Raw genomic sequence first — 57,671 nt, forward strand, 5'->3', positions numbered from 1 at the left:
CAAGCAAATCTCACCCTAAAGGGCCGCACTAAAGTGCGTTTGAATTTGCGAGCAAATTGATAAAGAATTTGCTTGGCGACCATAGCGATTTGGACCCACCTGATTTCCATTCCGAACTCAGAAGTGAAACGAATTAGCGCCGATGGTAGTGTGGGGCTTCCCCATGTGAGAGTAGGACATCGCCAGGCTGTAAATTTAGTTTTTACCTTTTTAAAGGTGAAGACAATAGTTAAAAAAGCCCGTTTGTAAAAACGGGCTTTTTTAGTCCTAAAGGGACATCTTGATGCTGATATAGCTCAGGTGGTAGAGCGCATCCTTGGTAAGGATGAGGTCCCCAGTTCGAGTCTGGGTATCAGCACCATTTATAATCAGAATTTTACTTGGCGACCATAGCGCTTTGGACCCACCTGAATTCCATTCCGAACTCAGAAGTGAAACGAAGTAGCGTCGATGGTAGTGTGGGGCTTCCCCATGTGAGAGTAGAACATCGCCAGGTTCTTATTTAGACTTCAAAGTCTGACCAATGCGGAGCGGTAGTTCAGTTGGTTAGAATACCGGCCTGTCACGCCGGGGGTCGCGGGTTCGAGTCCCGTCCGCTCCGCCACTTATTCAGACAAAGCCCTAGCAGAAATGCTAGGGCTTTTTCGTATTTGCTATATTATTTCGGTCTATGACTAATTAGTCCCGCTCGTGTGCGAGTCCAATTAAGCGCAGCCTGACCGCTAGCCGCTTATTCAGGCAAAGCCCTAAGCTGTACCTCGCAGCTATTCCTCCACACGTAAAGCTTCTCATCAATTGGGTAGACTTAGGTAGTAAATCTAGCCGCCTCCTTCACTTCATCAACTTAGCTATAAATCGCTACCTTTGACAGGTGATTTAAGATGTTTTTGATTACTTGTAATAACAGTAGATACTCTTGGACTAATCCTGCTGATTCTAATTAACCGCTGCTGCACGTTTTTGGCTCGACTTGATATTTTCTACTTGTTTAAAGCTCACATGTAATAAATCGAATTAGGCATAGATTTTCCTCATGTAGATACAAAAAAGGCAGCCTATTGGCTGCCATAAAATATGATGGGACAAGTGTCACTCTTGAGAGGTTACAGAATCTTTCGTTTTATTCGATTCTTCTTCAAGTAATCGCTCAGCCGCTTTTGCCTTTTCTATCATAGGTGTGATTGTCGAACCTTGGACGAGTATAGAGAATACAACAACCGAGTAGGTCATAACTAAGATGATCTCTTTTACATCAATTAGCTTGTCCGGAATCACCCAAAAACCAGATGGTATAGACAATGCCATTGCAAGTGCCAGCCCACCTCTTAAGCCTCCCCAAGTAAGAATCTTGATAGACCAAGGGTTATATTTTCGGTATCGCTTAAATCCGATATAGGAGATAAATACACTTAAGTATCGAGCTGTAAGTACTAACGGTACGGATATCGCCATCATGATCCAGTCTTCTTTATGGAACTCGAACAGCAGCATCGACATACCTATTAGTAGGAATAACACACCATTTAAGAATTCATCGACAAGCTCCCAGAAGTGGTCTAGATGATCTTCACTTTCTTTAGAGAAACCAATAAAGCGAGTCCAGTTACCAATCATGATGCCCGATACAACCATCGCAAGTGGACCTGATACATGTAGGTACTCTGCAAAAGCGTATCCAGCAGTTGGGATACCAATGGTCAACAGTAGCTCCATTGAATGATCATCAGTTGCACTGATCAAGTAGTGGAATAGTAGGCCTAGCGCAAAGCCGTAGACGATCCCTCCAATTGCTTCTTGGATAAATAGAAGAGTTACACTTCCTACTGTAGGAGCTTCCGTTCCAAAAGCAATAGTAAATAGAGTTACAAAGATGACGAGACCAAAGCCATCGTTGAATAGTGACTCCCCTTCTATCTGAGTCGAAATTCGTCTTGGAGCATCAAGTTTTTTAACAATCGCGAGCACGGCGATTGGGTCAGTAGGCGAGATAAGAGCGCCAAACAATAAACAATAAATCAGATCAAATTGGATACCGATCAGGCTGCAAAAGCCATAGAGAACAAAACCTATGAAAAAAGTCGAGAAGAGCGTTGCGCCCAAGGCAAGAACCGTAATCTCCCATTTTTGATCTTTGAGATTTGGGAGTTTAATCCCTAATCCTCCCGCAAAGAGGAGGAAACCCAATATCCCCTTGAGTAGAAAGTCTTCGAAGTTGATTTTCGTAACAGTCTCAGTAGCTATCTCTGTCAAATGAAACCAGTTATTTTGACCTGCTATCAGAATAAGGAGAGAAAGTACCATTGAACCGGCGGTAATTGCGATGGTAGTTTGCATCTTTCCTATCTTGCTGTTTACAAAGGCAATAATCATTGCTGCCGCAGATAAGAAGCATAAGGTATGGTAGACCGACATAGAGCTCTCTATTTGTAACAAATTATGAATGGAATTTTCGGACGATGTTGACCAAATAGCAAACATTTTTTCGTGATATTACGGTAAGAAAGAATGGAGACAAAATAATCAGCAATTCTCATTTTAGACGTCTAGACTCCTTTAATTTGTATGATAGGATGGAGAGATAACTAAAGGAATGAGGCTGTACTGTGGGAAGTAATGTAAGACAACAGATTGAAGCTCAATTAAAGCAACGTATCTTGCTTATTGATGGTGGCATGGGCACCATGATTCAGGGATACAAACTTGAAGAGCAAGACTATCGAGGAGAGCGCTTTGCTGATTGGCATAGCGATCTAAAAGGCAACAACGATTTGTTGGTGCTCACTCAGCCTCAATTGATTAAGGAAATTCACAGCGCTTACTTAGAAGCTGGCGCAGATATTCTTGAGACCAATACCTTTAACGCGACGACTATTGCGATGGCTGACTATGAAATGGAAAGCCTGAGTGAGGAAATCAACTATGCAGCTGCAAAGCTTGCTCGTGAAGCCGCTGATGAGTGGACGGCAAAAACGCCAGATCGTCCGCGTTACGTTGCGGGTGTGCTTGGTCCGACAAACCGTACTTGTTCTATCTCCCCTGATGTAAATGACCCTGGCTATCGTAATGTCAGTTTTGATGAACTTGTTGAGGCTTATTCTGAGTCCACTCGTGCACTGATCAAGGGTGGTTCTGATCTTATTCTGATCGAGACCATCTTCGATACGCTTAATGCCAAAGCTTGTGCCTTTGCGGTTGATAGCGTTTTCGAAGAATTAGGCATCGAATTACCAGTTATGATCTCTGGTACCATTACCGATGCTTCTGGTCGTACGCTTTCTGGTCAAACAACAGAAGCCTTTTATAACTCTCTTCGTCATGTAAATCCAATTTCATTTGGCTTGAACTGTGCGCTTGGCCCTGATGAGCTGCGTCCGTACGTAGAAGAGCTTTCTCGTATTTCTGAATCTTTTGTTTCTACTCACCCAAATGCTGGTCTGCCGAATGCCTTTGGCGAGTATGACCTTTCGCCGGAAGATATGGCAGAACATGTTAAAGAGTGGGCTGAGAGCGGTTTCCTAAACCTAATTGGTGGCTGTTGTGGTACGACGCCAGAGCACATCCGTCATATGGCAATGGCAGTTGAAGGTGTTAAACCTCGTGATTTGCCTGAGCTTACGGTAGCTTGTCGTTTGTCTGGTCTTGAACCTCTTACGATTGAAAAAGAGACACTGTTTATCAATGTGGGTGAACGTACTAACGTTACTGGTTCTGCTCGATTTAAACGTCTGATCAAAGAAGAACTCTATGATGAAGCGCTAGAGGTCGCCCGACAACAAGTTGAGAACGGCGCTCAGATCATCGACATCAACATGGATGAAGGCATGTTGGATGCAGAAGCCTGTATGGTTCGATTCCTAAACCTATGCGCATCTGAGCCTGAGATCTCCAAAGTTCCAATCATGGTCGACTCTTCTAAATGGGAGGTCATCGAGGCGGGTCTGAAGTGTATTCAGGGCAAGGGCATCGTGAACTCCATCTCTTTGAAAGAAGGCAAAGAGAAGTTTGTTGAGCAAGCAAAACTGATTCGTCGATATGGTGCTGCAGTTATCGTTATGGCGTTTGACGAAGTTGGTCAGGCAGAAACACGTGAGCGTAAGTTAGAAATCTGTACTAATGCTTATCGTATTTTGGTTGATGAAGTCGGTTTCCCTCCAGAAGATATCATCTTTGACCCGAACATCTTTGCTGTTGCGACGGGTATCGAAGAGCACAACAATTATGCCGTGGATTTTATCGAAGCGGTTGCCGACATTAAGCGCGACTTGCCTCACGCGATGATCTCTGGTGGTGTGTCTAACGTTTCCTTCTCATTCCGCGGTAATAACTACGTTCGTGAAGCGATTCACGCGGTGTTTCTATACCACTGTTTTAAAAATGGTATGGACATGGGCATCGTTAATGCGGGTCAGTTGGAAATTTACGATAACGTTCCTGATAAGCTGCGTGAGGCGGTAGAAGATGTGGTTCTTAACCGTCGTGATGATTCGACCGAGAGGCTACTTGATATTGCAGCAGAATACGCAGGTAAAGGCGTTGGTAAAGAAGATGCTTCTGCACTTGAGTGGCGTACCTGGGCGGTAGAAAAACGTCTAGAGCATGCGCTTGTTAAAGGCATTACTGAGTTCATTGTCGAAGATACTGAAGAAGCTCGCCTTAATGCCTCTAAGCCACTTGAAGTCATTGAAGGTCCATTGATGGACGGCATGAACGTGGTGGGTGACTTATTTGGTGAAGGTAAGATGTTCCTTCCTCAGGTAGTGAAATCAGCGCGTGTTATGAAGCAGGCAGTAGCTCACCTTGAACCGTTCATCAACAAAGAGAAGCAAGCGGGGTCTTCCAACGGTAAGATTTTGTTGGCTACGGTAAAAGGCGATGTTCACGATATCGGTAAGAACATTGTTGGTGTAGTACTGCAATGTAATAACTACGAGATCATCGATCTTGGCGTAATGGTGCCATGTGAGAAGATCTTGAAGGTAGCGAAAGAAGAAAACGTCGACATCATTGGCCTGTCTGGTTTGATCACCCCGTCTCTCGATGAAATGGTGCATGTGGCGAAAGAAATGGAGCGACTTGATTTCGACCTTCCACTTCTGATTGGTGGTGCGACAACATCAAAAGCGCATACGGCAGTTAAGATTGAGCAGAACTACAAGAACCCTGTAGTGTATGTGAACAATGCTTCGCGAGCGGTTGGTGTATGTACTTCATTGTTGTCTGATGAACTTCGTCCTGCATTTGTAGAAAAGTTGGATGAAGATTACGTTCGCGTTCGTGATCAGCACAATCGTAAAAAGCCACGTACTAAACCTGTCACTTTAGAAGCAGCACGAGCGAACAAAGTCGCGATTGATTGGGATAAGTACACACCTCCTGCTCCTGCGAAGCCGGGTATCCATATTTTTGATGACTTTGAAGTGTCTACTTTGCGTAAGTACATCGACTGGACGCCTTTCTTTATGACTTGGTCGTTAGTCGGCAAGTATCCAACAATCTTTGACCATGAAGAAGTGGGTGAAGAGGCTCAACGCCTGTACAAAGATGCTAACGAACTACTAGATCGTGTTGAGCATGAAGGGTTACTCAAAGCACGCGGTATGTGTGGTCTGTTCCCTGCCGCGAGTGTCGGTGATGATATTGAAGTTTACACTGACGAATCGCGTACAGAAGTGGCAAAAGTACTGCATAACTTGCGTCAGCAAACAGAGAAACCAAAAGGCTTCAACTACTGCTTGTCTGATTATGTTGCACCAAAAGAGTCTGGTAAGCACGATTGGGTTGGTGCTTTTGCAGTAACTGGCGGTATTGGTGAACGTGAACTTGCTGATGAGTACAAAGCGCAAGGTGATGATTACAATGCCATCATGATTCAAGCAGTAGCGGATCGTCTGGCGGAAGCATTCGCCGAGTATTTACATGAGCGTGTGCGTAAAGAGATTTGGGGTTACGCTGCTGATGAAGAGTTGTCGAATGAAGAATTGATTCGTGAGAAATACCAAGGCATTCGACCAGCTCCGGGTTACCCAGCATGTCCAGAGCATACTGAAAAAGGGCCGCTTTGGGAGCTAATGAATGTTGAAGAAAACATTGGCATGTCACTAACATCGAGCTATGCGATGTATCCAGGAGCGTCCGTATCGGGTTGGTACTTCTCACATCCAGATTCTCGTTACTTTGCGATCGCACAGATCCAAGAGGATCAGCTGCAAAGTTATGCTGATCGTAAAGGTTGGGATCGGATCGAAGCGGAGAAGTGGTTGGGTCCAAACATTAACGGCTAACTAGACCATTTAGAAACTAAAAGGGCTGCCATGTGCAGCCCTTGTTTATTGGTGAATTAAAGCATTTTTATTGCTCAAATAATTCAGTATGCAGTTTTTGGATCGCTTGGCGAGATACGGACTCGTGGACAAGGAAACACAGGTTATGAGGGCTTGCTCCGTAACAGATCATACGTAGGTTGAAGTCTTCTAGCGTGCCAAATACTTGCTTCGCATAGCCTTTGCTTTCACTCATGTTGTTACCAATCAGAGCGACGAGGCATAGGTCGTGTTCCACTTCTACTTTACACAGTTCTTCAAGCTCTTCACGTGCCGCTTGTGGCAATTGAGGAGCACCGCCAGACGTGTCTGTTTGATCGAGAGTGAGTGACACACTGATTTCAGATGTGGTGATTAGATCAACAGAGATTTTGTGCTTCGCTAGGATCTCAAATACTTTAGCTAAGAAGCCGTACGCGTGGAACATGTTAGCACTGCGTAGAGTTACCATAGTTTGGTTACAGCGCAGGGCAAGTGCTCGGAATAAAGGTGAACTTTCTACTTGGTGGCGGATCCATGTGCCGCCTTTTTCCGGCTCTTTAGACGACCCAACGAAAACAGGGATATCGTGACGAAGTGCCGGAACTAGTGTTGAAGGGTGCAGGATCTTTGCCCCGAAGTTTGCCATCTCTGATGCTTCGCTAAAGCTGATCTCTGGAATCGGTGCTGCTTTTGAGGCGATACGTGGGTCTGTGGTGTAAATGCCCGGAACGTCGGTCCAAATCTCTAGACCTGCTGCTTTCACACCTTCTGCAATCAATGCTGCACTGTAGTCACTGCCGCCACGACCAAGAGTAGTGGTGTTACCTTCTTCATCTGAGCCAATAAAGCCTTGAGTGATAACCACGTATTCTTGGCAAAGTGGAACCAACTTTTCTTGGGCGAGTTGCGAAATTGTCGCGATACTTGGTTCAGCTCGACCAAAGTTTCCATCGGTTTTTAATACGTCGCGAATATCAAAACGAGTCGCGTTTACGCCACGCTCACGCATTAATTGTGTAAGGATGTGAGTCGACATTAATTCGCCACAAGCGACCAAATGGTCGGTTAGTTTGGTGCTAGCTTGGATAGAGGCTGCTTCCGCTAAGCTAGTGACAGTATCTAGAATGGCATAAACTTCTGTCGCGGCTTCGGTTGCATTATCGAGTTGGGACAGAATGGATTCATGAATATCTGCTAATTTCTGCAGTACTTCCGCACGATGTTCTTGGTCTTGGACACCGTTTGCCAGTTCAACCAAAAGGTTGGTGACACCTGAGCAAGCGCTGCTGACGACAAGACGAGTATTTGGGTTGTTTTCTATGATGGTGGAGCAACGGCTCATTGCCTCAAAGTTGGCAACACTGGTTCCACCGAATTTCGCTACGTTAAATGCGCTCACTGCGTTCTCCCACGACTTCCTAAAAAAATAACAACAATTAATAATTGGTTGCCCAACACATCCAATGTTTGGTGAGGAAAGGAACAGAGCAAATAGAGAGGTAGTTAGAATGTAATTTAAAATTTACCCTCAGAAGCTCTTCATCAAACGGCGCTGATGACAGTTGATGGGACTCAACCCAAGTCAACCGACAAGTCAAATCCTGCAACTTTGACTTACCTCGGCACTACTCCCCCTGAGTGATTGGTATTGGAATTGCGGCTCCACAAATCACCTGCCTGGGCAGTGCTCCTCTTCTGCATAAAGCTTAAACATTGAACGGTTTTGCTGTCACATTGTCAACCAATATCTCAACCATTATGAAAGTTTTTATTAACGAATTTGTGACAGTGGTTTGACCTCTATACTTAGGGCTAATTGCCGATAGAGGAAAAATCTATTAGGGTGAAAAGTTCGATACCTGAGCCAACCTTTTGAATAGATCTTTTATAACGCTCAGAATGAATGACTGCAATCAAGGAGCTGACATGCCGATCCAAAGCTTTATTCCCCCACACCGTATTTTGATGGGGCCTGGTCCCTCTGATACTCCACCTCAGGTTTTACAAGCGCTAAGCCGTCCAACAGTTGGTCATCTAGACCCGCTTTTTATTGCAATGATGGATGAGCTAAAACAGTTGCTTAAATATGCTTTCCAAACTGAAAACGAGTTCACCATCGCAGTATCTGCACCAGGTAGTGCGGGTATGGAAACGTGCTTCGTCAATTTGATCGAAAAGGGCGACAAAGTCATTGTCTGCCGTAATGGTGTTTTCGGTGAACGTATGCGTGAAAATGTGGTTCGTGCTGGTGGTGAAGCGCTTATCGTCGATGATGAGTGGGGCACGCCTGTATCGGTCGATAAAGTTGAAGAAGCGTTAAAGCAGAACCCTGATGCTAAGATTCTTGCTTTTGTTCATGCTGAAACATCGACGGGCGCGGTAAGTGATGCTCAAGCCTTGGGTAAACTCGCGAAGCAATATGGTTTGTTATCGATCGTCGATGCCGTGACCTCGCTTGGTGGTGTGCCCCTTAAAGTCGATGAGTGGCAGTTAGATGCTGTGTATTCTGGCAGCCAAAAATGTTTGTCGTGTGTACCTGGCTTATCTCCAGTCACACTTTCTCCTGCAGCCATTGAGAAGATTCAATCTAGGACGACACCGGTTCAAAGCTGGTTCTTGGATCAAAGTCTAGTGTTAGGTTATTGGAGTGGACAAGGTAAGCGCAGCTACCACCACACAGCGCCGGTGAACAGTTTGTATGCCCTGCATGAAGCTCTACTTATCCTTAAGAATGAAGGTTTAGAAAATGCGTGGGCGCGTCACCAGTTAATGCATGAGAAGCTCAAAGCTGGTCTACAAAAACTTGGTTTTGAATTCGTGGTAGAAGAAGAGTATCGACTACCGCAATTGAACGCGATTTATGTCCCTGAAGGAATTGATGAAGCAAAAGTGCGTAATCATTTACTTGAAACTTACAACTTAGAAATCGGTGCCGGTCTTGGTGCTCTGGCTGGCAAAGCATGGCGAATTGGTTTGATGGGTTATGGTGCTCGACCTGAAAACGTGGCTTTGTGTTTGCGAGCTTTAGAAGAGTCGCTAACTGAATAAATCGCCTCGGTATGAGATAAAGAAAAGCGAAGGTTATTCCTTCGCTTTTTTGTGTTTATTGCTTAGTACCAGACGTTGGTGTTGGTGAGGCTGAGATAGCCTGAGAAGGAGGCTGGTAATTGACGCTACTGAAATCAATTTTAGGGAACAAGAACTGCGCTTCTGCACGAATTTGTTCAGATTTACTTGTGTCATCCAACCCTTGATATGCCAGTATCAGATTGTTGTAAAACGCTGGTCGTGGCTTGTCTTTAATGATCTCCAATGACCAATCAATGTAAGGCTGAATTAAGGTTGGATCTTGCTTGTATAAGCCGATGTTTAAGAAGGTGCTGTACACATCCCAATCGAAACGATCTTTCCAGACCACTGGGTTCGTCACCTGATTCAAGATATCCGGATTGGTTGGACGCGTGGTTTCAAACTTGGTTAAGACGTAGTTGGTGTGCAATGCGCTAACCATATAGAAAGTAAACACGGCTGGAATGACGAGGCTACAAACTCGCAATAAACTTTTGGTTACTTTGCTAAACGGAGCTTGGCGGTAACGAGAAACTCGTTGGTCGACCCAATAAAGCAGAATCACAAAGATCAGCCAATGCACCAATGAATGATAGAAGGGGTATTCTAATTGCGAGTGCAGCACGATTGGAATAAACAGTGCCAGCAGTGCTAAGCGAGTACCACGTTTGGCTTGGTAGATGCGATATAGCACTAACGTCATTGCCAAAAAGATACCCAAAATTGGCAACAGTCCACCTTCTACTGCCCAATACAATAGCTCATTGTGCGGATGGTCCATAGACGGTAAACCTGCAGGGTAGTTGTCATTCAGTGCATGTTGGTGTGCAGTGTACAACATGTATTCCGATTCAAACTTACCGTAACCGTACCCAGTAAATGGCTTCTCAATTACCATATCCAATGTTTGTGGGAAGGTATATGCACGTGGTGATTCCATGTTCACCTTTTCGCTGGCTAATCCGTTACCGTCAGGAAAGGCGATTTGCATGATTACAATTGACAAGACTAAGCCCGTAGCCATCGCTATTGCCCAGCGAGTGAATCTCGCTTTAGTAGCAAAGCGGTACATGTATGGTATGACAAGTAAGATGGCGATGATGGAAGCCAACCAGCCCGTTCGTGATGCTAATGCAACAATAAGCGGAAGAGTCAGTACAGGTACAGCATAAAGTAGGTAAATATCGCTTAGTTTTCGTGAATATTTATAAGGTTGTCGAACAATCAGGTAACTTGCGATAACTAAGCCAGTAGCAAGAAAGCTCGCCATGACATTGGGTTGTTGGAAAATACCATAAGGTCGGTTAGCTATCGTGTCGTATCCGAATATATTTCCCGGCTTAAGGTAAAGATATTGGACTAAGCCGAAAATCGCCTCTATAACAACGGCGAGAACAATAAGCCACAACAAACGTTGGCGGTGCTTGTTACTAAAATGGAACTGCTGCAGTAGCACAAAGAACAGCATGCCGCACCAAAGACCAATCAGTTTATTGGCTGCAAGCGCACTATCTGCACTCGGATAGAGGATTGGCAGCGTCATGATGATACAGCTAATCAATAGACCAATCGTTAATTTGGAATACCGCAATACACGGTTGGTTGCAAGTTGGTAGCAACCAATGCCAAGTGCAAAGCTGAACGCAATCCAAGTGGTTGCGTTGAAAGACAGCGCAAGACCAGAGCCTCCTGGATTTGGCATAAAGAAGTGCATCGCCAGCAGAAAAAGTCCTGCTAGCGCGATGAGAAACTTGCGATTAAGAGGAACTTGTACTTTACCTGGAGAAAGCTTGGTTCCACTGACGTGTATAGTAGCCATAGTTATTGTGTTGTTTTGAATGAAAAAGACCAGCAATGGCTGGTCTTTGTACTTTACCTGTTTTTTTTACTTCAATATAGGTTTGAGGAAGCGAGCTGTGTGCGAACCTTCGATCTGAGACACATCTTCCGGTGTTCCTTGCGCGATGATATCTCCACCTCCTTGGCCACCTTCCGGTCCTAAGTCGATAATCCAGTCTGCTGTTTTTATCACATCGAGGTTATGTTCAATGACGACAACGGTATTTCCGTGGTTGCGCAGACGATGTAATACAGTCAATAGTTGTTGGATATCGTGGAAATGCAGACCTGTTGTCGGCTCATCCAAAATGTACAAGGTTTTTCCGGTATCACGCTTAGACAGTTCTCTTGCCAGTTTTACGCGCTGAGCTTCACCACCAGAGAGAGTGGTTGCGGCTTGTCCTAAACGAATGTAAGACAAACCAACGTCCATTAACGTTTGCAGTTTACGAGCAATGGCAGGCACTGGGTCGAAGAAGGTACGGGCGTCTTCTACCGTCATCTCCAGCACTTCATCAATAGTTTTGCCTTTGTAACGTACTTCAAGTGTTTCGCGGTTGTAGCGCTTACCTTTACATACATCACAAGGCACGTAGACGTCTGGTAGGAAGTGCATTTCAACTTTGATTACGCCATCACCCTGACATGCCTCACAGCGACCACCACGTACGTTAAAGCTAAAGCGACCTGGTTTGTATCCACGAGAACGAGACTCTTGTGTGCCTGCGAACAGTTCACGAATTGGAGTAAAGATACCCGTATAAGTCGCTGGGTTTGAACGTGGCGTACGACCGATAGGGCTTTGGTTAATATCGATAACTTTATCGAAGTGCTCCAGACCCTTGATTGATTTGTATGGTGAAGGATGCGCTGTCGTTGCACCGTTCAACTGAGTATGAGCAATCTTAAAAAAGGTATCGTTGATCAGGGTTGATTTACCTGAGCCTGATACGCCCGTAATACAGCTAAACAAGCCCACAGGAATCGATAGGTCAACATTCTTTAGGTTGTTGCCGGTCGCTCCAAGTAACTCAACGGTTTTCTTGGGATCGCGTGGTGTACGTTCTTTTGGTACTGCAATCTCTTTCGCACCACTTAGGTACTGACCTGTCAGAGAGTTCGGGTTGGCGATGATATCTTCCATCGTACCTTCCGCAACTACGTTACCACCGTGTACTCCAGCACCAGGGCCGATATCGATCACGTGGTCTGCACAACGAATCGCATCTTCATCGTGCTCAACTACTAATACTGTATTGCCTAGATCTCGCAGGTGGGTCAACGTTTTCAATAGACGTTCGTTGTCACGCTGGTGGAGACCAATCGATGGTTCATCCAGAACGTACATTACCCCTACTAGACCTGCACCAATCTGACTTGCTAAGCGAATACGTTGCGCTTCACCACCCGAGAGGGTTTCAGCACTGCGTGATAAATTTAGGTAGTTCAAACCAACGTTAACTAAGAATTGCAGGCGGTCATTGATTTCTTTCATCACTTTTTCAGCGATTTGGGCACGTTGACCTTCTAGTTTTAAGGAGTGAAAAAACTCCAATGCATCGGCAATACTGAGTTCAACAATCTCTGGCAATGTTGTATCGGCGATAAACACATTACGAGCTTCAAGGCGCAGACGCGTACCGCCACAGCTTGAACAAGATTTAGTAGAGATGTATTTCGCAAGCTCTTCACGTACTGAGTTAGATTCGGTATCGCGGTAACGGCGCTCAAGTGTATTCAGGATCCCTTCGAAAGGATGACGCTTAACGCGAATGTCACCACGATCGTTGATGTATTTGAATTCAACTTCAGTACGCCCAGAACCTTTTAGAATGACGTCTTGGGTTTTCTTCGCTAAGGAATTAAACGGAACATTAAGATCAAAACCATAGTGTTCTGCTAGTGAAGACAACATTTGGAAGTAGTAATAGTTCTTTTGATCCCAACCGCGAATAGCACCTTGTGCCAAGCTAAGTGTTTCATCCTGAATTACTCGGCTAGGATCGAAATACTGCTGTACACCTAAACCATCACAAGTACCACAAGCTCCGGCTGGGTTGTTGAACGAGAATAAACGAGGTTCAAGCTCTTGCATGCTGTAACCACAAAGTGGGCAGGCAAAATTGGCTGAGAAAATCACTTCTTCGCCGTCGCCGTCCATCGGAGCAACAACGGCAATACCACCAGAAAGCTCTAGTGTAGTTTCAAACGATTCAGCTAAGCGTTGCTGTAAATCTGGACGCACTTTAAAGCGATCCACAACCACTTCAATAGTATGTTTTTTGTGTAGTTCAAGTGTCGGTGGATCGGAAAGGTCGCAAGTTTCACCATCGATGCGTGCACGAATAAAGCCTTGAGCAGCTAGGTTCTCTAGTGTCTTAACGTGCTCACCTTTACGATCTTTCACGATTGGTGCGAGGAGCATCATTTTACTGCCTTCTGGTAGCTCTAAAACTTTGTCAACCATTTGACTTATGGTTTGAGCGGCAAGAGGCGTGTGGTGAGTAGGACAACGAGGTTCCCCAACTCGTGCGTAAAGTAGGCGCAAGTAATCATAGACTTCAGTGATGGTACCTACGGTTGAGCGAGGATTATGCGATGTTGATTTTTGCTCAATAGAGATCGCTGGAGATAAACCTTCGATATGGTCAACATCTGGTTTTTCCATAAGAGACAAAAACTGGCGCGCGTAGGCAGATAGAGACTCTACATAACGTCTCTGGCCTTCTGCATATAAGGTGTCGAAAGCGAGAGACGATTTACCAGAACCACTTAAACCGGTGATAACTGTCAGCTTATCGCGGGGGATCGTAAGGTTGATGTCTTTGAGGTTATGGGTGCGGGCACCGCGAACTTCTATTTTATCCATCGTTTTTGCTCTATGTATAACCAAGTCACGCAAGTATTACATAGTGTGAGAAATGTGCAAAGAAATACTGGACAAAAAAACAGTAAAATAAAGCCCGGCATTAAGCCGGGCTTCATAATCAATAGTTTGGGTGTGATTACGCTTCTTTCTTAGTCGCGTGTTTACCTAGCTCAGACTTCTTTTCGTCTTTTAGGTATAGGTTTTCAAAGCAGTAGTTTGTTGCTTCGATGTAGCCTTCTACGCTACCACAGTCGAAACGTTGGCCTTTGAATTTGTATGCCAGTACACAGCCCGCTTTTGCTTGCTTAAGTAGTGCGTCAGTGATTTGGATTTCACCACCTTTACCTGGTTCAGTGTTTTCGATCAGTTCGAAAATATCTGGAGTCAGGATATAACGCCCGATGATTGCTAGATTGCTTGGTGCAGTACCTTGCTCCGGCTTCTCTACCATGTCGTCTACGCGATAGATGTCATCTTTGATCATCTCACCAGAGATAACACCGTACTTGTGCGTTTCTTCTGCAGGAACCTCTTGAACTGCGACGATTGAGCAACGGAACTGTTTAAACAGTGCGACCATTTGAGCTAATACGCCTTCTTCTTCGTTTACACAAAGGTCATCAGCAAGCACAACAGCAAATGGTTCATCACCTACGAGTTCTCGACCAGTCAGGATCGCATGGCCTAGACCTTTCATCTCGCGCTGGCGGATGTAGGTAAAGTTTGCAGAGTCAATGATTTCACGGATATCAACCAACAGTTCTTCTTTGTTGGTGCCGCTGATCTGATGCTCCAGCTCGTAGTTTTTATCGAAGTGGTCCATGATCGAGTGTTTACCACGACCAGTAACGATGCACATACCATTCATACCTGCTTGGATAGCTTCTTCAACGCCATATTCAATCAGTGGTTTATTCACTACTGGCATCATTTCTTTGGGCATAGACTTGGTTGCTGGAAGGAAACGAGTACCGTAACCAGCTGCAGGAAACAGACACTTTTTAATCATTGGGGGTTATATCCTTTCTTATGTGTACTAAGAATCTGAGCGACACTTTAACATGAGAGAGAGAGGATAATCATGATTAAAGTGCGAAAATCTACTTAATGAATCATGACAGAAGATTTTGATCTGCCCATGCTATCGCTTGGACTCGATTTTTGACGGATAGTTTTTTGAAGATTTGATATAGGTGTGATTTTATTGTGAACTCACTGACAAAAAGCTCCTCTGCCATCTGGCAGTTAGAAGCGCCCGCCTGTAAACAGCGTAAAACCTGTAGCTCACGAATGGTAAGATCAACAGTCGCTGGTGTAGTATGAGAGCTAATGACATTACGGTAGTAGTGTAAAAGCTGGCTAGTAACATTTCTAGGTAACCAATTTTGGCCGTTTACAATTTCCTTTAGCCCCTCGGCAATACTCTCAGTACTATCTTCTTTATAGAACAAGCCTTTCAATTGGCCAAATGAGAGTAGTTCATCCGTAGTTAGGCGTTTTGGAACATTAAATATTATTGTTTCAAAGTTCTTCCATACCAATGGAAGGTTCTTAATCGAAAGAATCAGGTCTTTATGTTCCTCAAAGTCAATGAGCAGGATCTTGTTGCGGTGTTTAGGGTTGGCTTCCATAAGGTCATCAGTACCAATGAGAGGAATATCCATATCAGCATATTTCTTAAGTTGTGTTAGCTGAGAGTTGTCATCGTTTTTCAAGCTGATAAGAAAGAGTTTTCTCGCATAAGTAGATTTTCTCATGAGTAGGTTACTCCGGTTAACATGATTGGAATAACGGTGACATCAAATTTATAAATGGACTAGTGGCTTTGAAAAGAATTGCGTTTAGTTTCAAACCCTAAAGAAACGAATGATGTAATGTGATTCACATTTGCTACTCCTCAACCAAGAAAAGAGATTTTAGTTCCAGATTTTTGGTGAATGACTGACAATCTAATTGGGCTTTAATCAAATCAACAAAGCGTGTTATTCTAGTGCGCTTATTTTTTAATACATCCAGAGTGAAACGGAGCACATCATGGCCAGCCGTGGAATTAACAAAGTTATTTTGGTGGGGAATCTTGGTAACGACCCTGAAATTCGTTACATGCCTAACGGTGGTGCGGTAGCAAACATCACGATTGCAACTTCAGAGTCATGGCGTGACAAAGCGACTGGTGAACAGCGTGAAAAAACAGAGTGGCATCGTGTAGCTTTGTTTGGCAAATTGGCTGAAGTAGCGGGTGAGTACCTGCGTAAAGGCTCTCAGGTTTACGTAGAAGGCCAACTTCAAACACGTAAATGGCAAGATCAAAATGGTCAAGACCGCTACACAACAGAAGTTGTTGTTCAAGGGTTTAACGGCGTTATGCAAATGCTTGGCGGTCGTGCTCAAGGTGGCGCTCCTATGGGCGGAGGGCAACAACAGCAGCAACAAGGTGGTTGGGGTCAACCTCAGCAACCTGCTCAGCAGCAATATAACGCGCCTCAACAGCAACAACAGGCTCCGCAGCAACCTCAGCAGCAATACAATGAGCCACCGATGGATTTTGATGACGATATTCCGTTCTAAATAATACGTCTAGTAGAGAGCCGCGAATATCGCGGCTTTTTTTTGCTTGAGAGTCATTGCATCCGGTCGCATTCTGAGCTAGTTAATGCATGCATAAAATGGTGATTTTGCTATAGCGTCTCACAATCAGATTAATCCGATTGTTTAGTTTTTTGTTATCAAGTATAAGTAATTCAATAAGGTATATGGTGAATAGAAAAGGAATTTGGTATTCATGAGGTATACCCCTACTCTAAAGCTAAGCACACGACTGGTGGCATTCGTCACTATGATCGTCATATGCGCAATGTTTATCTTGTTTGTTGGTGGCACCCTCTCTTTCAAACGGCTCGGACAAGAGTATCTCAATCACTATCTAGAAGGGATTGTTGAGGTCGTTGATAAAGAGATGGAAGATCCTGACGCGGCTTATTCTATGCAGCGTTGGATGCCTAAGATGTTGCAGGCAAGTAACATTGTTGAAATGACTTTATCCGCCAATGATGCCGTTGTTTATCGTTTCAAAGATACATCACATCCTGTTGACCCTTCAATCTTGTTTGAGCAGGAGTACCCATTAACCCATAACCAAAACTACGTCATTCATTTTAAAGTGGTTCCGCCTTATCTAGGGTATGGCTACTCCATGCAAGCGTTATGGTCTATCACTCTCGCTGTTGTATTGATCATTTTTTGTTTGCTGCGCGGTGTAGCATGGCTGAAAGAGCAGTTGGCCGGTTCAGAGATGCTCGAAGAGCGTGGTCGTATGATCCTTGCTGGGAGAGTAGAGCAGTATTCTAAAGGTGATGAACGCGAATGGCCGTATACCGCAAGTGAGGCCTTAGATGTATTGATTGAAGAGTTGCAAGATGCTCGTCAAGAAAGAAGTCGATTTGATACCTTCATCCGTACCCAGACCTTCCTTGATAAGTTAACAGGTACCGCTAACCGAGTCCTTTTTGATAGTAAACTTGAATCGGCATTGCTTGAGAGCGGTTCTCGAGGGGCTGTTCTATTGCTGCGTATTCAAGATTGGAAATTGGTTCAAGAAGAGCTAGACAAGCAATCTACCGATGACTTCATTGTTGAAGTAGGGAGCTTAGTTTCTAATTTGGTTCAGCGTTTTCCTGATGTGGTTTTTTCTCGTTACTATGAGGCTGACTTTGCTTTGTTTTTGCCTCATCAATCGGCCAAAGATGTGGCCAATCTTGCATCTCAATGTATTCGTCAACTCGAAAAGTTAGTACCTCCAGCGCCTTTAGACATTGATAACTGGTGCCATATTGGTATCACGATGTATAAGGAAGGTGAGCGTCATAGCCAAATTATCGATGAAGCTGAGACAGCTTTACGTAGCGCTCAATTGCAAAACAGCAATAACTGGAGTCGATTCAAGAAATTAAATCATTATGAGGATGTGCGAGGCAGTGTTCGATGGCGCACTCTTTTTGATACAGCATTAACACCTGAAAGTGTGATACTCTACGCACAATCTACTTTCTCAATAAGTGATTCGTCGCATAAAAAAGTACTTCATGAAGAGGTAACATGTCGTATTCAGGATCCAGAAAATGGGATTGTGAAGGCATCTCGTTTTATTTCGGCTGTTCGACAGGTTGGTTACGAGGCACAAATGGATCGTGCTGTGTTGACCAGGTTTTTGCAGAATTACAAGTATCAAAGTAACAGTGCTACTTACTTTACTATCAATTTAAATGTTTCTCCTTTTGCTCAGCGAGAACACTTTAAGTGGCTGCGAGATGAACTACTACAGTTGTCAACTGAGAGTAGAAAGTGTCTCAATTTTGAGTTTGTTGAAGCGCAGTTTGTAAGACATTTAGATTTTATGCGGCCAGTCGCTAAAATGTTGTCTGGTTTGGGCTGCCGTCTAGTCATAGGCCAAGCAGGGCGTACGATTGTAAGCACGCATTACTTAAAAGAGATGGATGTTCATTATCTTAAGCTACACCGTAGTTTGGTAACAAAAATAGACCAAAGGCATGAAAACCAACTGTTTATTCGTAGCATGCTAGGAGCAGCAGAAAATAGCCGTACGAAGATTATTGCTGTTGGAGTAGAAAACAAACATGAGCTAGATGCTCTAGTTGAGCTGGGCATATATGGAGTGCAAGGACGTTATTTCTCTTCAGAATTTCGTTTATTTCCAATAATTGATGCCAAGAAAGAAGTTCAATCTGATGCTCAGATTAAGCCTGGGCGTAGAAATCGCTGGCGAAAAAATAATAGATAAGAATGAAAAGACTACACGGATTACTCAATCAACTTACTGGTTCTTCTGTTGGCGGAAGAGCTTGCTTTATGGTGATACAGCCTGATGCTGTTTATTTATCAGCGTCAGCAAAAAGTGCTCGCCCTGCCAGATTTGAAATCGCTGATGGAAATTGGGAGAAATCGTGCGAACAGGCTTTAAGTGTTGTTGCGAGTACTTATGACTCACTGACAGTTGTCTTGTCACATAATTACTATCAAATCTATCAGATTGATAAGCCGTCGATGCCTCGCCAAGAATGGCCATCAGCCTTGCCGTTCTTGTTAAAAGAATTGATATCAGAACGAGCGATTGACATTGTTGCTGATGCTGTCGAGTTACCCAACTCGACTAAAGTGCAAACTTATGTACTGCCAAGAAAGACATTGGATAAACTGATTTTACTTTCTGAACGTTACCAATTGTCACTAAACACCATCGTTCCCGAAGATGAAGTTTGGGGGAGAGCATCAGGGGAACTGGGTAATTTTCTATTACTACAGCGTTCATGTAAGGGCCATTTTAGAATCAGTGCCTTTGTTGAACATACGATGATGTTCAATCGCTCTATTAGAAGTGTGACCTCACCTTTGACGGGGGTACCTTCGACTGATTTGCAGATGGATAGTCTGTCGTTAGAGCTTCAACGCTCGATTGACTATTTGTCTTCACAGGTTCGTAATGTGCAGCTTCATCAGCTTAAAGTATGTTGTGATGAAGAGGATGAGAGCGAACTATCGCAGTCTCTAAATTACCGAATTAGTACGAAAGTTTCAGCCCTAATCGCGGAAGCTCACGAGTTATCAGGCCATGTTTTAGCTGACAACGCGTCAGTAGTTTCTGAATGGCGAGTTAACTTATTCCCTAGTTACCTAAAACCTAAAAAGAGACTGCTAACTCTCAAAAATGTGGCGATATCCTGGGGCGTTGCAGCATTGGCGATAATGTTGTCGTATGGCTATGTTAGTTGGCAAAATCAAGGTGTTGATGACCAAATAAACATTGCCAAAAGTAAGGGTGATATTCTTAAGTCAGAACTAGATCGTTACAACGTTCAATTGAGAAAGCTTAAACCGGATGCTAATAAGTTAGCTGCGCGAGCTCGCCTGGAAAAAGAGGTGAAAGCCAAGCGAGACTCACTAACTGCCGTAGGGAAGTATGACGATTCCCAGCGCATTGGTTATTCAGGCATTATGACTTCACTGGCGAAGTTAAGTAATAACAACATCTCGATTTCAGACATTCATATTGCCCAAGAGCATCTTGATATAAAAGGTCTAGCAAGAACTCCTCGTGCAGTACCTGATTGGGTGGGGCAGTTTAAGAATGAGATTAGCTTAGTAGGGCGCACCTTTGATGATGTCGCGATTGGTCGTAACGAAAAAGGGATTGTTACATTTGCGTTGAGTACTCGTAAGGAGGCGCAGCAATGAATGATTTTTGGTCTTCATTAGAAGAACGTTTTGACGAGTTAAGCTCTCGGGAGAAAGGCTTGATTGCTGTTTGTGGATTCGTAACAGTCGTAATGCTGTTGTTTACGATGGTATTGGAGCCGAAGTTAGATAGCGTGAATAACAGTAAAAGGCAACTGAGCTCTCAAAAACAGATTAATCAACAGACTGAAATAGAAACGTTACGTGTTCAAGCTCAATTGAAAAAAGATCCAAATGCTGAGGTTGATCAAGCTATCGCTCAGTTGTTAGCTGAGAGTCAGCACTTATCAATGCAGCTGTCACAAATTATTGAGCACTTGATTACACCTTCTCAAATGGCAGAGCTGCTACAAAGTGTTTTAGAGCAGCAATCGGGTGTGCATTTGATCAGCTTAAACACATTGAAAGCGGAGCCAATTACGTCAGATAAAGAGTCGGCACAATACTCGGGGTACTATGTGCACCCGGTGCGCTTAGAAGTGAGTGGTGACTACTTTTCTATCGCTAATTACTTAAAGAAACTTGAACAACTTCCGGTGAGTTATTATTGGCGCAACTTCACTTACCAAGTAGAGGATTACCCGAAGGCTAACTTGGTGTTGGAAGTATACACTTTGGGCTCTCAAGAGGAGTTTATTGGTGGATAATAAAATAATATTAGCGATGGTTATCGGTGCCATTATTGCGCCTAGCTTTTGTGTCGCTGAGCAAGATCCAACGACCCCTTTAGGTTGGGAACAACCGGTTCAAACTAATTCGACAGTAAAACGGAAATATCGATTGCCAACACTAAACAGCATTGTATGTAAGCCAGAGATGCCATGTATTGCGATTATGAACAATAAAATAGTAGAGCAAGGACATTCTTTAAATGGCTACCGCATTGCCAGTATTAATAGTGAATATGTGACTTTAAAGCGTGGTGACCGAGATTGGAAACTCGAGCTTTTTCGTTTAAATGTAAAACAATAAAAAATCAGAGCCTAAACAGATATGCGTAAATTAGTGATAGCAGTTGTGGTTGCTTCGTTAGCTGGATGCTCTATGGGTCATAGAGACCCTGTAGAAGTAAAGCAAGCTCTCAACAAATCAATAAACGAGTCAAATAGTAAACAGCTTGATGAAATCCCTTCTTCCGTTGAAGCTGATTTGATGCCTGACCTTGAATCGAGTGCTTCTGGCTCTGATGGAATGGTAAAGCGTTTTCGGATTCAAGCGAATGCCGTGGAGGCCAGAAGTTTCTTTGCTTCTCTCGTAAAGGGGACGGAGTATAGCGTTGCTATTCATCCTTCAGTACGAGGTAAGATCACTGTTAACTTAACCGATGTTACGCTTGATGAAGTGCTTAATGTTGTGCAGAACATGTATGGCTATGATGTGGTTAAGTCAGGCAAGGTTTTACAGGTGTATCCAGCAGGTATGCGAACGGTAACGATTCCTGTTGATTACTTACAGTTTAAGCGCTCAGGCCGATCTCTAACTAGCATCGTTACTGGCTCTGTAACTTCTACTGGAACATCAAGCTCTGGCAGTTCTTCTGATGACTCCAGTTCAAGTGATGACAGCAATACGGTGGCAAATGGTGGCACTCGTATCGAAACGTTGACAGAAAGTGACTTCTGGCCTGCATTGCAACAAGCGGTTGCAAGCTTGATTGGTTCTGGAGATGGGCAAAGTGTTGTTGTCACCCCACAGGCTGGTGTAATAACAGTGCGTGCATTTCCAGACAACATCCGAGAAGTCAGAGAGTTCCTTGGTGTTTCTCAACAACGTATGCAGCGTCAAGTTATTCTAGAAGCCAAGATTCTAGAGGTGACTTTGAACGATGGTTATCAGCAAGGTATTAACTGGTCAAACTTATCGGCTTCAATCGGTGGTTCGGGAAGTATTTCGATTGGGCGCCCTTCTCATGATGGTACTTCCCCTGGTGTTGGTGTCCCGATTCCGACTTTACCGGGTTTAGACGCCATAGGCACATTGCTTGGTGGCCAAACCAATATTACGATTTCAGATGGTAGTTTCGAGGCTGTGTTGAGCTTTATGTCTACACAAGGGGATTTGAATGTCCTTTCTAGTCCACGTATTACGGCGGCTAACAACCAGAAATCGGTGATCAAAGTAGGTTCAGATGAATATTTTGTGACGGAGTTATCGAGCAACGCAGGTAATGGTGAAAACTCAAATGCTGTTCCTGAAGTGGAGCTAACGCCTTTCTTCTCTGGTATTTCTTTGGATGTAACACCTCAAATTGACGATAAAGGTAGTGTGTTCCTACACGTTCACCCTGCGGTAATTGAAGTACAGGAAGAGTTGAAAACGCTTAACTTAGGTGGGGATTTTCAGAATGTTCAATTGCCTTTGGCAAAAAGTTCGGTCCGTGAGTCCGACTCTGTGATCCGAGCTAAAAATGGTGATGTTGTTGTTATTGGTGGTTTGATGAAGCAGCAGAAATTAAACCAAACATCAAAAGTACCATTCTTGGGAGATATTCCCGCTTTAGGGCACCTGTTTAGAAACACAACAGATATCACCCAAAAAACGGAGCTGGTTATTCTGTTAAAACCAACCGTTGTTGGCGTTAACTCATGGCAGAAAGAATTAGAGCGTTCGCGTGACTTGCTGCAAGAGTGGTTCCCTGATTCGCAGTAATGCAGTCAACGCTTAAACTAGTGGACTGATAAGCGTATGTATTTATCGCATTTTGGTTTTCGCTTACAACCATTTTCACTAACCCCAAATACAGAGCTGTTTTTGGGGTTAGCTCCTCATTATGAATCCATTCAAACCCTCATCGCAGCGATTCAAATGGGAGAAGGTGTCATTAAAGTGGTTGGTGAGGTGGGAACCGGCAAAACCATGGTTTGTCGAAAGCTGATTGAGCAAATTGAAGATGATGCCGAGCTAATTTACTTGCCTAACCCTGTACTTACTGGCGCTCAATTACAACTAGCGGTGGCGAGAGAGCTTGGTATTCAAAATGCAGATCCGCTAAATGTTGTGGAACTCATTCAAGAACGATTGATCCGTATTCGCTCAGTAGGAAAAAGAACGGTCTTAATTGTTGATGAAGCTCAAGCATTGTCCTATGAAGCATTAGAAACTCTGCGTCTATTTGGCAACTTAGAGACAGAAAAAGACAAACTACTCCAGTTGGTTTTGTTTGGACAACCTGAACTTGAAGAGCGTTTATTAAGTCATGATTTACGGCAGTTCAGACAACGCATCACATTCAATTGTGAATTACGTACTCTCAATCTGGATGAAGGCGTAGCTTATATGGACAATAGACTTAACAAAGCCGGAAATGGGGCGCACATTTTTAGTATTGAGCAGAAAAAAGCGATATGGCGCTCTGCTGCTGGAGTCCCTAGGTTAATCAATCAGATTTGTCATAAATCATTACTCACGGCGTTTAATGACCGCTGTACATTAATTAAAAATCAACACGTTTATTTGGCTATGCACGACACCCTAGATGCCTGCAAGCCCAAGTTTAAAACCCCTATATTTTGGGGATGGAGCCGATCTTGAGTGCAATTAACAAAGCTTTATCTGAACTAGCAGAGAAGGAACATAAACCTGAGCTATCAAGAGCTGAAGTTCCGGTTGTTGCTAAAAGAAAGCCTTGGCTGTGGTTAATCGCGGGTTTTTCTATGAGTTTGGCTATTGGAGGATGGGCAGTCTCTCAAACACCCAAACCAAACAACAGTAATGAAGTGGCATTCGCTGGATCTAATAGTGCAGCTAAAAAGGTGGTCAATGTCGATGCTAGTTCGCCAACAACCAAAACAACGCCTCAATTGCAGCAAGTTGTAGCGACAAAAAACATCGAAGTGGCTCATGTTAATGCTAAGCAATCAGAGCCGATAACCAGTGAAGAAATTCATCTTTCTCAACCTCTTACTTCTACGTCTAAAAAAGTGGTGAAAGAAGATGTTCACGCAATAGTAAAGCCAGCGGTATTGCATAAAGAGTCATTAGAAGTCGAGGATGAACCTAGTTCAATGCATATTGAGCAGGTGGAGTTGAGCCATCAACAACTTGCTAATAAAGCCATGAATCGTGCTGGTAAGGCGATGGACTCAAATGATATGCAGGAAGCCATGACCGCTTACGCAGAGGTGCTGCGTTATGAGCCATCGAATATTGAAGCGAGACAAAAACTAGCGGCACTATATTTTGGTAAAAGTGATACCAGAAAAGCGTACGAGATTCTTCAGGCTGGTATTAAATTGGACAATGATAACCAGCCGCTAAGGCTTGCATTATCTAAGTTGCTAGTGAAAGCAAACCAGCCTGAAGCGGCATTGAGCCCATTAGTTTTTATGCCAGATAACCCAACTCGAGATTATTTGGCAATGCGAGCCGCGCTTGCTCAAAAACAGAAACAAACCGAATTCGCGTTAGAAAGTTATCAGCTTTTAACGCAAAGAGAGCCTGAGAATGCCCGCTGGTGGCTTGGTTTAGCCATTCAGCAAGAGCGTAAAGTTCAAATCAAAGCAGCTGTGCACTCCTACCAGCAAGCATTAGGAAAGGTGGGGGTCTCCAATCAATCTCAAGCATTTATTAGAGATAGACTAAATATCCTGAAGCAGCTGGAGGGAGCAGAATGAAAATCCAATTAAGGAAGCGTCTTGGCGATCTGCTCGTTGAAGAAGGCATTGTCACAGAAGCACAAGTACAGCAAGCTCTCGCCAGCCAGCATGAGACAGGACAAAAGTTAGGTGATGCTCTGATTGCTTTAGGGTTTATTTCCGAAAAGCAAATGCTGAACTTTCTTTCTCAGCAACTGGGTTTACCGCTCATCGATTTAAGCCGTGCGCCTATTGATGCCGATGCGGTGCAACTTTTGCCGGAAGTTCATGCTCGTCGTTTACGTGCCATGGTGGTTGCACAAAACGGTGACACACTACGAGTCGCCATGAGTGATCCTGCGGATCTATTTACTCAAGAATCGTTAATGAACTTGTTAGGTGAGTATGCTCTAGAGTTTATTATTGCTTCTGAGCGACAGCTGGTGGAAAGCTTTGACCGCTATTATCGCCGAACCAAGGAAATCGCCTCTTTTGCCGAGCAGCTTCAAGCCGAACATCAAGACGTTGACGTATTTGATTATGGGATTGAAGAGAGTGAGAGTGAAGAAGTTACGGTTGTTAAGCTGGTTAACTCAATGTTTGAAGATGCCGTGCAGGTAGGTGCATCAGATATCCATATTGAACCAGATGATAAAGTGCTTCGTCTCCGTCAACGTGTAGATGGTGTTTTACATGAAACGATTCTAAATGAAGTCAACGTGGCATCAGCGTTAGTTTTACGCCTTAAATTGATGGCACACCTAGATATTTCTGAAAAGCGTTTGCCGCAAGATGGTCGCTTTAATATCAAGGTTCGAGGTCAGTCCATCGATATTCGTATGTCGACACTGCCAACGCAATACGGTGAATCCGTGGTAATGCGTTTGCTTAACCAGTCTTCAGGTTTACGAAAACTTGAAGACTCAGGTTTACCTGCTGATTTACTCGTTCGCCTGCGTCGCCAATTATCTCGTCCGCACGGTATGATCTTAGTGACTGGACCAACGGGCTCAGGTAAAACAACGACATTATACGGTGCCCTAAGTGAGCTCAATGAGCCGGGTAAAAAGATCATTACCGCAGAAGATCCTGTGGAGTACCGCTTACCACGTATTACGCAAGTACAGATCAATAGTAAGATTGATCTTACTTTTTCACGGGTACTGCGTACCTTTCTTCGTCAAGACCCAGATATCATCTTAGTTGGTGAGATGCGAGACCAAGAAACAGTAGAGATCGGTTTACGTGCAGCCTTAACGGGTCACTTAGTGTTAAGCACATTGCATACCAATGATGCGGTAGACAGTGCTCTGCGGATGATAGATATGGGAGCGCCGGGCTATCTTGTAGCAAGTGCCGTTCGTGCTGTTGTCGCACAGCGATTAGTACGTCGAGTTTGCCCAGATTGTAAGACTGAAGATGTTGTCGATGAGTCTCGACAGCAGTGGCTATCTGGTCGGTTCCCGAATCAGTCAAATGCTGTTTTTCATAAAGGGAAAGGGTGTCAGAACTGTAACTTAACAGGATATCGAGGTCGAATTGGTGTGTTTGAAATGCTTGAACTAGAGCATGAGATGATGGATAAACTACGTGCGAACGATGCAGTCGGTTTTGCACAAGCGGCGCGTCAATCGGCATCTTATAAGCCCCTATTAGCTTCCGCTATGGAGTTGGCTTTGCAAGGCATTGTTAGCCTTGATGAAGTTATGGCGCTGGGTGAAGGTGACTCATCTGGTAAAGCAGATGCAATCTTAATGTAGGTGATTAGATGCCAACATTCAGTTATCAAGGTCGAACACTGACCGGTGCCACGACTAAAGGCAAGATCGACGCTGTTAATGAGGATGCGGCTGCGGAAGTGTTGATGAATAAAGGGGTTATCCCTTTAAATATTCAGCTAAAAAAGGAATCCAATGCAAGCAGCTTTAGTTTATCTAAATTGCTGGTACCCGCGATCCCTCTTGAAGTCATTATTCTGTTCTGTCGTCAGCTATTCAGCTTAACTAAAGCGGGTGTTCCATTGCTGCGCTCTATGCGCGGCCTATTGCAAAACTGTGAAAATCAGCAGTTAAAAGACGCCCTTGACGATGTGGTCTCTGAACTCAGTAACGGCCGAGGATTGTCTGCAGCGATGCAGCCTCACAGTAAAGTGTTTAGCCCTTTGTTTGTCTCCATGATCAACGTGGGTGAGAACACCGGTCGTTTAGATCAAGCTTTATTGCAGCTGGCTAATTACTACGAACAAGAGCTAGAGACTCGTAAACGTATTAAAGCAGCAATGCGCTACCCGACGTTTGTTATTGTCTTCATTACTATTGCAATGTTCATTTTGAACATTTTTGTTATCCCTGAGTTTGCGGGCATGTTTACTCGTTTCGGTGTTGAGCTGCCATTGCCAACACGTGTACTGATCGCAACGTCAAATTTCTTTGTTCACTATTGGGGACTGCTGCTCGTTCTGATGATAGGAGCATTCTTGCTCTTTCGTGCTTGGGTTGCTACCGCAGATGGACGAGAAAAATTTGATAAGTTTCGACTGAGAGTGCCCATTGTTGGCGATATCGTGAACCGCGCTCAGTTATCACGCTTTTCTCGAACATTTTCATTGATGCTTAAGTCAGGCGTACCGCTGAATCAATCATTGGCTTTAGCTGGCGAAGCATTGGGGAATAAGTTCTTAGAAAATCGCATTATAGAAATGAAGGCGTCTATCGAGGCGGGAAGTACCATTTCTGTGACTGCGGTGAATAGTAAGATCTTTACCCCACTGGTGATTCAGATGATCGCCGTCGGTGAAGAAACGGGTCGAATTGATGAATTATTGCTCGAAGTCGCAGATTTTTACGATCGAGAAGTAGATTATGATCTCAAAACATTAACGGCACGAATAGAGCCATTACTTTTGGTAATTGTTGCTGGTATGGTTATGGTCTTAGCCTTAGGTATCTTCCTGCCAATGTGGGGGATGCTGGACATCATCAAAGGCGGCTAACCTAGTGGTTGAAAATCAGAGTCGCGCAACCTTCATCCTTTTCGTAGTGATTGGGTTAATTGTGTTGGTGGCGTTTGTGCATAACCTCAAGCTAATTGAGCAGCAAGCGCAAGTGACCGGAGCCAAGCTCGCGAAGGTTTGGATGCAAGATAGCGTGCAACGTTACCGTCAAGCGTGGTTAGTTCATGGTGAGCCCAAGCATATGTCTATGGATGGATTTGAGCTCGATATGACAGAAGCAGGGTTAGTATCGCCATTTCGCCCAGATGGGGTTCTGGATTGTGGCTTTTGGTTAGCGGTGCATTACCCGCAACGTAAAATTATGGCGAGTGAGTTGTTAGACATCCGTGGAGTAATTAAAAGTAGTAGTTATATATGTCACTATACTTATGAAAATGGACAGAGAGTTGTCGTTATTTCTGACGCTAATTACCTGAAAATAGACGTCGAAATGTCGGCGGAGTGAATTTTTTGACACTTAAGTACTATAAATAGGAATGAAAGTCGGTATAATGCAAACATTACCATAAGAGAAAAATTGTCATGGAAAGTAAACCATTTGGTGATTTACTTTTTAGCGCAGTTTTTACTTAGCAATGGCGAATCGTCATTCTGCTCAAGCGGTAGAGAAAGTACTCACCTAACTAATTCGCTTAGTGTGTTGAGACGCAAAACCGTTTTGACAATATCCAAAATGGTCGTGTGACCAATTAACTTTGCAGTCACTCTGCATGCTTACATAAAGAGAGTAAACAATGAAAAGACAAGGTGGTTTCACCCTTATCGAATTGGTAGTGGTAATTGTAATCCTAGGTATTCTAGCGGTAACTGCAGCTCCACGTTTCCTTAACCTACAAAATGATGCTCGAGCTTCATCTTTACAAGGTCTAAAAGGCGCTATTGAAGGTGGTGCTGGTATTGTGTTTGGTAAAGCGGCTATTAAAGGTGTAGAGGCTAACAGTACGGTTACAGATGTTGAAGGTATCCAAACAATTTTTGGTTACCCAACGGCAACAGCTGCGGGTATTGGTGAAGCAGTAAAAGGTCTTAATGAAGATTGGAATGTTGTTGCAAGTGGCGCTGGTGAAATTACGTATGGTTTCAAAGGTACTACTGGTACTGCTTGTTCAGTTCAATATAAGCAAGCGACTGGCACGGCAGCAGCTAGCGCAGCTAAGACAACAGTAACTTTGGGTTCTGCTTGTCAGTAAAACTCATCTTTAAAGGCCAGCTAGCCTGGCCTTTATCCCTTTATTTTGATTAATCTCGGAATAGTACATATGCGTAACTCATCAGGTCTAAGTGCAATTGAATTTGTCATTGTACTGATTATCTTAGGTGTGGTCGGCTATGTGGTATTACCAAGATTTATCAGCTTTGAACCAGAAACCTACGAAGCGAAGTGGGAGCAGACCAAACAAACGGCTGAGCACGTTTCTGAAACCCTCAGCAATAAAGCAACCTATGATCGTATTGAACAAGAGATGGGTAAATCAGAGGAATGATTTTTACCATTAACAATCTACTTACAAAATAATAGTAAAGTGTGATCCTTGCCCAAAACCCTTCCTTTTTATTGCTTATAATTTAATCGCTTACCGTCAGTCTAAGGTTCCTCTATGCAGATGCGTACCAATTCTTCAGGGTTTACTCTTATTGAGTTGATCATGGTAATTGTTATTTTGACCATTGTTTCTCTGTATGCTGCGAGTCGGTATATGTCATCGGGGATCTCTGTATTTGCTGCTCAAGAAGAATCGCTTGCGATCATTCGCCAGGTTCAGGTTAATCGTATGCAGTCGAATGTCTCGGGTGCGACATCAAACAATAACTTTATTCTTTCAATCTCCAATGATTGCCTTGGTTCTGTGAGTTCATGTAATTCACGCTCTGATTCTCGAAGTGATTGGAGCAGTCCTGACAATATTCGTTATTCGCCAAATCAGACGATCTCTTTTGACTTACTCGGTAATCCAAGTGGTGGCGCTAAGACGATTACCATCACTGAATCTACGGGGCAGACTTGTATTGTGACTATTAATACGCAGGGGTATGTTTCGAAGGGGGCGTGTTCATGAGTGGGAATACTCACCCACAGTCGGGAATGACCTTGATTGAGCTCATTATTGTTATCGTCATTATGGGGATAGCAATGACTATCTTTACAACGGCATTAATTCCCCAGATTCAGAACGCATCAAGTTTTCATTACCAGTCCAGAGCGGTTTCTCTTGGGCAAAGTATGATGTCGCAAATTCTAGCGCGCAACTTTGATCACTATGTAGATCCAAATGGCGGCCTAATTCGTTGTGGAGAGACCGCTTTGTCTGCTCCGGCCTGCCGTACAGTTTTAGGTACTGATAGTGGAGAAACAACGCCCGCTACTTTCAACGACGTGGATGACTACATTGGTTGTTGGTATACCGATGATACGAAAGCCTCGTGTACGGTCACTCCTCATTATGAACTGCGCGATATTCTTGGTAACGATGCTACGAATGACTACCGAAACTTTCGGGTCGAGGTTCAGGTAACGGTATCTCAAAGCTCAGCTTCTGGCATACCTAAAATGAAGCGAGTACAGTTGGATATCTTTGCTGGAAACTCAACGACAAGAACTCTCCGTTTGGTTGGTTATCGAGGGAACTATTGATGAAAGATAAAGGTTTTACTCTACTCGAATTAATCATCACAATCGTTGTTGGCAGCATCATCATGCTTGGTATTGCTGGTTATGTGCAGATGGGAATGAAGGGGTTTGTTGATTCTACTTCACGTCAGCAGGTGCAAACTCAGGCTCAATTTGTATTAGAGAAGCTATCGAGAGAAATCAGACATGCAGTGCCTTACAGCTTTAAAGTCGAAGGGGACTGTTTGAGGTTTGTGCCTATTCTTTATTCAGGTACATACTACCAACCTTCAACAAAAATTGTTCGTTTTATTACTGGAGAAAACGTCCCTGATGGTGGGACGCTAAAAGCCAGTGATAATCTTCGTTTCGTTATCAATCCGAGTCGATACGAGGACTTAACTAGTAATACTGAAAGTTTTGCGATAACGCCAAGTTTACCACTATTGGGCCAAGCGGCCAGTGCGCCCGCTGATAGAAATTACTATGAATATACCTTGCCTGCTGGTGTTTCACACTTGCCTAGCCAGTCGATAGCAAACCGTCTCTATATTTATACTTTGGATGCAGAAGTTAACTACTGTTTGAATAGTACAACCAATATGTTGACGAGAAATGGCGTGCCAATTGAGGGCATTGTTGCGGCAGATAGTGCTTTTAATTATGAAAATACCAGTTTACAGGTTGGTGGTATTGTTTACCTCAAATTTGCATTTGAGCAGAATGATGAGGTCAGTGTTTATCAACATGATGTGCAGGTGCTCAATGTTCCATAAACGTTCAATCATAAAATCAAAAGGGAATGTGTTTATATTGTGTTTGTTCATCATTGTTGTGATGAGCTTGCTGGGGACATCTTTAATGAAACTTAACTGGTCTAATCAAGATGCGGTAACTCGGGAATATTTGGGCTCTCAAGCGTGGTTTTTTGCCCAATCGACTACGGAATGGGGACTAACGGAATTGTATCCTCTAGGCGAGGTAACACCTGATATTTCAGATAACTGTGCAAATAACGTTAACGGTATGACTCCAGCCATTAATTACGGGACCTGTCGACTAATTTCTCTTACTTGTCAGAATACCAATAAAAGGCTGGATGAAGAGTCCTTTTTTAGAATTGAAGCTTTGGTTGAATGTGGTAGTGGAATCAATACGGTTCAACGAAGCCAAGAAGTATGGGTAAAGGAGTAACAAATCATGATCAAAAAAAGCGGTCTAGTATTAAGTGCAATCATGTTGCTTTTCTCATCTTTTGTTAATGCATCGATTAATCGAGATCCTCAGTTTGAATTCGGTACTGTGTCTGCTGACAAGTGTACGGTAGCAGGGTCAAGTGTGACTTGTGACATCGAGTTTCAGAATTCTTACTCACAACCTCCTCTGGTTTTTGTTATGCCGACGATCGATGCGAGTCGCTCTAATTTTGATAACAAGACCACGGAGTACCCTTCAGATTTGAAAATCTGGTCTATTAGTTCATCAAAAGCGACAATAAAACAGTTATTACCTCCTCACCGAGCCGCTTGTCGTTATCTAAAATACAACCATAAAAATGATAAATGGCAATGCAAAAATAATGGAGAAAAAATAACTTATGTTGATGCACCAATGAATGATATTGATTACTTGGTAATGGAACCAGGTGTTATTAAGTTCGATAGTGGTGCCATGCTTGTTGCAGGCAAAGTGAGCTCTAAGCATACATTTTCTAATAAGCCTGGTGGGACAAACAACATCAGTAAGCAAGTCAATTTTAGCAGTTTTGGTTTGAATACTGCTTTTTCACAGCCGCCAGGCGTTTTGGTTCAAATTCAAACTCGAAATAATATGGTTGGCAGCCAACCGCTTTGGCTAAACACGATCGCTCTAGACCCCACTCGTACTGGTTTTTCATTAATCATTGACCGTTCTGAAGTGACAAAAAATGCGGTACTTGATCAACCTGAAGAAGTGGCGTTTGTGGCAGGCTATGGTGAAGGTTTTACTCAAGGGCGAAAATTTTGGCTAGGTAATGGCTCAACTCGTAATACGCTTAGCGCTCTAAATGATAATGTAATTAAACCAATTACTGAGGGTTGTAAGCAGCTTAGCTACTTCCCGGTTACTGGCTTCAAATCTGCTCCGGTTTTATTGGCGTCTAAACGCACTCGTAACGGTAATAACGGTGGTTGGCTAAGGCGTTGTTCTGTGACTAAAACCAGTGTTGCTTTGATCAATGAAGAGGATATGGATAGAGATGCAGAGCGTGGGCATGTCGTGGAACCATTCTCTTACTTCTTGTTTGATAAACCTCCAGTTGATGATGTATGTGCTCTGTTCCCTTCTCCGGCTCAAACGTGGGATTCTAATGGTAATGCAAAACTAGAAATGAGCAATAATACGCTTATTTCTGGTGCTAAATTAAGCAATGGTAAGCGCTATGTTGGCTTTAGACAAAGTGAGATCGACATGTATAACAATGCAAGTTGTGATGGTCTTGCTTGTCTTGGAGATTCAGGCCTCAGAGTAAAGAAACAAGAGCTAGAGAGTTTTAGGGTGCCGGATCGTGATGATCTCAAAACTGTCGATTTATGGCATAAAGATCGCGAATTTAAGAACAACGAAGTTATCGGCACACTTTCTGTGGGGCATGGAACCGCAACTTTCAAATCAGGAACCTACTGGATTGGAGAGATTAACGTTAACAACCAAGGCAAGATAGTTATCCCTGCAGGGGAAAAAGTAACGATTCACGCGAAAAGGGTATACGTAAGCAATAGTGGTAGCTCTTTTGGTGAGGTCGATGATGCTGAGCTAGTAGTCTTAGTGCATGACTCCACAAATAGTATTGTGCGACTTAGTCAAAATACGGTGTTTACGGGTCTTTTATATAGTGAAACCAATGTTTACCTGAGTAACTCAAGTACGGTTAATGGTGCAATCACCGCGAAACAAATTTTGATGAGCGAGGGCGCGAAGATCATTGCGACTGATAACCACTGCTTTACCCCAGCGGATAACTTTGAAATTGATATCACACCAATTTCGCAATATGCGCTTACCTGTGGAGATCAGCAACCAAACTTTGTTGTGACTACAACGAATGACGGGGCGCCTCAAAGTGCATCTGTCACTGCGTCAGTCTCTGAAGGGGCGAGTAATTTTAATATACGAGTTGCGAATGGGGTAGGCTCTGGTCTTTACCCGCATTTTATTACCAGCGCATCACAAGAAACGCTTGGTAAACTAGAACTCGTCATTGAGTTGCGTGATGCATCAAAAGTGGTACTTAATAAAGAGTATGAACTCACCATTTTTGTTGATGATACAGCCAAAACTAAAACGGTTAAATTTAAGTATGTTCCTTATATGTTTGGTACTCCAGACCTGCCTGTAATTGCTGGTAAAGAGTACCAAGTAACCACCAAGGTATTAGCGTGTAAAGAAAGTACTCAAACGATCGTATCTACTTACACTGGTACTCCTGAGGTTACCTTAGATCTTGAAGCACCAAGTGATGGCAATAAAGATAAAGACAGCATTTTGACGTATTCACCATCCTTCAGCAGTCGTGATGCTGGTGTGAAAGCGTCCTCGTTTACTTTACTTGAATCTGGTAAGTTCATCATCAAGTTAACGGATCGCAACTTTGTCTGTGACCCTAACTTTGCTGACAAATGTCCTATTGATAAAGGCGATGGTAAAATAACGCCTGTAGTATTGAATGGCTCGTTTGCCGTTAATGCTCGACCATGGACCATTGCGGCTTGTGATATTCGGTCAAAAGAGGGGGGCGTTTCCAACCCTGCGACTACTGATGGTCAAGAGCATTTCATTCCTGCAGCAGAAAACTTCACGGTAACGTACAAGCCTATTGTATATAGTGATAAGGCAGCACGTGGAGAGGCGGATAAGTGTGACAACTCAACGACCACTAACTACTACTCTTCGGCAAGTAATCGTGCGCCACTAAACGTTGCTTTTGACGTGGAATACCCTAAGGGCGGTAAGCTTGCTAATTTGTCGGAAGAAAATGACTTTGATGGAAAGTCCACTTTCTCTAAATCAGAAGCTAAGAGTGGTAAGAAAGTTGAGTATCAATGGTATGAAGTAGGCTCCTTAAATCTAACCACAAGCGCGGACTATTTAGGAGAAGCGTTAGAGGAAGATTCTAGAATCATTGGGCGTTTCTACCCTAAGTTCTTTAAAGTCTTTACGACTCAGTGGGTTTATCCTTCTAGCCAGACTTTCATCTATATGAATCAGCCATTTGAACAGGTTCGTTATGATGTGGAAGCATTAAATGCAAGTGAGGATGCTGTTAGCAACTACGTAGCATTCAGCAAGCATGCTCAGTTCAATATTGCTCAACTTAACGATTATTCAAATAGGTTTGTTTCTCCTGCGGCGAATAGCGGTAGTTGGAACGTTGTTGAAGGGAAAAGCATCGGTTCGTTTACTATTGATGACACCAGTACTTCCGCATGTCTAAATGCAAGCAATCAGGCAGTGAACTCTTGTTGGTTAAAAGGCTCAGGTGCTCAGTACCCTGATGGTCCGTTTAATATGCTTTCTGGAAGCGCGTCAAACATTGGCTTGGTTTACACTGGTAATACCGATCCTGTTGAGTTCATTAGCGGTAAAAATGGTGCGCCAAATAGCAATATACTTACTCAGCCAAAGATAGTGTTTGGTCGAGTGAATCTGGCAGATATAGCGGGGCAACAAGAGGCGACGTTATCCGTTCCGTATGCTATTGAATATTGGAATGGCTCGCGTTTCAGTATGAATAACCTTGATAGTGCCACACCTATTAAAGACGCAATAGCAAACCAGAAAGTCATTTGGCATCGTGATGATAGCAATTGTGATATAGCCATTAATGGGACTGGGAGCGTGAAACATGGTGAAGCAAACGTTGCAGCAAATCAGGTGAAGTCACCTTGTAAATCTATTGGTCGTCAGCAGTCCCAAGTTTGGCTTGATGTTCAGCCATGGTTGAATTTTGATTGGGATGATGACGATACAGAAGAAAAGCCATCCTCTATATTAACTTTTGGTATCAACCGAGGTAACGACAGGGTGATTTATCGAGGTGAACCGGGCTTAACCGGACAGTAACAAACTTCAGTTTTTTGCGTTAAGTAAGGAAACTGCAAGAAATTGAGGCTTTCTGCTCATGTTTGTGTACCAATGCCTTGCTGTGACAGCGAGGCATTGGTACATTTAGGACAATTTTTGTCTTCTAAATTTTTGCAGGATGAGCGAAGAGTATGTTTAAAAAACTTCGTGGCATGTTTTCTAACGACCTATCTATCGATTTAGGTACTGCCAACACTCTAATTTACGTAAAAGGACAGGGTATTGTCCTAGATGAACCTTCTGTAGTTGCTATTCGTCAAGATCGTGTAGGTTCTGCAAAAAGCGTTGCTGCTGTCGGTCACGCAGCAAAACAGATGCTTGGTCGTACACCGGGTAATATCTCAGCTATCCGTCCAATGAAAGACGGTGTAATCGCGGACTTCTACGTAACCGAGAAGATGCTTCAACACTTCATTAAACAAGTGCATGACAACAGCATCCTTAAACCAAGCCCACGCGTACTAGTTTGTGTTCCTTGTGGTTCTACTCAAGTTGAGCGTCGTGCGATTCGTGAATCTGCACTAGGTGCGGGTGCGCGTGAAGTTTACCTTATTGACGAGCCAATGGCGGCGGCAATTGGTGCAGGTCTACGTGTATCTGAGCCAACAGGTTCAATGGTGGTTGATATTGGTGGTGGTACAACTGAAGTTGCCGTTATCTCACTAAACGGTGTGGTTTACTCTTCTTCGGTACGTATTGGTGGTGACCGTTTTGACGAAGCTGTGATCAACTACGTGCGTCGTAACTACGGTAGCTTGATTGGTGAAGCAACGGCTGAAAAGATCAAACACGAAATCGGTTCAGCTTACCCAGGTGATGAAGTTCAAGAGATCGAAGTTCGTGGTCGCAACCTAGCAGAAGGTGTGCCTCGTAGCTTTAGCCTGAACTCAAACGAAATCCTAGAAGCGCTTCAAGAGCCGCTATCTGGCATCGTATCAGCAGTGATGGTTGCTCTTGAGCAATGTCCGCCAGAGCTAGCGTCGGATATCTCTGAAAACGGTATGGTTCTTACTGGTGGTGGTGCACTACTGAAAGACCTAGACCGTCTACTAATGGAAGAAACGGGAATTCCAGTGGTTATCGCTGAAGATCCACTAACGTGTGTCGCTCGTGGTGGCGGTAAAGCACTAGAAATGATCGACATGCACGGTGGCGATCTTTTCTCTGAAGAATAAGTAAGAGCATGAAGCCCTTATCACAGGGCTTCACTTTTCTTGTTCACGACTCTTATTAATCCACTCATGCTACAAGCTTATTTTCTGATTGGAATCAAACGATTATTCATCTACTCTGCTCAGCAATAAGGTTGCCAAACAAAGGCCAATGATGATAGTAGCGATCAGGTCAAAAACAAGATGAAACCGATTTTTGGCAGAGGCCCCTCTCTGCAATTCCGTCTTTTTTTTGCTGTCATAGTTTCTGCTAGTTTAATGCTTGCAGACAGTCGTCTAGACACATTCTCAAGTGTCCGATACTTACTAAATAGTATGGTGGCACCTATTCAATATGCCGCTAACTTACCTCGTACCATGTTTGATGGGGCGTTTGAACGCATGAATACCCGCCAAACGTTACTTGAAAACAGCCGCAGCCTTAAGCGCGAGGTGTTACGCCTTAAGAGTGAGCTTATCTTGCTTGATCAATACAAAGAAGAAAACCAACGTCTGCGTAAGCTACTTGGTTCTTCATTTGTCCGTGATGAGAAGAAAGTGGTTACCGAAGTTATGGCGGTAGATACTTCACCATATCGTCATCAAGTGGTGATTGATAAAGGCAAGATTGACGGCGTATATGTTGGCCAGCCAGTTATCAATGAAAAAGGTATTGTCGGTCAAGTGACGTTCGTTGCGGCACATAATGCTCGCGTACTTCTGCTTACTGATGCAAAAAATGCTATCCCAGTACAGGTTATTCGAAACGACATACGCGTTATTGCGTCAGGCAACGGTGAGATTGATGAAATTCAATTAGAGCATATTCCTACTAGTACAGACATCCAAGTGGGTGACTTATTGGTTACTTCTGGTCTCGGTGGTATTTATCCAGAAGGTTACCCAGTTGCGAATGTGACGGTTGTTGATCACGATACTCGACAAGAGTTTGCTTCTATTAAAGCTGAGCCAGTGGTTGAGTTTGACCGCTTAAGGTACTTGCTGTTGATTTGGCCAAATGAAGACAGACAACATAAAGTTTTGCAGTCTAATGCAGAAGAAGACACTGAACATGAGGTAAGCAATGGCCAATAGTGCATTTCGAAGCCGTCTCGTTATTGGTGTTAGCTTTTTTGTCGCCTTAACGTTACAGACGATCCCTTGGCCTGGAGTATTAGACTTACTAAGACCTTCTTGGCTGTTTCTTGTGACCTGTTATTGGGTACTTGCGCTGCCGAACCGTGTCAATGTTGGCACTGCATTGGTGCTGGGTTTACTGTGGGATATTCTAATTGGCTCAACGCTTGGTATTCGCGGCATGATGATGTCGATAGTGATATACCTAGTTGCGTTGAACTTCCTCGTAATTCGCAATATGGCACTTTGGCAGCAATCCATATTAATTGCTGCATTAACTGTGCTTTTAGAGGTATTGATATTCTGCGGGGAATATTTGAATCAAGACGTAGTATTTAACCCATTATCTCTGTGGACGGCTGCAATTAACTGTATACTCTGGCCATGGATGTTTTTATTGATGCGACGTATTCGTCGTTTGTGGCACGTAAGGTAGCGTTTTGATTAAAGGCTTGTCTCTGGTTCTTGCTTCGGGCTCACCAAGAAGAAAAGAACTGCTTGCTCAGTTAGGTTATGACTTTGATATTGTGCTTCCAGATATCGAGGAAGCAAAACAAGATCATGAGCAGGCAAAAGACTACGTGTTGCGTCTCTCAATGGAAAAGGCTCTAGCAGGCTTAGCATTAGCTAAGCCTGATTCGATTGTATTGGGTTCAGATACCGTAGTGGTGTGCGATAACCAAGTGTTAGAAAAGCCCAAGAGTTATGCTGATTCTAAGCGAATGCTAGATCTCCTATCTGGACGCCAACATCAAGTCATGACAGCAGTCAGTGTCGTGTCTTCCGAACAACAACATTCAGTGGTTGTCATCACTGATGTGTGGTTTAAGAACCTGACCGAAGAAGAAATACAACAATATTGGCAGTCAGGGGAACCATGCGATAAAGCTGGCAGTTACGGTATTCAAGGCCTCGGGGGACGATTTGTCACTCGCATAGAAGGAAGTTATCACGCTGTAGTGGGCTTACCTCTTTTTGAAACTGACCAGCTGCTCCAAGAATTTTTATAATTGTTTTTGAGGTGTGCACATGAGTGCAGAGTTGCTGCTTAACGTGACCCCGAGTGAAACTCGCGTGGCCATGATTGAAGGTGGAGTGCTACAAGAAGTTCATATAGAACGAGAATCCCGTCGCGGTATCGTTGGCAATATCTATAAAGGCAAAGTAAGCCGAGTATTGCCTGGTATGCAAGCGGCGTTTGTCGATATTGGTCTGGATAAAGCGGCATTTCTACACGCATCAGATATCGTTCCCCATACCGAATGTGTGGCAGAGAACGAAAAACAACAATTTCAGGTTCGTGATATTTCTGAGTTAGTTCGTCAGGGACAGGATATTGTTGTTCAGGTAGTGAAAGACCCGCTTGGCACCAAAGGCGCTCGCCTGACCACCGATATTACTCTTCCGTCTCGCTACTTAGTTTTTATGCCTGGTGCTAGCCATGTAGGTGTTTCTCAACGTATTGAAAGCGAAAGCGAACGCGAGCGTTTAAAGAAAGTTGTGAATCATTATTGTGATGAGCACGGTGGCTTTATTATTCGAACCGCAGCAGAAGGTGCAGATGAGAAGGAACTGTCTCAAGACGCTGCCTTTTTGAAGCGCTTGTGGCAAAAAGTGATGGAGCGTCGCTCAAAATACAAAACGCGTTCGACGTTGTATGGTGAGTTAGGTTTAGCACAACGTATCCTGCGTGACTTTGTCGGCACAGAGCTTGATAAAGTCATGGTCGACTCTCGCCTTGAGTACGAGAACCTGAAAGAGTTCACCTCGGAGTACGTCCCTGAGCTGACAGATAAGCTTGAGCTTTACGAAGGTGATAAGCCCATCTTTGATATGTATGACACCGAGAACGAAATTCAACGCTCTTTGGAACGCAAAGTTGAACTCAAGTCTGGCGGTTACCTGATTATCGATCAAACGGAAGCGATGACCACAGTAGACATCAATACTGGAGCTTTTGTTGGTCGTCGTAATCTAGAAGAAACTATCTTCAATACTAACGTTGAGGCGACTCAAGCTATTGCTCGTCAACTGCGCCTACGCAACCTCGGTGGTATTATCATCATCGACTTTATCGATATGGCATCTGAAGAGCACCGTAAGCGAGTACTAACCTCGCTCGAAACTGCGTTATCGAAAGATCGAGTGAAAACCAACATTAATGGCTTTACTCAGCTTGGTTTGGTTGAGATGACACGTAAGCGCACGCGTGAAAGTATTGAACATATCCTTTGTTCAGGTTGTCCTACTTGTGAAGGGCGTGGCAGCGTTAAAACTGTCGAAACAGTTTGCTACGAGATCTTACGTGAAATTACACGAGTTAATCGTGCTTACGACGCCGATAACTTTGTTGTGTATGCTTCACCATCGGTTGCAGAAACGCTACTTGGTGATGAGTCTCATGCCTTAGCTGAATTAGAAGTCTTTATTGGTAAGCAAGTGCGCATTCAAGCTGAGCCTCTTTATATTCAAGAGCAGTTTGATGTTGTGATGATGTAATTGGAATATTTGTGAATTCTGGTTTTAACCGTTTCGGACGCGTTATTGCGTGGAGTGTAGTGACAATTTTGGTGTCGTTGGCCATTATTGTCACCACATTACGTATAGCGTTGCCACAACTTAATCACTTTCAAGATGAAATCAAAACCTGGGTCAAGCAAGGCACAGGTTTTGATTTTTCTATCGCTAGCGTGAGTGGCGCATGGCGAAATAGTCACCCTTCAATCGCTTTGCAAGGTCTTCAGGCGAACCTGCCAAACAACCAAGATGCAAGTTTCGCTGTTGATGAAATACAAATTGAGTTTGACCTTATCCAGTCACTCTTTTCTCTTAAGCCGGTTGTTGCTGATCTTACTATTCAAGATCTTGCATTAGATATTCGTAATATCGATCTTCTATCAGTAGAAGGTAGCCCAGCATCACCAGCTAAACCCGAATTAAGAAGCAATGAGTCCTCTCTTATTGATAAATTAGACTCGTTGTTATTGCGTCAGTTTGAAGATTTTACCATTACCAATTCTCAGGTTTGGTATAAGTCCATTTCAGGTGAAACGCGTCGTTTAGATATCGGACAACTTCGTTGGAGTAACCAAGGTAAACACCACCTCGCAGAAGGAACCGTGAGCATTGCAGACGCGAGTCTCAACTCATTGTTAGTGCGTGCTAACTTTATCGACCACGGTTCATTGCGTGATATCTCTGGTGAGTTTTATGTGAGTGCTAAAGAGGTTTCTGTTACACCTTGGCTCACCACTTACATGCAAAATGAATCTGGCATCGAATCGGGTAAAGTCAGCCTCAATACTTGGCTTACGCTAAGGCACAGCCAGCCAAGTTATGCTTATGTCGATCTACAACCATCTGAGTTGGTGTGGAACGAGAAAGGCCGACACGAGTTGTTGTTAGAGTCAGGTATTTTCAAGCTTTCTCCAGATAAAAAAGGCTGGAAAGTAAATGGTCACTCACTGCAAATTCGCACAGACGACAGACCATGGCCAGAGCTGGATGTCGCTTTTGACTGGCAGCCAAATGGTTGGTTACTCAACTTTTCTCAATTAGATATAGAAGCGCTAACACCGTTGGTGAAATTGGCCCCCGAGTCTGAGTCGATTACCGATTTTCTCGATAAACTAGCACCAAAAGGACGAGTGGAAGACATTCGTCTATCGATGAATGGGGGATTAGACACACTGCGATATTCTGCTGAAGTGGATGAACTCGGATTAACCCAATGGGAACTGCTTCCTGGTTTCAGTCATGTGCAGGGTAAAGTGGCGGGTAACCTAGAGCAGGCCAAAGCCAAAGTCACGGTTATTGATGATGTCTTCCCGTACGGTGATGTATTCCAAGCCCCTTTGAATATTAAGCAAGGTGAAGTGGACATCATTTGGCAGCAAGATGAAGAGGGTTGGCGTTTGTGGTCGGACAAAGTGACTGCAGCAACCCCTGATTTGCAGGTGCTTGGCGCGTTCCGTTTGGATTTCCCGAAAGAGCAAAGCCCATTCCTCTCTTTTTATGCGGAAGCGGACCTCTACAACGCTGGTGAAACATGGCGCTACTTGCCGACATTAGCACTTGGGCAAGATTTGACTGACTACCTATCTACCGCGATTCAAGGTGGTAAGGTCAATGCCGCGAAACTACTTTGGTATGGCGAACTGGGTGATTTCCCATACAAAAATCACGAAGGTATATTCCAAGCTTGGGTTGGGCTAAAGGATGCAAAGTTCAGTTTTGATACTGCGTGGCCAACCATTACCAACTTACAACTGGATCTGCTATTTGAAAACGATGCGATGTATTTGGATTCCAAATCGGCGACGTTGAATGGTGTTAAAGCCAAACGAATCACAGGTCGCATTCCTGAATTGGCCGAAGGTGGTCACATCGAAATTGAAGCGAAGGCAAGCGCGCCGGGTAACGAAGTGCGTGACTACATGATGGCCACGCCATTGGTAGATTCGGTGGGGGCTGCACTAACGGCATTGCAAGTGAGCGGTCCGGTTTATTCTGAGTTTCAGCTAAATATTCCATTTGATATGGAAAAAGATGCGCGAGCTTGGGGTTATGCGGATCTTAAAAATAATCGTGTTGATATTGATGCACCACCAATGCGACTAGAAAATGCGACAGGACGAATCAAGTTTGATAACGACGTGGTGACGACATCGGGCTTGTCTGCCAAGTTGTTAAACCAACCTATCTCTCTCGACTTCCGTGGAGAGAATGCTGAGCAAGGCTACAACGTGTCGATTAACACCTTGGGTGATTGGGAAGTCGACCCTCTCAAACCTTACTTAGGTGAGCGTTGGTTAAGTCTAGTTTCTGGCCATGCGCCGTGGCAGATGGATGTAGCTCTCCAACTCAATGATGTGGGCTTTACTTACCAACTGGATGTGATCGCAAAATTGAACCAATTGGTAAGCGAATACCCGTATCCACTAGCTAAGGCGGCTGGAGAAGCTGGTACAGCAAAGTTACAAGCTTCAGGCAATCAAGAGGTGATTTCTGCACGCTTGCAATTACCAAGTGCAAAATATCAAACTGAAATCGATATTACTGGTAACGTTCCTGAACTTACCGCGACCAATCTTGTGATAGGGAATGGTGGTTTTAGAATGAATCCAATTGTTGGTCACCATGCTTCAATTCGCTTGGATGAACTGAGCATAGATCGCTGGGCGGAACTGATGAATGTTCCAGTAAGTGATGCTCCGTCTGTGCTTTCTGAGATGGCGACACCAACTATTCCTAAACCAACTAATATTGATTTAGACGTGCAAACCCTTCAATTGGCTGGCATAGAGTTTCACGATGTCGATCTAACTGCACGTAAGAAGAACTTAAGCTGGCTATTAGATGTTAATAGCCAAGAGGTAAAAGGCAAAGCTAACTACCTCAAGCCTTACGATTTATCGGTTTCACTGGAACACTTGCACCTTTATATTCCTGGTTTTGATGAGATGACAAAAGAGCGCAATTCGTTGTTTGCCAGTGAAGACCAAGCGGCTCCGCTTATCTCAAACTTTGATCGTAAGTTTCATGCGGAGATGCCAAACTTAACGCTGAATATCGACGATTTTTGGTTGCAAGGTTACAAAGTGGGTAAGGTTAACGTAGAACTTGAGCGTCGTGATAACCGCCTTGAATGGAAAAATGTCACCTTCAGCAGTGGCCAGAATAGAGTCGATATGAATGGTTGGTGGGAACTAAGCAAAGAGCGCAGCCATTCGAATCTCACCATGAAGGTTCAAGGTGAAAACAATAGTGACTTGATGGAGCGTTTTGGTATTACTTCTGGCATACAACAGGCGCCATTCGAAATTGATGCAAATTTAGACTGGGACGGTGCCCCGTGGGCAATGAAGACTCAGAGCCTACAAGGAGAGGTATCTAGTGAATTTGGTAAAGGCGTGATCACTGAAGTCAGCGGTGCAGCGCGATTACTAGGTTTATTCAGCTTGGATTCGATCATTCGTAAAATGCAGCTCGATTTTACCGACGTATTTGATAAAGGTCTCGCGTTCAACTCAATTACTGGGACTGGCAAGATTCAAGATGGCGTGTTTATCACTAATGACATAGTTATGGATGCCTTGGCTGGTGAAATGCAGATCCGTGGTATTGCTGATATGAACACGCGACTTGTTGATGCGGAAGTGAAATTTACTCCAGATATTACATCAGGTATTCCAATGCTGACGGCATTTGCGGTCGCCCCTCAAACAGCATTGTATGTTCTCGCGATTTCTACAGTGATTTCTCCCGTAGTCGAGGTCTTCACGCAAGTTAACTATGAAGTGAAAGGACCACTGGATTCGCCAACCGTAAAAGAGATTTCGCGTAGTAAAGGTGAATACAAGTTGCCAGAAAAACTGCGTGAGCAAGCAAAATAATCTCGCTGTTTGCCCTCTGACGGACAAGGAATAGAAAACATGGAACGTGTTGGCATCATTCAAATGACATCGGGGCCAGATATTGTTGAGAATCTGGACTTTATCGCCAAGCAATGTGCACTAGCTGCCGAGCAAGGCGCTAAGCTGGTTTTGACGCCTGAGAATGCTACGCAATTTGCCAATCGTGAGGCGTATCATTTCAGCGCAGAAGTGTTCGGTGATGGTCCAATTCAGCAGCGCTTATCTGGTATCGCTAAACAGCACCAGTTGACTCTGATCTTGGGTAGCATGCCGATTCGCACAGACCAAGGCGTCACAACAACAACATTGGTCTTTTCTCCTGAGGGGGAATGTATTGCTCATTACGATAAGCTACACATGTTTGATGTTGATGTCGCAGATGGCCATGGCAGTTATCGTGAATCAGATACCTTTACTGCGGGCAATGATATTGTCACGGCTGAGACTAATATTGGTACAGTAGGACTAAGTATTTGCTACGACGTACGCTTTCCTGAATTGTTTAAAGCGTTACGTCTAGCAGGCGCTCAAGTTATTGTTGTGCCAGCGGCGTTTACCGCTGTTACGGGTGAAGCGCATTGGGAAATACTGCTAAGAGCACGAGCGATAGAAAGCCAATGCTGGATTCTCGCCGGTGGGCAGACGGGAGCTCACCCCTGTGGTCGCCAAACCTGGGGGCACTCGATGGTGATTGACCCTTGGGGATGCGTTCATCAACAATTGAATGACCAAGTAGGATTGCTGGTGGCTGAGATAGATTTGTCACACAACCAGCAAGTAAGGCAGAATATGCCGCTGACTCAACACAGTCGCTTTCAAAATGAATTGAAACGGAAATAAAAGAGCTAACTATGAGCATAAACCAAATAGAACAGGCACTCCTTGCCCCAAACGGCCTGACAGAGCAAGACATCGCTGACACTCTAGCGAGCATTGCAACACGTCAGATCGATTACGCGGACATCTATTTTCAGTCCAGCTGGCACGAGTCTCTGGTTCTAGAAGACAGCATCATTAAAGATGGCTCTTTCAATATTGACTGTGGTGTCGGTGTACGTGCAGTCACAGGCGAGAAAACCGGTTTCGCCTATTCAGACCAAATTCAATTAGAAGGTTTGAAGCAAAGTGCGATTGCAGCGCGTGGTATTGCACAGCAAGGTCAAAACGGCAAAGTACATGCGTTCAAACGTTCTGATAACCAAGCTTACTACGATGCGCTGAACCCACTAGCAAGCTGGGAAAAGCAACAAAAAACCGAACTGTTGTTGTCGCTGGATGCGTACATCCGCACCAAAGAGCCACTTATCAAAGAAGTGTCGATCAGCATCAGTGGTGTGCATGAGCAAATGTTGGTTGCTGCAACCGACGGTACTTACGCTGGTGATATTCGCCCACTTGTTCGCCTTTCAATCAGTGTTCTAGCCGAAAAAGGCGATCGTCGTGAGCGCGGCAGTGCTGGTGGCGGTGGTCGCTTCGGTTACGACTTCTTCCTGTCGGAAACTGATGGTGTGAAACAAGCATTCCAATTTGCTGATGAAGCGATTCGTATGGCGCTGGTTAACCTAGAAGCGGAAGCGGCTCCTGCAGGTATGATGCCTGTGGTACTTGGCTCTGGCTGGCCGGGCGTATTGCTGCACGAAGCAGTAGGTCACGGTTTAGAAGGTGACTTCAACCGCAAAGAGTCATCCGTATTCTCTGGCAAAATGGGTGAACAAGTGACGTCTCCGCTTTGTACTATCGTGGATGATGGCACACTGAAAGATATGCGCGGCTCATTGAACGTGGATGATGAAGGTGTGAACGGTCAATACAACACACTGATCGAAAATGGTGTGCTAAAAGGCTACATGCAAGATAAGCTGAACGCACGTCTAATGGGTGTAAATCCAACCGGTAACGGTCGCCGTGAGTCATACGCGCACCTACCGATGCCACGTATGACGAACACTTACATGTTACCGGGTGAGCACACGCCAGAAGAGATCATCTCTACCGTGAAGAAGGGTCTCTATGCACCAAACTTTGGTGGCGGTCAGGTAGACATCACTTCAGGTAAGTTCGTGTTCTCAGCATCGGAAGCTTACTTAATAGAAGATGGCAAAATCACTCGTCCAGTGAAGGGCGCAACGCTTATCGGCTCTGGTATCGAGGCGATGCAGCAAGTTTCTATGGTGGGTAACGACCTAAGCATCGATAAAGGTGTTGGTGTGTGTGGTAAAGCGGGCCAAAGCGTACCCGTTGGTGTTGGTCAGCCAACATTGAAGCTAGACTCCATTACTGTTGGTGGTACTGAGTAAGCTTTATCTGAAGCAATATTAAAAAGAGCGCTCATTGAGCGCTCTTTTGCTTTTAGAGGGAGAGGATTCGCTATAGGTTCTCTTCAGCAAACTCTGCTAAGCGACTGCGCACCACACCATTGAGGTGAATGTTGGCGCTGCCTTCGAAGTTCTTGAAACGTTCAACCATATAAGTCAAACCAGACGTCACAGGTGTGAGGTAATGGGAGTCAATCTGTGCCAAGTTACCGGAACACACAATCTTCGTCCCTTCACCACAGCGGGTGATGATGGTTTTGATTTGTGAAGCGGTTAAGTTCTGACACTCATCGAGCAAGACAAACGCATTCTGGATAGAGCGGCCACGCATAAAGTTAATCGATTTAAACTGAATGTTGGCTTTATCACAGATGTACTTCATAGATCCTTCGGTGCAGTGGTCGTTCTTATGCAGGGCTTCCAAAGTATCGGTCACCGCTGCCAACCATGGCATCATTTTCTCTTCTTCCGAACCTGGTAAGAAACCAATCGACTCGCCAATGTCCGGCGTGTTACGCGTTACGATGATTTTATCGAACATGCCTTTTTCAATGGTTTGTTCCAGAGCTGCTGCCATGGCGAGGAGTGTTTTACCACTACCTGCGGCACCGGTCAGAATCACCAAATCAATATCAGGATCGAGTAGGGCATCCATTGCCATGCCTTGATAGATATTTTTTGGTGTAATGTCCCAAGCGCGACGATGCATCATGCGTTCGCGACTTAGATCGAGTAGCGTCAGTTTGTCTTCATCGATGGTTTCTACTCGCCCTACAAAATCACTTTCCTCATCAATCATATATTGATTAATAAAGGTCGGATCGAACGGTTCGCGGCCGAGTTTATGGAACGTTTTTCCACCCAGTGCGTAGCTCTCAACTTCATCCACACCGCTCCAAAAATTGCCTTCACGTTGCTGAAAGCCTTTGGTTAGGTATTGGATATCATCAATCAGTTGATCCGTACGATAGTCTTCAACAAAACGAACGCCAGCGCCTTTGGCACGCAAGCGCATATTAATGTCTTTGGTTACGAGCACAACTTCTCGCGGTGCGCGTTTATTTTGTAGGTAAAGCACTGCATTGAGAATGCGATTGTCACCGGCTTTGTCGGCGAAGGCTTTGACGGTTTCCTGCAATTCGAAGTCCGCCAAAATAGAAATGGTGCCTTGGTTAGGGTTGTCTTTGGATACTGGAATACCTTCTGAGATTTCATCCGGTGTCGCGTCTTTAAACAGATCTTCCAAGGCGCGAATGGCAACGCGTGCATCCCTTGCTACATCGCGTTTACTGTCTTTGATTCGGTCGAGTTCTTCTAACACAGTCATTGGAATGACGACATCGTGTTCTTGGAAAGAGAAGATGGCGAAGGGTTCATGAAGAAGAATGTTGGTATCGAGTACAAACAGTTTCCGATCGGTATCGCCCATAGCGTCTCCTTGCCGCAGCGCGGCTTTGCTGGCTAAAAGTTAAGAAGGAAAACTCTTCCTAACCCTAATTGCTTGCAATAGAGGTTGTCGGGCAATGTCGGTTAGTGTGCAACCGAGTAGCAAGACAACTTACTAGCAAACCCGTGTTGATCCTAATCGTGTACTTAATGCGCTCAAATCATATTTAATAACTCTAAGCGCCCCTCAATAGAAGTATACGTAATATTTACTTCCTACAAGTCAATAATTGTCATGAGTTTTTTACAATTTGATTGCATTCCTAATTCAGGAAAAAAAGTTTGCCGTTAAAGCCGTTTCGACGTGACCTAAATCACAGCTTCAAGTAAGATTAGCGACCTTTTTCTGGGCATAGGCTATGAGAGAATTATTATGCTTAGCTGGCTTAAAAATGTTCAGCAATAGTGGCATGACAAGCTCGATTGGCATAGCAGAAGCCAGAATCAGATCTAAACTATTACCCATGCCCATCGGGATGGGTGGACCAACAAGAAATACGAATCAAGAACTAATAACGAGGTAGTCAATTCATGACATTTGCTTTGGGGCAGCGCTGGATTAGCGATACGGAAAGCGATTTAGGTTTAGGTACCGTAGTAGCAATGGATGCTCGTACTGTGACATTGATGTTTGCAGCATCAGAGGAAAACCGAGTTTACGCACGTAACGATGCACCAGTTACCCGAGTAACGTTCAACGTCGGTGATGTCATCGATTGCCAAGAAGGTTGGTCATTAAAAGTTGAAGAAGTACTGGAAGATGAAGGTCTATACACCTATTTCGGTACTCGTGAAGACACGCAAGAAACGGCGATCGTGTTGCGTGAAATCTTCCTAAGCAACCACATTCGTTTTAACAAACCGCAAGACAAGTTGTACGCAGGTCAAATCGACCGCATGGACAACTTCGTACTTCGCTACCGTGCGCTACAAAACCAATTTGAACAACACAAGAGCCCAATGCGTGGTCTGTGTGGCATGCGCGCAGGTTTGATCCCTCATCAGCTTTACATCGCGCACGAAGTCGGTCGTCGTCACGCGCCTCGCGTTTTGCTCGCGGACGAAGTAGGTCTAGGTAAAACCATCGAAGCGGGCATGATCATCCATCAGCAAGTGCTGTCAGGTCGTGCTGAACGTATTCTGATCGTGGTACCAGAGACACTGCAACACCAGTGGCTAGTAGAGATGATGCGTCGTTTCAACCTGCACTTCTCTATCTTCGATGAAGAACGCTGTATTGAAGCATTCGCAGAAGCAGAAAACCCATTCGATACACAGCAATACGTGCTGTGTTCACTAGACTTCCTACGTAAGAGCCGCAAGCGTTTTGAACAAGCGCTAGAAGGCGAGTGGGATCTATTGGTTGTCGATGAAGCGCACCATCTAGAGTGGAGCCAAGATAAACCAAGCCGTGAATACCAAGTGGTCGAAGGCTTGGCAGAACGCACTGCAGGTGTACTACTGCTAACCGCAACACCAGAGCAGTTAGGTCGCGAGAGTCACTTTGCTCGTCTACGTCTTCTAGACCCAGATCGTTTCTACGATTACGACGCATTCGTTGAAGAAGAGGAGCAATACGCACCAGTTGCTGACGCTATCACGTCGCTGTTCTCAGGTGAGAAACTGCCTGACGAAGCGAAAAACCAAATTACAGAACTACTTTCTGAGCAAGACGTTGAGCCGCTATTCCGCATTATAGAAAGCGACAGCGATGAAGAAGCGAAAACCTCAGCACGCCAAGAGCTGATCGACAACCTGATGGATCGTCACGGTACGGGTCGAGTGCTGTTCCGCAACACGCGTGCTGCTATCAAAGGCTTCCCGAAGCGTAACGTGCATCTAATGCCAATGGACATTCCGCAGCAGTACACCACTTCAATGCGTGTATCTGGCATGATCGGTGGCAAGATGACACCAGAAGCACGTGCGGTGAAGAACCTTTACCCAGAAGAGATTTTCCAAGAGTTTGAAGGCGAAGATTCAAGCTGGTGGCAATTCGATTCACGTGTTAACTGGCTACTTGAAAAAGTAAAAGAGAAGCGTAGCGACAAAGTGCTGGTTATCGCTTCTCGTGCAAGCACCGCGCTGCAACTTGAGCAGGCACTGCGTGAGCGTGAAGGTATTCGTGCAACTGTATTCCACGAAGGCATGTCGATCCTTGAGCGTGATAAAGCAGCTGCTTACTTCGCGCAAGAAGAGGGCGGCGCACAGGTGCTAATTTGTAGTGAGATCGGTTCAGAAGGTCGTAACTTCCAGTTTGCTAACCAGCTTGTGATGTTCGATTTGCCGTTTAACCCAGACTTGTTAGAGCAGCGTATTGGTCGCCTTGATCGTATCGGTCAAAATCGTGATATCGATATTCACGTGCCTTACCTTAAAGGTACGTCGCAAGCGATCCTTGCACGTTGGTTTGATGAAGGTCTGAACGCGTTCTCTGAAACCTGTCCGACTGGTCGCGCGGTTTACGATAAGTATGCTGATGCACTGATTGAAATGTTGGCATCTGGCGATACTTCAAATCTTGATGACGTGATTGAAGAATCTGCGAAGATGAACAAAGAGCTGAAATCACAACTTGAGCAAGGTCGTGACCGTCTGCTAGAGATGCACTCAAATGGTGGCGAGAAAGCGCAGCAAATCGTTGAAAAAATCTCATCGACAGATGGTGATACCAATCTAGTAACGTTTGCACTGTCTCTGTTCGACACCATTGGTCTGAACCAAGATGACAAAGGTGAAAATGCGCTGGTAGTAACGCCATCAGAGCACATGATGGTACCGAGCTACCCAGGTCTGCCATATGAAGGTGCGACAATTACATTTGACCGTGATACGGCGCTCTCTCGTGAAGATATGAACTTTATCAGTTGGGAACACCCAATGATTCAAGGTGGTATCGATTTGCTGATGAGCGAAGGTGTGGGTACGTCAGCGGTTTCTCTACTGAAGAACAAGGCTCTGCCAGTTGGTACTATCCTGCTTGAGCTTATTTATGCAGTTGACGCCCAAGCGCCAAAACGCAGCGGCATTACTCGCTTCCTTCCGAAGACGCCAATTCGCATGATGATGGATGCTCGTGGCAACGATCTGTCTTCTCAGGTTGAGTTTGAAGGCTTTAACCGTCAGCTTAGCCCGGTAAACCGTCACCTTGGCAGCAAGCTTGTTACTTCAGTACAGAAAGATGTTCATCATTTGATTGAGGCGGGCGACGCGTTGGTTGAGCAGAAAGTGGAAGAAGTTCGCAAGCAAGCGCATCAAGACATGCAGCAAAGCTTGAATGCAGAACTTGAGCGTCTACAAGCACTGAAAGCGGTTAACCCGAACATCCGTGACGAAGAGATTGAAGCGATTGAAGAACAAATCAAAGAGCTAACAGGTTATATCAACCAAGCTCAGGTTCAGCTAGATTCGCTACGTCTGATTGTAGTCAGCCATAACTAATCAGCGTTCAAACACACGAAAAAAGGTCTTCAATTGAAGACCTTTTTCTTTATCTGAGGGGTGTTTATCTCAGCGGCTCAGCAAATAGCTAATTACATTAGCCACTTCCACCAAATAAACAGCGCTAAGAAGCCGAATAAGTAAATCAAGCCAGCAATCGACAACCACTTCAATTTACGCCCCAGTGCTAATGGCTTAGGTAAGTCGGTTTTGCTCACCAGAATGTAGTTCAGTAGCGCGAAGAAAGGTGTGGTCATAAACGCCAGCACCATAGCAAAGTTCAGCATGGGTAGCAGTGCTGAAGCCCAGAACACCACAATGCCTAATGCCAATACCGATACCGTTAGCATGATCGCCGACGTCGCTTTTGGATCGGTCTCTGGTTGTGAGCGCAGTAGGCGTTGAGAGTCCGAGATCACACGAGAGTAGCCATCGATCACGGTGATTGTACTGCCGAAGATGCAGAAGAATGCAATCACCGCAATTAGGTAGCGTGACCACTCGCCAATAGTCGCAGCGTACAAGCCGACAAGCTGGTGGGAGAAGCCCACGCCAGAGCTCTTAAGCTCAATACTTGAACCATGCAGCATCAACGCACCTAGCGATACAAATACCAACGCCAATAATGCCGTACCAATGTAGCCGACGTTGAAATCAAACAGGGCTGATTTCGCTGTCACTTCTTGTTGGCTGGTCTGGCGTTTTAGCCACGCAGACGTCAAGCATGAGATTTCGATCGGTGCTGGCATCCAGCCCATGGTTACGACGATAAAGCCGATTGCAGCAATTGACCAAGGAGAAGGGGATTCAAAGTTCGCAACAGGCTCTACCGGGTTACCAAATGCAATCGCTACTGCTAGCAATGTTGCAATAGTCAAAACCGTCATGATGACTTTCGAGAGCGTATCCAGCGCTTTGTAATGACCCGCAAAGAGGATCACCAAACACGTCACCAACACGATGATGCTGAGTGATGCCATCGACAATGAAAATGGAATGAAGTAGCCCAACAAGCTCGCACTGAACATCAGAAGTGCTGCTGTGTTGATCACCGCTGAAACTGAGCTGAGAAACAAGAACAGCCACAGATAAGGACGACCAAGCTTCGCGTAGCCCTCGACCAGCGTTTTACCTGTGCCCATAGTGTATTGCACACCTGCTCTGAAAAATGGGTATTTAAAAAGATTTACCAGCAGGATAAGCAAGGCGAGTTGCCAGCCATAAATTGCCCCAGCCTTAGTTGAGGCAACAAGGTGTGAGCCACCTACCGCAGCCGAAGCCATAAGAATGCCGGGACCCAATGAGCGTGCAAATTGGGAGATTTTGGATTGGGGTTGGTCTGGTACTGCCGATTCCATTTGTGATTGTCCTTTTTTATCTACTAAGAACTATAAGTAACATGCTTAGTATGGTTGTCAATTTAAATTTACAATCTGGTTTGTTTTTATTTTTTCTATCAAGTTGACTTGCTAAGTTTTGTTATTTCAAAAAGTTATATCGATGGTTGTTGGTGACAAAATTAATCGTGTTTTGTGCATGCATCTTGAGGTCTCTTGGGTATAATCAGCGCGTTTTTATTCTGTAGAGATCCTGCCCATGGCAATGCTTGAGTACAATCCACCAACTGAACCTTGGATTGATGTCGTTTTTGAAGATGAGCAAATTTTGGCGGTAAATAAGCCATCCGGTCTGCTCTCTGTGCCGGGGCGTCTTGCTGAGCACTATGACAGTATGTGGAGTCGGCTCACTGAGCAGTATCCAGATATTCAAGTGGTACACCGTTTGGATATGTCGACTTCCGGTTTGATGGTGCTGGCGAAGAACAAACGTGCAGAAAGTGCTTTAAAGAAACAGTTTCAGTACCGTTTGACGCATAAGATTTACTACGCTCGCGTTTGGGGCCATATCGAGCAAGAAGAAGGTGAGATTGATCTACCGCTGATCTGTGATTGGCCGAACCGCCCGTTGCAGAAAGTCTGCTTTGAAGACGGTAAGCCCTCAAAAACCTTATTCCAAGTTGCGAAGAGAGAAGAGCATCCTGATGGTTCGAAGACCACGATCGTGCGTTTGTTGCCTATCACTGGACGTTCGCATCAGCTGCGTGTCCACATGCAAGCATTAGGTCACCCAATTGTGGGCGATGAGTTTTACGCAACCGAAGAAGCGAAAGTCTTCTCTGAACGCCTGGAACTGCATGCCGCAGAGCTGAGCTTCTACCATCCGAAAACAGACTGGTTGCGTAGTATTTTTGTTCCTTGTGATTTTTACCCGGAAGCGGAAGCGATGATCTTTGACTATTTCGACCCAGCGCGTAAATTACCAGATTACAAAACACTGCCTCGCCCATAAATTCATCTTTAGGCAGTGAACAAGGAGTTGTTATGTCACTGCCTAAAGTGGTCTTCCTCGACCGTGCGACCATTCCCGCTCAAATTCAGGTACCTCGTCCCAGCTTTGCCCATGATTGGGTGGAATACGATCTGAGCTCTCCTGAGCAAGTTGTTGAGAGACTTTCTGATGCGGATATCGTAATAAGCAACAAAGTGGTGCTCGATCAAACCGTTCTCTCTCTACTCCCTAATCTCAAGATGATTGCCGTGGCGGCAACGGGTTTTAATAATGTCGATATTAACTATTGCGCTGAGCACAATATTGCGGTCGCAAACGTACGTGGTTATGCGACTCGTTCTGTACCAGAACACGTTATCGCAATGCTGCTTGCCTTGCGTCGTAATTTGTTTGGCTATCACCAAGATATTGCCGCAGGTGAGTGGCAACGCAATAAGCAGTTTTGTTTTTTTACGCATCCGATCGGTGACGTTGCGGGCAGTACATTAGGTGTCGTTGGCAGCGGCGCATTAGGTCAGGCGACGGCACAACTGGCCAAAGCGTTAGGTATGAATGTCATATTTGCAGAGCGCAAAGGTGTAATTGACTGTCGAGAAGGCTATGTCTCTTTTGCTGAGATGCTTGTTCAAGCCGACGCCATTACACTGCATTGTCCGTTAAATGAAGAGACGCATGACTTGATAGGTGAAGCTGAACTCAAGCTGATGAAGCCGACTTCTATTGTGATTAATACCGGACGTGGTGGTTTGGTGGACGAATATGCTTTGGTGGATGGATTGATACAAGGGGAGATCGCTGCGGCTGGGTTTGATGTTTTTACTCAGGAACCTGCTGATGAGAGTAATCCGTTGATTGCCAACATGCATTTGCCTAATTTGCTGCTGACGCCGCATGTTGCGTGGGGCAGTGACTCTTCGATTCAGCGGCTAGCTGAGATCTTAATTGAGAACATTAACGCCTTTGAGCGTGGTGAAAGTCTCAATCGCTTAGCGTGATGTTAGAACGATGAAGGTAAAAAAAAGCAGACTCAGGGTCTGCTTTTTGGTTTTCTTATTGCGCTGAATTAGATTTCTTCGTCGTTCAATGCTTTTAGAATTTGGAAGATTTCACGGTAAGATTTTGCTGGTTTACCGGCTTTCTTCTCTTTCGCTGCTTGGCGAGCAAGTTGGCGTAGACGTTGACGGTCTGCTTCTGGGTAAAGTTCCATAACATCGTCAATCGCTTTATCGCCTTCTTCGACAACGCGATCACGCAGCGCTTCAAGCTTGTGCAATGCAGCAGTTGCTTGTGAGTGCTTGTTGCGAACTTTGTCTAGTGCCGCTTGGATTGGCTCTGGATCTTCATAACGCATCAATTTACCGATACGTTGTAGCTGACGGCGACGCGCTTCATTTTTAAAGCGCTGTGCATCAGCAATTGCTTCTCGCAGGTCTTCGCTCAATGGAAACTTTTCTAGAACCGCTGGCTTAAGGCCAACAAGCTCTTCACCAAGCTTTTGCAGCTCTTCCATGTCTCGCTTCATCTCGGATTTACTTACCCAGATGATCTCTTCTTCTGGTTCCCATGGCGCTTTTTGATTCTTACGTGCCATTTCAGTTGCCTGTGTTTTGATTAATATTATGACTATTTTAACAAGAATCGTGGGGAGAAAGCGAAATTCTTGTTATTCTATTGTGCATTGAAGACATGATGTGAAAGACAATGGATATTAAACAGCAGGTTGCTGAGCAACGTACCGAGCTAGAACAAGCCGTTTCACGTGCACTAGAAATCGCCGCAGCAAAATCTGATGCTGCTGAAGTTGCCATTACGAAGAGCACGGGGTTGAGTGTTTCCACTCGTATGGGTGACGTCGAGAATGTTGAATTCAACAGCGATGGTGCACTAGGTATTACCGTGTACCGCGGTCAACGTAAGGGTAGTGCTTCAACATCTGATTTGAGCGAAGCTGCTATCGAGCAAACTGTATTAGCAGCATTAGACATTGCTCAATACACATCAGAAGACCCATTTGCAGGTCCTGCTCCAAAAGAATACATGGTGAAAGAGGTGCCAGACTTAGACCTTTTCCACCCAGACGCCCCTGATCCAGACTACGCTGCACAAGTGGCTATTGCCGCTGAAAAAGAAGCGCTAAGCTACAGCGATGCGATTAAGCAAAGTGATGGTGCTAGCTACGACAGCCACTACGGCGTGAAAGTATATGGCAACAGCCATGGCTTACTAGCAAGTTACGCATCAAGCCGCCACAGCACCAGTTGTTGTGTGATTGGTGTGGGTCAAAACGGCGAAATGGAGCGTGATTACAGCTACACTGTAGCTCGCCACCGTGACGACCTCTGGTCTCCAGAAGTTGTTGGTCGCAATGCTGCAGAGAAAACCATTAGCCGCCTTGATGCACAAAAACTTAAGACAGGTAAGTACCCAGTCATGTTTGCTGCAGACGTGGCGACGGGCTTGATTGGCCATCTAGTCATGGCTATCAGTGGTGGCAACCTGTACCGAAAGTCTTCTTTCCTATTGGATCACCTTGGTAAGCAAGTGTTGCCTGAATGGTTCAACATTTCTGAGCGCCCACACGTTTTACGCGGTTTGGCTTCAAGCCCATTTGATAGTGAAGGTGTTTACACGCAAGATCGTGAAATCATCACTGATGGCGTATTGGCAACTTACCTTCTGACCAGCTACGCAGCGCGTAAAATGAAGATGGAGCCAACCGGTCACGCTGGTGGTATTCACAACTGGTACGTTAAGTCGACAGGTCAGAACTTCGAGCAGATGCTGAAGGAGCTGGGCACTGGTTTATTGGTAACAGAAACCATGGGCCAAGGCGTGAACGTTGTGACGGGTGATTACTCTCGTGGTGCAGCAGGTTTCTGGGTTGAGAACGGTGAAATCCAATATCCAGTATCTGAGATTACCATCGCGGGGAACCTAAAAGACATGTTCAACCAGATTGTTGCTGTGGGTAGCGACGTAGAAACACGTTCGCAAATCCAAACGGGTTCTATCTTGTTGGATACCATGAAGGTTGCTGGTGAGTAATCTCACTATCCGCTAGATGCAAAAAAGCCTGATGTGTTCATCAGGCTTTTTTATTGCTTGTTAGCTGCAGCTCACGAGAGAAACTAAATCACCAAGGTAGCAAGACCGAGGAAGACTGAAAGACCGATTACGTCAGTCACAGTGGTCAGTGCCATACCGCCAGCCAGTGCTGGGTCGATGTTCATTTTTTTCAGTAAAATAGGGATGGTTACACCAGCAACACCTGCGACAAACAGGTTGGTTAACATGGCCGCAGAGATAATTCCGCCAAGCATCCAGTTGCCTTTCCACGCAACCACGATGCCACCGATGATCAGTGCCCACATGATGCCGTTCAGCAAGCCGATGGCGGCTTCTTTCATCAACAGTTCACGCTTGTTGGAGTCACCTATGTGACCGAGGGCTAAGCCGCGGATCACAAGTGCAACGGTTTGGTTACCAGCAACGCCACCCATGGAAGGGACAATCGTCATTAAGACGGCAATTGCAGCCATCTGATCGAGCGTGGCTTCAAACATGTTGGAGACAGAGGCTGCTGCTAGCGCGGCAAGTACGTTGGCACCCAGCCAAATACTACGTTTGCGAGCGGATTTTACTACCGGAGCGAAGGTATCTTCGTCGTCGTCCATACCCGCCATACTCATCATCGAGTGTTCCGCGTCTTCACGGATAACGTCGACCACGTCATCGATGGTGATACGACCAACAAGGTGCTGGTTTTCAT

At 44.7% G+C, this 57,671-nt stretch carries 42 protein-coding genes, 2 tRNA genes, 2 rRNA genes and 1 riboswitch (1 of these 47 running past the window's edge); of the genes, 36 read left to right on the top strand and 10 right to left on the bottom strand.

Going from position 1 to position 57,671, the window contains the following annotated elements; translation table 11 throughout:
- Window positions 1-71 precede the first annotated feature (71 nt).
- The 4 genes from rrf (ACTS60_RS03610) (at window position 72) to ACTS60_RS03625 (ending at window position 604) form a co-directional block, all read left to right on the top strand.
- Window positions 72-188 (top strand): 5S ribosomal RNA (gene rrf, locus ACTS60_RS03610).
- Window positions 189-285: 97 nt separating this feature from the next.
- Window positions 286-361 (top strand) — tRNA-Thr (locus tag ACTS60_RS03615).
- An 18-nt stretch (window positions 362-379) separates the two neighbouring features.
- A 5S ribosomal RNA gene (gene rrf, locus ACTS60_RS03620) occupies window positions 380-496 on the top strand.
- A 31-nt stretch (window positions 497-527) separates the two neighbouring features.
- Window positions 528-604: transfer RNA gene (locus ACTS60_RS03625), tRNA-Asp, on the top strand.
- Between the two features lie 485 nt (window positions 605-1,089).
- Here the strand turns inward: ACTS60_RS03625 and ACTS60_RS03630 are convergent.
- Window positions 1,090-2,412 carry a cation:proton antiporter gene (locus ACTS60_RS03630; RefSeq protein ID WP_440887165.1) on the bottom strand — a complete coding sequence of 441 codons (1,323 nt, stop codon included), beginning with the start codon at window positions 2,410-2,412 and terminating at the stop codon, window positions 1,090-1,092.
- Between the two features lie 191 nt (window positions 2,413-2,603).
- On the opposite strand from ACTS60_RS03630, the gene metH reads away from it, so the two are divergent.
- Window positions 2,604-6,281: a methionine synthase gene (gene metH / locus ACTS60_RS03635; RefSeq protein ID WP_440887166.1), complete on the top strand. Its 3,678-nt coding sequence runs from the start codon at window positions 2,604-2,606 to the stop codon at window positions 6,279-6,281.
- Between the two features lie 67 nt (window positions 6,282-6,348).
- On the opposite strand, the gene lysC is transcribed toward metH, so the two are convergent.
- Window positions 6,349-7,701 (bottom strand): lysine-sensitive aspartokinase 3, encoded by a 1,353-nt coding sequence (gene lysC, locus ACTS60_RS03640; RefSeq protein ID WP_440887167.1) that lies wholly within the window; start codon window positions 7,699-7,701, stop codon window positions 6,349-6,351.
- A 125-nt stretch (window positions 7,702-7,826) separates the two neighbouring features.
- Window positions 7,827-8,005: riboswitch (Lysine riboswitch) on the bottom strand.
- 223 nt (window positions 8,006-8,228) lie between these two features.
- On the opposite strand from lysC, the gene ACTS60_RS03645 reads away from it, so the two are divergent.
- Window positions 8,229-9,350, top strand: a complete 1,122-nt coding sequence (locus ACTS60_RS03645) for a pyridoxal-phosphate-dependent aminotransferase family protein (RefSeq protein ID WP_440887168.1) — start codon at window positions 8,229-8,231, stop codon at window positions 9,348-9,350.
- A gap of 55 nt (window positions 9,351-9,405) precedes the next feature.
- Here the strand turns inward: ACTS60_RS03645 and ACTS60_RS03650 are convergent, their stop codons facing one another.
- The 4 genes from ACTS60_RS03650 to ACTS60_RS03665 all read right to left on the bottom strand — a co-directional run bounded on the left by ACTS60_RS03650 (window position 9,406) and on the right by ACTS60_RS03665 (window position 15,836).
- Complete coding sequence (locus ACTS60_RS03650) at window positions 9,406-11,190, bottom strand: PglL family O-oligosaccharyltransferase (protein WP_440887169.1); 1,785 nt, start codon at window positions 11,188-11,190, stop codon at window positions 9,406-9,408.
- Between the two features lie 66 nt (window positions 11,191-11,256).
- Entirely contained in the window at window positions 11,257-14,079 is a 2,823-nt protein-coding gene (gene uvrA, locus ACTS60_RS03655) for an excinuclease ABC subunit UvrA (protein WP_440887170.1), read from the bottom strand.
- 136 nt (window positions 14,080-14,215) lie between these two features.
- Complete coding sequence (gene galU / locus ACTS60_RS03660) at window positions 14,216-15,088, bottom strand: UTP--glucose-1-phosphate uridylyltransferase GalU (RefSeq protein ID WP_440887171.1); 873 nt, start codon at window positions 15,086-15,088, stop codon at window positions 14,216-14,218.
- Window positions 15,089-15,191: 103 nt separating this feature from the next.
- The gene (locus ACTS60_RS03665; protein ID WP_440887172.1) at window positions 15,192-15,836 is read right to left on the bottom strand and encodes a LuxR C-terminal-related transcriptional regulator; all 645 of its coding nucleotides are present in this window, start codon (window positions 15,834-15,836) and stop codon (window positions 15,192-15,194) included.
- A gap of 277 nt (window positions 15,837-16,113) precedes the next feature.
- On the opposite strand from ACTS60_RS03665, the gene ACTS60_RS03670 reads away from it, so the two are divergent.
- The 26 genes from ACTS60_RS03670 to tldD all read left to right on the top strand — a co-directional run bounded on the left by ACTS60_RS03670 (window position 16,114) and on the right by tldD (window position 46,648).
- The gene (locus ACTS60_RS03670) at window positions 16,114-16,647 is read left to right on the top strand and encodes a single-stranded DNA-binding protein (RefSeq protein WP_440887173.1); all 534 of its coding nucleotides are present in this window, start codon (window positions 16,114-16,116) and stop codon (window positions 16,645-16,647) included.
- A 214-nt stretch (window positions 16,648-16,861) separates the two neighbouring features.
- Window positions 16,862-18,877 carry an RNase E specificity factor CsrD gene (csrD, locus tag ACTS60_RS03675; protein WP_440887174.1) on the top strand — a complete coding sequence of 672 codons (2,016 nt, stop codon included), beginning with the start codon at window positions 16,862-16,864 and terminating at the stop codon, window positions 18,875-18,877.
- Window positions 18,878-18,879: 2 nt separating this feature from the next.
- Window positions 18,880-20,328: an MSHA biogenesis protein MshI gene (locus tag ACTS60_RS03680; protein WP_440887175.1), complete on the top strand. Its 1,449-nt coding sequence runs from the start codon at window positions 18,880-18,882 to the stop codon at window positions 20,326-20,328.
- Window positions 20,325-20,975 carry a type II secretion system protein GspM gene (gene gspM / locus ACTS60_RS03685; protein ID WP_440887176.1) on the top strand — a complete coding sequence of 217 codons (651 nt, stop codon included), beginning with the start codon at window positions 20,325-20,327 and terminating at the stop codon, window positions 20,973-20,975. Before ACTS60_RS03680 ends, gspM begins: the two co-directional genes overlap by 4 nt.
- A gap of 16 nt (window positions 20,976-20,991) precedes the next feature.
- A complete protein-coding gene (locus ACTS60_RS03690) occupies window positions 20,992-21,300 on the top strand; it encodes an MSHA biogenesis protein MshK (RefSeq protein WP_440887224.1) in 309 nt (102 codons plus the stop codon).
- A gap of 21 nt (window positions 21,301-21,321) precedes the next feature.
- Window positions 21,322-22,977: a pilus (MSHA type) biogenesis protein MshL gene (mshL, locus tag ACTS60_RS03695; RefSeq protein ID WP_440887177.1), complete on the top strand. Its 1,656-nt coding sequence runs from the start codon at window positions 21,322-21,324 to the stop codon at window positions 22,975-22,977.
- Window positions 22,978-23,013: 36 nt separating this feature from the next.
- Complete coding sequence (locus ACTS60_RS03700) at window positions 23,014-23,859, top strand: ExeA family protein (protein ID WP_440887178.1); 846 nt, start codon at window positions 23,014-23,016, stop codon at window positions 23,857-23,859.
- Complete coding sequence (locus ACTS60_RS03705; RefSeq protein ID WP_440887179.1) at window positions 23,844-24,941, top strand: tetratricopeptide repeat protein; 1,098 nt, start codon at window positions 23,844-23,846, stop codon at window positions 24,939-24,941. Before ACTS60_RS03700 ends, ACTS60_RS03705 begins: the two co-directional genes overlap by 16 nt.
- Window positions 24,938-26,662, top strand: a complete 1,725-nt coding sequence (locus ACTS60_RS03710; protein ID WP_440887180.1) for a GspE/PulE family protein — start codon at window positions 24,938-24,940, stop codon at window positions 26,660-26,662. Before ACTS60_RS03705 ends, ACTS60_RS03710 begins: the two co-directional genes overlap by 4 nt.
- An 8-nt stretch (window positions 26,663-26,670) precedes the next feature.
- Window positions 26,671-27,894 carry a type II secretion system F family protein gene (locus ACTS60_RS03715; RefSeq protein WP_440887181.1) on the top strand — a complete coding sequence of 408 codons (1,224 nt, stop codon included), beginning with the start codon at window positions 26,671-26,673 and terminating at the stop codon, window positions 27,892-27,894.
- Window positions 27,895-27,898: 4 nt separating this feature from the next.
- Window positions 27,899-28,360: an MSHA biogenesis protein MshF gene (locus ACTS60_RS03720; protein WP_440887182.1), complete on the top strand. Its 462-nt coding sequence runs from the start codon at window positions 27,899-27,901 to the stop codon at window positions 28,358-28,360.
- Window positions 28,361-28,649: 289 nt separating this feature from the next.
- Window positions 28,650-29,105: a type II secretion system protein gene (locus ACTS60_RS03725; protein ID WP_440887183.1), complete on the top strand. Its 456-nt coding sequence runs from the start codon at window positions 28,650-28,652 to the stop codon at window positions 29,103-29,105.
- Window positions 29,106-29,174: 69 nt separating this feature from the next.
- Window positions 29,175-29,399 carry a type II secretion system protein gene (locus tag ACTS60_RS03730; RefSeq protein ID WP_440887184.1) on the top strand — a complete coding sequence of 75 codons (225 nt, stop codon included), beginning with the start codon at window positions 29,175-29,177 and terminating at the stop codon, window positions 29,397-29,399.
- A 114-nt stretch (window positions 29,400-29,513) separates the two neighbouring features.
- The gene (locus tag ACTS60_RS03735; protein ID WP_138956318.1) at window positions 29,514-29,972 is read left to right on the top strand and encodes a type II secretion system protein; all 459 of its coding nucleotides are present in this window, start codon (window positions 29,514-29,516) and stop codon (window positions 29,970-29,972) included.
- The gene (locus ACTS60_RS03740) at window positions 29,969-30,547 is read left to right on the top strand and encodes a prepilin-type N-terminal cleavage/methylation domain-containing protein (protein WP_440887185.1); all 579 of its coding nucleotides are present in this window, start codon (window positions 29,969-29,971) and stop codon (window positions 30,545-30,547) included. The genes ACTS60_RS03735 and ACTS60_RS03740 overlap by 4 nt, the downstream gene beginning before the upstream one ends.
- The gene (locus tag ACTS60_RS03745) at window positions 30,547-31,299 is read left to right on the top strand and encodes a PilW family protein (RefSeq protein WP_440887186.1); all 753 of its coding nucleotides are present in this window, start codon (window positions 30,547-30,549) and stop codon (window positions 31,297-31,299) included. Before ACTS60_RS03740 ends, ACTS60_RS03745 begins: the two co-directional genes overlap by 1 nt.
- Complete coding sequence (locus tag ACTS60_RS03750; RefSeq protein WP_440887187.1) at window positions 31,289-31,717, top strand: MSHA biogenesis protein MshP; 429 nt, start codon at window positions 31,289-31,291, stop codon at window positions 31,715-31,717. The genes ACTS60_RS03745 and ACTS60_RS03750 overlap by 11 nt, the downstream gene beginning before the upstream one ends.
- A gap of 6 nt (window positions 31,718-31,723) precedes the next feature.
- Entirely contained in the window at window positions 31,724-35,626 is a 3,903-nt protein-coding gene (locus ACTS60_RS03755; protein WP_440887188.1) for a DUF6701 domain-containing protein, read from the top strand.
- A gap of 152 nt (window positions 35,627-35,778) precedes the next feature.
- Window positions 35,779-36,822 (top strand): rod shape-determining protein, encoded by a 1,044-nt coding sequence (locus ACTS60_RS03760; protein ID WP_005381144.1) that lies wholly within the window; start codon window positions 35,779-35,781, stop codon window positions 36,820-36,822.
- 180 nt (window positions 36,823-37,002) lie between these two features.
- Window positions 37,003-37,893, top strand: a complete 891-nt coding sequence (mreC, locus tag ACTS60_RS03765) for a rod shape-determining protein MreC (RefSeq protein WP_045391577.1) — start codon at window positions 37,003-37,005, stop codon at window positions 37,891-37,893.
- Window positions 37,883-38,371, top strand: a complete 489-nt coding sequence (gene mreD, locus ACTS60_RS03770) for a rod shape-determining protein MreD (RefSeq protein WP_440887189.1) — start codon at window positions 37,883-37,885, stop codon at window positions 38,369-38,371. The genes mreC and mreD overlap by 11 nt, the downstream gene beginning before the upstream one ends.
- 4 nt (window positions 38,372-38,375) lie before the next feature.
- A complete protein-coding gene (locus tag ACTS60_RS03775) occupies window positions 38,376-38,945 on the top strand; it encodes a Maf family protein (protein WP_440887190.1) in 570 nt (189 codons plus the stop codon).
- Between the two features lie 19 nt (window positions 38,946-38,964).
- Window positions 38,965-40,434 carry a ribonuclease G gene (gene rng / locus ACTS60_RS03780; protein WP_071236282.1) on the top strand — a complete coding sequence of 490 codons (1,470 nt, stop codon included), beginning with the start codon at window positions 38,965-38,967 and terminating at the stop codon, window positions 40,432-40,434.
- Window positions 40,435-40,445: 11 nt separating this feature from the next.
- Window positions 40,446-44,330 carry a YhdP family protein gene (locus tag ACTS60_RS03785; protein ID WP_440887191.1) on the top strand — a complete coding sequence of 1,295 codons (3,885 nt, stop codon included), beginning with the start codon at window positions 40,446-40,448 and terminating at the stop codon, window positions 44,328-44,330.
- 39 nt (window positions 44,331-44,369) lie between these two features.
- The gene (locus ACTS60_RS03790) at window positions 44,370-45,191 is read left to right on the top strand and encodes a carbon-nitrogen hydrolase family protein (protein ID WP_440887192.1); all 822 of its coding nucleotides are present in this window, start codon (window positions 44,370-44,372) and stop codon (window positions 45,189-45,191) included.
- Window positions 45,192-45,202: 11 nt separating this feature from the next.
- The gene (gene tldD / locus ACTS60_RS03795; RefSeq protein ID WP_440887193.1) at window positions 45,203-46,648 is read left to right on the top strand and encodes a metalloprotease TldD; all 1,446 of its coding nucleotides are present in this window, start codon (window positions 45,203-45,205) and stop codon (window positions 46,646-46,648) included.
- Between the two features lie 70 nt (window positions 46,649-46,718).
- Here tldD and ACTS60_RS03800 read toward each other — a convergent pair whose 3' ends face one another.
- Window positions 46,719-48,095, bottom strand: coding sequence for a PhoH family protein (locus tag ACTS60_RS03800; RefSeq protein WP_440887194.1), 1,377 nt, complete (start codon window positions 48,093-48,095; stop codon window positions 46,719-46,721).
- A gap of 548 nt (window positions 48,096-48,643) precedes the next feature.
- Between ACTS60_RS03800 and rapA the strand changes: the two genes are divergently transcribed.
- Complete coding sequence (rapA, locus tag ACTS60_RS03805; RefSeq protein WP_440887195.1) at window positions 48,644-51,553, top strand: RNA polymerase-associated protein RapA; 2,910 nt, start codon at window positions 48,644-48,646, stop codon at window positions 51,551-51,553.
- 92 nt (window positions 51,554-51,645) lie between these two features.
- On the opposite strand, the gene ACTS60_RS03810 is transcribed toward rapA, so the two are convergent.
- The gene (locus ACTS60_RS03810) at window positions 51,646-52,911 is read right to left on the bottom strand and encodes an NRAMP family divalent metal transporter (protein ID WP_440887196.1); all 1,266 of its coding nucleotides are present in this window, start codon (window positions 52,909-52,911) and stop codon (window positions 51,646-51,648) included.
- Window positions 52,912-53,149: 238 nt separating this feature from the next.
- Between ACTS60_RS03810 and rluA the strand changes: the two genes are divergently transcribed.
- On the top strand, window positions 53,150-53,902 hold the full coding sequence (gene rluA / locus ACTS60_RS03815) for a bifunctional tRNA pseudouridine(32) synthase/23S rRNA pseudouridine(746) synthase RluA (protein ID WP_440887197.1): 753 nt from the start codon (window positions 53,150-53,152) through the stop codon (window positions 53,900-53,902).
- Window positions 53,903-53,934: 32 nt separating this feature from the next.
- Window positions 53,935-54,897 (top strand): D-2-hydroxyacid dehydrogenase, encoded by a 963-nt coding sequence (locus ACTS60_RS03820; RefSeq protein ID WP_440887198.1) that lies wholly within the window; start codon window positions 53,935-53,937, stop codon window positions 54,895-54,897.
- A gap of 68 nt (window positions 54,898-54,965) precedes the next feature.
- Here the strand turns inward: ACTS60_RS03820 and yjgA are convergent, their stop codons facing one another.
- A complete protein-coding gene (gene yjgA, locus ACTS60_RS03825; RefSeq protein WP_440887199.1) occupies window positions 54,966-55,493 on the bottom strand; it encodes a ribosome biogenesis factor YjgA in 528 nt (175 codons plus the stop codon).
- 110 nt (window positions 55,494-55,603) lie between these two features.
- On the opposite strand from yjgA, the gene pmbA reads away from it, so the two are divergent.
- A complete protein-coding gene (gene pmbA / locus ACTS60_RS03830) occupies window positions 55,604-56,947 on the top strand; it encodes a metalloprotease PmbA (protein ID WP_440887200.1) in 1,344 nt (447 codons plus the stop codon).
- 83 nt (window positions 56,948-57,030) lie between these two features.
- On the opposite strand, the gene mgtE is transcribed toward pmbA, so the two are convergent.
- Window positions 57,031-57,671, bottom strand: the 3' portion of a protein-coding gene (gene mgtE / locus ACTS60_RS03835) for a magnesium transporter (RefSeq protein ID WP_440887201.1). It continues 715 nt past the right edge of the window; the window shows 641 of its 1,356 coding nt (coding positions 716-1,356); its start codon lies off the right edge, out of view; the stop codon is at window positions 57,031-57,033.

Origin of the sequence: Vibrio sp. WZ-1 (genome assembly GCF_052037695.1) — a bacterium.
Classification (GTDB): Bacteria; Pseudomonadota; Gammaproteobacteria; order Enterobacterales; family Vibrionaceae; genus Vibrio.

Excerpts from the sequence above, each read along its gene's own strand:
- ACTS60_RS03700 (WP_440887178.1), top strand. The coding sequence starts at position 23,014 with ATGTATTTATCGCATTTTGGTTTTCGCTTACAACCATTTTCACTAACC.
- ACTS60_RS03705 (WP_440887179.1), top strand. The coding sequence starts at position 23,844 with ATGGAGCCGATCTTGAGTGCAATTAACAAAGCTTTATCTGAACTAGCA.
- mshL (WP_440887177.1), top strand. The coding sequence starts at position 21,322 with ATGCGTAAATTAGTGATAGCAGTTGTGGTTGCTTCGTTAGCTGGATGC.
- rluA (WP_440887197.1), top strand. The coding sequence starts at position 53,150 with ATGGCAATGCTTGAGTACAATCCACCAACTGAACCTTGGATTGATGTC.
- ACTS60_RS03725 (WP_440887183.1), top strand. The coding sequence starts at position 28,650 with ATGAAAAGACAAGGTGGTTTCACCCTTATCGAATTGGTAGTGGTAATT.
- ACTS60_RS03745 (WP_440887186.1), top strand. The coding sequence starts at position 30,547 with ATGAAAGATAAAGGTTTTACTCTACTCGAATTAATCATCACAATCGTT.
- ACTS60_RS03730 (WP_440887184.1), top strand. The coding sequence starts at position 29,175 with ATGCGTAACTCATCAGGTCTAAGTGCAATTGAATTTGTCATTGTACTG.
- ACTS60_RS03755 (WP_440887188.1), top strand. The coding sequence starts at position 31,724 with ATGATCAAAAAAAGCGGTCTAGTATTAAGTGCAATCATGTTGCTTTTC.
- yjgA (WP_440887199.1), bottom strand. The coding sequence starts at position 55,493 with ATGGCACGTAAGAATCAAAAAGCGCCATGGGAACCAGAAGAAGAGATC.
- csrD (WP_440887174.1), top strand. The coding sequence starts at position 16,862 with ATGAGGTATACCCCTACTCTAAAGCTAAGCACACGACTGGTGGCATTC.
- ACTS60_RS03820 (WP_440887198.1), top strand. The coding sequence starts at position 53,935 with ATGTCACTGCCTAAAGTGGTCTTCCTCGACCGTGCGACCATTCCCGCT.
- ACTS60_RS03800 (WP_440887194.1), bottom strand. The coding sequence starts at position 48,095 with ATGGGCGATACCGATCGGAAACTGTTTGTACTCGATACCAACATTCTT.
- rapA (WP_440887195.1), top strand. The coding sequence starts at position 48,644 with ATGACATTTGCTTTGGGGCAGCGCTGGATTAGCGATACGGAAAGCGAT.
- ACTS60_RS03810 (WP_440887196.1), bottom strand. The coding sequence starts at position 52,911 with ATGGAATCGGCAGTACCAGACCAACCCCAATCCAAAATCTCCCAATTT.
- ACTS60_RS03690 (WP_440887224.1), top strand. The coding sequence starts at position 20,992 with ATGGTTATCGGTGCCATTATTGCGCCTAGCTTTTGTGTCGCTGAGCAA.
- tldD (WP_440887193.1), top strand. The coding sequence starts at position 45,203 with ATGAGCATAAACCAAATAGAACAGGCACTCCTTGCCCCAAACGGCCTG.
- ACTS60_RS03630 (WP_440887165.1), bottom strand. The coding sequence starts at position 2,412 with ATGTCGGTCTACCATACCTTATGCTTCTTATCTGCGGCAGCAATGATT.
- rng (WP_071236282.1), top strand. The coding sequence starts at position 38,965 with ATGAGTGCAGAGTTGCTGCTTAACGTGACCCCGAGTGAAACTCGCGTG.
- ACTS60_RS03760 (WP_005381144.1), top strand. The coding sequence starts at position 35,779 with ATGTTTAAAAAACTTCGTGGCATGTTTTCTAACGACCTATCTATCGAT.
- ACTS60_RS03645 (WP_440887168.1), top strand. The coding sequence starts at position 8,229 with ATGCCGATCCAAAGCTTTATTCCCCCACACCGTATTTTGATGGGGCCT.
- ACTS60_RS03715 (WP_440887181.1), top strand. The coding sequence starts at position 26,671 with ATGCCAACATTCAGTTATCAAGGTCGAACACTGACCGGTGCCACGACT.
- ACTS60_RS03650 (WP_440887169.1), bottom strand. The coding sequence starts at position 11,190 with ATGGCTACTATACACGTCAGTGGAACCAAGCTTTCTCCAGGTAAAGTA.
- mreC (WP_045391577.1), top strand. The coding sequence starts at position 37,003 with ATGAAACCGATTTTTGGCAGAGGCCCCTCTCTGCAATTCCGTCTTTTT.
- galU (WP_440887171.1), bottom strand. The coding sequence starts at position 15,088 with ATGATTAAAAAGTGTCTGTTTCCTGCAGCTGGTTACGGTACTCGTTTC.
- ACTS60_RS03710 (WP_440887180.1), top strand. The coding sequence starts at position 24,938 with ATGAAAATCCAATTAAGGAAGCGTCTTGGCGATCTGCTCGTTGAAGAA.
- ACTS60_RS03750 (WP_440887187.1), top strand. The coding sequence starts at position 31,289 with ATGTTCCATAAACGTTCAATCATAAAATCAAAAGGGAATGTGTTTATA.
- ACTS60_RS03790 (WP_440887192.1), top strand. The coding sequence starts at position 44,370 with ATGGAACGTGTTGGCATCATTCAAATGACATCGGGGCCAGATATTGTT.
- ACTS60_RS03740 (WP_440887185.1), top strand. The coding sequence starts at position 29,969 with ATGAGTGGGAATACTCACCCACAGTCGGGAATGACCTTGATTGAGCTC.
- ACTS60_RS03670 (WP_440887173.1), top strand. The coding sequence starts at position 16,114 with ATGGCCAGCCGTGGAATTAACAAAGTTATTTTGGTGGGGAATCTTGGT.
- ACTS60_RS03680 (WP_440887175.1), top strand. The coding sequence starts at position 18,880 with ATGAAAAGACTACACGGATTACTCAATCAACTTACTGGTTCTTCTGTT.
- ACTS60_RS03735 (WP_138956318.1), top strand. The coding sequence starts at position 29,514 with ATGCAGATGCGTACCAATTCTTCAGGGTTTACTCTTATTGAGTTGATC.
- mreD (WP_440887189.1), top strand. The coding sequence starts at position 37,883 with ATGGCCAATAGTGCATTTCGAAGCCGTCTCGTTATTGGTGTTAGCTTT.
- ACTS60_RS03665 (WP_440887172.1), bottom strand. The coding sequence starts at position 15,836 with ATGAGAAAATCTACTTATGCGAGAAAACTCTTTCTTATCAGCTTGAAA.
- uvrA (WP_440887170.1), bottom strand. The coding sequence starts at position 14,079 with ATGGATAAAATAGAAGTTCGCGGTGCCCGCACCCATAACCTCAAAGAC.
- pmbA (WP_440887200.1), top strand. The coding sequence starts at position 55,604 with ATGGATATTAAACAGCAGGTTGCTGAGCAACGTACCGAGCTAGAACAA.
- gspM (WP_440887176.1), top strand. The coding sequence starts at position 20,325 with ATGAATGATTTTTGGTCTTCATTAGAAGAACGTTTTGACGAGTTAAGC.